Below are 57,078 nucleotides of genomic sequence, written 5' to 3'. Positions count from 1 at the left end.
ACAGGGCCTCGTTGGTCGCGCCGAACCGCCGTGACTCGCGACGCTCGCGGACGAAGGCACGCACCACGCGCAGGCCGGTGATCTGCTCGCGCAGCACCCCGTTGATCGCGTCGATGCGCTTCTGCATCGCCTTGAAGTACGGCACCATCCGCCACATCAGCAGGCCGACCGCGATGCCGAGCACCGGCACCACCACGAGCAGGAGGGCGGAGAGCTCCACGTCCTCCTGCAGCGCCATGATGACGCCGCCGACCATCATGATCGGCGCCATCACCATGATGGTGAAGGTCATCAGCACCACCATCATCACCTGCTGCACGTCGTTCGTCGTGCGGGTGATGAGGGACGGGGCGCCGAACTGCCCGAGCTCGCGCGCCGAGAAGTCCTGCACGGAGTCGAACAGGTCCCGGCGCACGTCGCGGCCCAGGGCGGTCGCGGTCCTCGCGCCAAGGAGCACCGCACCGACGGCGCAGACGACCTGGACGAGGCTCACGACGAGCATCCAGCCCCCCACGCGCATGATGTACGCGGTGTCACCCTGCGTCACGCCGTCGTCGATGATGTCCGCGTTGAGCGAGGGCAGGTAGAGGGAGGCGAGCGTGGCCAGCAGCTGGAGCACCAGCAGCAGGCCGACGGCGCCGGAGTACGGGCGCAGGTAGGACCGCGCCAGGGAGATGAGCATCAGCTTTCCTCGGTGTGGGGGGTCTGGGGGGTCACCCCGGGGGAATTCTCGGGCACCGCGGTGGCGCGGTCACTGCCTTTTTCGTGCCGTTCGTCGTGCGCGATGCCGTGCACGAGGGCGTCGGCGACGACCTGCGGCGATGGCGCGGGCACGAGGTGGTCGACACGGCCGTGGGTGCCGGCAATGCTCGCCTCCAGCAGCGCGACCGCGACGTCGACGGGCACCCGGAGCCGGTGGGCGTCGGGCGCGAGCACGGCGGTGAGCCCTTCCACCGTGGCGTGCCGCTGCCGTTCGCGCTGCTCGCCGAGCTCGGCGCGAAACTTGAGCACGTGCTCGGGCTGGGCCTCGTCGCGGGTGCCGGTGCGGTGGTGCAGCCCACGCAGCACGCCCATCCAGCGCACGACGTCGGTCATGCGGTTCCGGCCCAGCTCGATGACCTGGGCGAGCCGCTCCTCGAGCGGCAGGTCGAGATCGATCCCGGCGAGCTCCGACCGCGTGGCGTCCGGCCCGGACGCCCGGTGCAGCCCTTCGACCGCCACCGCACCGATCAGGGTGTACTTGTCGCCGAACGCCCGGAAGAGGGTCCCCTCGGCGACGCCCGCGGCCTCGGCGAGCTCCCGCGAGGTGACGTCGACGCCACGCTCGCCGACCAGCGGCGTCACGGCCTCGGCGATCGCGGTACGTCGGTCGTCGGGCGACATCGGTGCGGCGCGACCGGCAGCACCGGGATCCGGAGCAGGCGGAATCGGCATCATGCGGGCCAACATAACTGAGTGAGCGCTCACTCCGCAAAGGATTACTCCGGCCGGCCCACGAACAGGCGCCTGGCCGCGGGAGCGTTCGGACACGCAAGAGGGCCGCCACCCCGGGGGTGACGGCCCTCTCGGCCCGATCGTCGCGCGAGCGACGGGCGAGCTACTCCTGCGGCTCCTCCGGCTCCCCGCCCAGCGTGCGCGGCTGCGCGCCCGGGGTCGGCGGCGTCGGCGGACCGCCGGCGGGGCGCTGGCCACGCTCCGCAGACGGGTCGAACGGCGAACCCGACCGGGTACCCGCGCTCGTCGCGTCGGCCGTGGCGGCCTCGGCCTGGCGCCGCGCCTCAGCGAGCGCCTCGCCCGGGTCGGTGAGCGCGCTCTCCCCGAGCGAGGACGAGCGCGGCCGCTGCGCGCCCGAGGCATCGTCGTCCGCGGGCGGGGCCGGGATCCCCGGCGTGCCGGGCACGCCGCCGAAGCCCTGGGCGATCGACCCGAGGGCCGCCGTGAACTCGGTGGGCACGACCCACAGCTTGGAGGCGGTCCCGTTCGCGATCTGGGGCAGCATCTGCAGGTACTGGTACGCGAGCAGCTTGGGGTCGGCGTCGCCCTGGTGGATGGCGTCGAACACCTGCAGGATCGCGCGCGCCTCGCCCTCGGCCGTGAGGATCGCGGCCTGGGCGTTGCCCTCCGCCCGCAGGATCTGGGACTGCTTCTCGCCCTCCGCCGTGAGGATCTGCGACTGCTTGACGCCCTCCGCCGTGAGGATCGTGGCGCGACGGTCGCGCTCGGCGCGCATCTGCTGCTCCATCGCGCCCTGCACGCTCGCCGGCGGCTCGATGGACTTCAGCTCGACGCGGTTGACGCGCACGCCCCAGCGCCCCGTCGCCTCGTCCAGCACGCCGCGCAGCTGACCGTTGATCTGGTCACGGCTGGTCAGCGTCTGCTCGAGGTCCATCGACCCGACGACGTTTCGCAGCGTGGTGACGGTGAGCTGCTCGATACCGGTGATGTAGTTGGCGATCTCGTAGACGGCCGACTTCGGCTCGGTCACCTGGAAGTAGATGACCGTGTCGATGCTCACCACGAGGTTGTCGCTCGTGATCACGGGCTGGGGCGGGAACGAGACGACCTGCTCGCGCAGGTCGACGCCCGCACGGATCCGGTCCACGAACGGCACCAGCAGGTGCAGCCCCGGTTCGAAGGTCTTGCTGTAGCGGCCCAGGCGCTCGATGATCAGCGCCGTCGCCTGCGGCACGATCCGCACGGCCTTGGCCAGCGCCACGATCAGCACGATCGCGAGGATGATGAGCACCACGTAGAGCACGATGGTGCCGGGTTCTGTATCGGACACGTCGGTCCCTTCCGTCGACATTGTCGACATCGAGCGAGGCCGCCGGTGGTCCGGCGGGTCGTGCACCACAGCGCCCGACCCCGGCGGCGACGAGCGCCGCGGCGTCGGAGCCTCAGGCGGAGTGTTCGGGCTGTTCGTGCGAGGTCGCCACGGGCGCGACCACCGCGGTCGCCCCCTCGATCCGCACGACGCGCACCTCGGCGCCGACGGGGACGCGCCCGGTCGAGTTCGGGATGCCGTCGTCCTCGAGGCGCGCGCTCCAGACCTCGCCGGCGAGCTTGACGCGGCCTCCGGTCTCCGTGACCTCCGCCAGCACCACGGCCGGGCGGCCGACGTGCGCCGCCGCGTTCGTCTCGATCAGCGGCTGGCGCTGCCGCAGGTGGCGCAGCAGCCACGGGCGGAGCGTGAACAGCAGCAGCGCCGAGACGACGCACGCCACCAGGATCTGCAGCCAGAGCTCACCGCCGGCGGCCGCGGTGACCGCGCCACCCAGCGCGCCGCCCGCAAGCATGATCAGCACAAGGCTGAGCGAGAGCATCTCGATCGCCGCGAGCAGCAGCGCGCCTCCGACCCACCACAGCCAGGAGTCCATGGATACCTCCGCCTCGTGGTCCCTCGCGGGACCGTTCGTCGCCGGGACTCCATAGCCCCCGCCACTGCGTTTTGCACAGACTTTACCAAGTCTACGCCGGCGCGGGAAGCCGGTTCAGCGACCGGCGGGGCGCGCCGCACGCGCGAGCCAACGGCCCCCGCCGTGGGCCACCATCAGCGGCATCCCAAAGGCCTGCGAGAGGTTGTCCGCCGTGAGCACCTCGCGGATCGGCCCCGCCGCCTGGATGCCACCGTGCCGCATGAGCAGCAGGTGGGTGAAGCCGGGCGGGATCTCCTCGACGTGGTGCGTCACGAGCACGAGCACGGGCGAGGCCGCGTCGTCCGCGAGCTCGGAGAGCGCGCCGACGAGCTCCTCACGCCCGGCGAGGTCGAGGCCGGCCGCGGGCTCGTCCAGGAGCAGGATCTCGGGGTCCGTCATCAGTGCGCGGGCGATCTGCACCCGCTTGCGCTCGCCCTCGGACAGCGTCCCGTAGTGCCGGTCCACCAGGTCGGCGACGTCGAACGCCGCGAGCAGGTCCTTGGCGCGCTGCTCGTCGAACTCCTCGTACGTCTCCCGCCAGCGACCGGTCACGCCGTAGGCGGCCGTGAGGACGACGTCGCGCACCGTCTCGTGCCCGGGGATGCGGTCCGCGAGGGCGGCCGAGGAGAACCCGATGCGCGGCCGCAGCTCGAAGACGTCCACGTGCCCCAGGCGCTCCCCGAGCAGCTCGGCCGTCCCGGCGGTCGGGTGCGAGCGCGCCGCGAGGATCTGCAGCATCGTCGTCTTGCCCGCCCCGTTGGGGCCGAGGATCACCCAGCGCTCACCCTCGTTCACCTGCCAGTCCACGCCGTCGAGGATGGTGGTGGTGCCACGTCGTACGGTGACGCCCTGCAGGTCGAGAACGGCGCTCATGAGGCCCGACCCTACCCGAGCCGGGCGGGCGTCCCGGACCTCCCGGTCCGCCCTGCAACCCTCCCGCCCGGACGTCTACTGTGAGCCCGTGGAGACCGACCCGAACGTCCTGCCGCGCAGCGTCGTGCTCGCGCTCTGGCTGCAGACGGCGGGCGCGGCGCCAGGGGTCGTGGTGCGCAGCGTCCAGGGCGACGACGAGCCGCACGCCGTGGTCGGGCTGCCCGGGTCGGGCTCGACGGGCGGCGACGGCGGCGACCTGCGCGACCTCGTGACCGCCTGGCTCGAAGGCCCCCGGGAGGTGTGCGCGCTGCTGCCGGCTCCCGGAGACCTCGGCGGCGTCCCCGCCGCGGTGAGCACCGAGGCGACCGACGCCGGTGAATGCGTGATGGTCACCACCCCAGCCGGGTCGTGGGCCGCGGTGCCCGCCGTCACCACGTTCGGCAGCGCGCTCGAGCCCGGGCACCTCGTCGCATGGCAGGTGCGGCCGGTGCCCGCGTGGTCCACGCTCGTGGCGGGCGCCCTCGGCTCCCTCGCCGACGCCGAGCGCGACCTGCGCACGAGCCTCGTCACGGCGACCGACGCCCTCGACGCCCTCGACGTGGCCCGGTGGCGCGACGATGCGGCGGACGCGATCGAGCGGCTCCGCGGCAGCACCACCGAGGGGTGGCCCGTGCCCCGGCTCGACGGGCGCAGGGCGCGCGTCCTGGAACTCGCCACCCGGCTCCTGACGATCGTCGACCTCGCGACCGTCGACGACGGCGGCGCGGTGAACGTGTGGCAGTCCGACCAGCGTCAGACGGCGTTGCGCGAGGTGGAACGCACCGCGCGGCACGCCCTCAGCGCCGCGACGCACGGCGCGACCCCCGCGTGACCCTCAGTCACCCTCAGCCCGTGAGCACGGACCGGTAGACGTCCAGGGTCCGCCGCCCCACGGCGTCCCAGGTGAACCGCGCCTCGGCACGTCGCCGTCCTGCTGCCCCCATCTCGGCGGCCGCCGGGTCCTCGAGCACGCGCAGGAGTGCCGCGCCGAGGTCGGCGACGAACCGGTCCGGGTCGAGCGGCGTGCCCGTGCCGTCGTCCGCCTGCTCGATGGGGACGAGGACGCCGGTCACGCCGTCGTCGACCACCTCCGGGATGCCGCCGGTGGCCGTGCCGACCACGGGCAGCCCCACGGCCATCGCCTCGAGGTTGACGATGCCGAGCGGCTCGTACACGGACGGGCAGACGAAGACCGTGCTCGCCGCGAGCACGGCGACCAGGTCCGGGCGTGGCAGCATCTGCTCGATCCACACGACGCCCGCATCGCCCTCCCCGCCGCGAGCGCGCCGCAGGTCGGCGACGAGACCGCGTACCTCGGCCAGGAGCTCCTCGGTGTCGGGGGCGCCGGCGCACAGCACGAGCTGCACCTCCCGCGGCAGGCGGGCCGCCGCGCGCAGCAGGTAGGGCAGGCCCTTCTGGCGGGTGATCCGCCCGACGAAGACCACGGCGGGGCGCTCGGGGTCGATGCCCAGGTCGCGCACCACCCGCTCGGCCCCCGGGTCGCCGGCGGCGGGCCGCGCCCAGCCGCCGAGGTCGATGCCGTTGTGCACCACGTGCACCCGCGCCGGGTCCAGCTCGGGGTAGACCCGCAGGATGTCGGCGCGCATGCCCGCGGACACGGCGATCACGCCCGCGGCGCCGAGGTACGCCGTCCGCTCCGCCCACGACGAGAGGGCGTACCCGCCGCCGAGCTGCTCGGCCTTCCAGGGCCGCAACGGCTCCAGCGAGTGCGCGGTCACGACGTGCGGCACGCCGTGCAGCAGCCCGCCCAGGTGCCCGGCCAGGTTGGCGTACCAGGTGTGCGAGTGCAGCAGGTCCGCGCCCGCGACGTCGCGGGCCATCGTCAGGTCCACCCCCAGCGTGGCGAGCGCCGGGTTGGCGCCCGCGAGCTCCGCGGGGACGTCGTAACCCGTGACGTCGGCCTCGCCGGCGTCGCCCGTGCGTGGCCCGCCGAAGCAGCGGACCCGGACGTCGGCGTGCCGGCGCAGCACGGCGGACAGCTCCGCGACGTGCACCCCGGCGCCGCCGTAGACGTGCGGTGGGTACTCGCGGGTCAGCAGGTCGACCGTCAGGGGCGCCCCCTGCGGGGGGCTCTGCGGGGTGCTCACGCGGCCGACCCTAGCGGGGTGCCCGACCGGGGGCGAGGATCGGGCGGGTCGCGGGGCACGCCCGGCACGGACGCCCTAGGGTCGAGGCATGGCGTCGACCCAGCCCCGCGTGCTCGCGATCGTCCTCGCCGGCGGCGAGGGGAAGCGCCTCATGCCGCTCACCGCGCACCGGGCCAAACCGGCCGTCCCGTTCGGCGGCATCTACCGGCTCGTCGACTTCGCGCTGTCGAACATCATCAACTCGCACTACCTGCACGTCGTCGTTCTGACGCAGTACAAGTCACACTCCCTGGACCGCCACATCTCCAAGACGTGGCGCATGTCCGCGCTGCTGGGCAACTACGTGTCGTCGGTGCCGGCGCAGCAGCGGGTGGGGAAGCACTGGTACCTCGGCTCGGCCGACGCGATCTATCAGTGCCTCAACATCATCGACGACGAGCGTCCCGACATCGTCGTCGTCGTCGGGGCCGACCACGTGTACCGGATGGACTTCTCCCAGATGGTCGAGTCGCACGTGGACTCGGGGGCACGCGCCACGGTGGCCGCGATCCGGCAGCCGATCGCCATGGCGGACCAGTTCGGCGTCCTCGAGGTCGACCGCGACGACCCGAGGCGGATCACCGAGTTCCTCGAGAAGCCCGAGAGCCCGGTCGGCCTGCCCGACTCCCCCACCGAGGTGCTCGCGTCCATGGGCAACTACGTGTTCGACGCGGACGCGCTCGTCGAGGCCGTCACGAAGGACTCCTCCGACCCGGACTCCCGGCACGACATGGGCGGCGACATCATCCCGGCGTTCGTCGCCGAGGGCACGGCAGGCGTGTACGACTTCATCCGCAACGAGATCCCCGGCTCCACGGACCGCGACCGGGACTACTGGCGCGACGTCGGGACGATCGACGCCTTCTTCGAGGCCAACACCGACCTCATCGCGGTGCAGCCCGTGTTCAACCTCTACAACCAGGACTGGCCGCTGCACACCGGGTACACCGGGCTGCCGCCCGCCAAGTTCGTGCACGCCGGGGCGGGCCGGCTCGGCCACGCCGCCGACTCGATCGTCTCGCCTGGTGTCCTCATCTCCGGCGCCACCGTCGCGGGGTCCATCCTGTCCCCGGGCACGCACCTGCACTCCTGGGCCACCGTCACCGACGCCGTCGTGATGGACGACGTCCAGGTGGAGCGCCACGCCCAGGTCCACCGCGCCATCCTCGACAAGAACGTGGTGGTGAGCGCGCGTGCCCGCGTCGGCGTCGACCACGAGGAGGACCGGGCCCGCGGGTTCACCGTCTCCGCGTCGGGGATCACCGTCGTCCCGAAGGGCACAGTCGTTGCTTGATCCCGCTCCCTCCCCCGCCGGCTCCCCTGACGCCCCGTCCGACGCCGCCGCGCGCGGCACCCGGCCCCGACGCCTCGTCGTGACCGACGTCGACTCGACGTTCATCACCGCCGAGGTGATCGAGCTGCTCGCCGACCACGCCGGCACCCGCGCGCAGGTCGCCGCCGTCACCGAGCGCGCCATGCGTGGCGAGCTCGACTTCGCCGGCTCGCTGCGCGAGCGCGTCGCCACGCTCGCGGGCGTGCCCGTCGAGGCGCTCGCCGCCGTGCGGGACGCCGTCGTGCTCATGCCTGGGGCCGCGGACCTCGTGTCCGAGGTCTCCCGCCGCGGCTGGGAGTTCGGCCTCGTGTCCGGAGGCTTCGCGGAGATCCTGGAGCCGATCGCCACGTCGCTCGGCATCCCTCGCTGGCGCGCCAACCGGCTCGAGATCGCCGACGGCGTCCTCACCGGCCGCACGGTCGGCCCCGTCGTGGACCGCGCCGACAAGGCCGCGACCCTGCGCCGGTGGGCGCACGAGTGCGGTCTCGAGATGGTCGACACCGTCGCGGTCGGCGACGGCGCGAACGACCTCGACATGATCGACGTCGCCGGCATCGGCATCGCCTTCGCCGCCAAGCCGGTCGTCCGGGCCCAGGCGCCCTTCAGCGTCGACGGCCCGCGCCTCGACGCCGTGCTCCAGGTGATCGACGAGGTGGACGCCGCCGGGCGCGCCGCGGACGGCTGACCCCGCCCGGGCGGATCCGGAGAAACCCCTGGCGGGAGGCGCCCTCCCGGGGCGAGGATCGGGCCATGGCGACCACGGTCGAGACCAACGCGCTCAACACGATCGACGAGTCCGAACGGCACGGGCGCCCGCGCGACCTGTTCTGGCCCTGGTTCGCGGCGAACGTCTCCGTGCTCGGCCTCGGCTACGGCTCCTACCTGCTCGCGTTCGACGTGTCGTTCTGGCAGGCCGTCGTGGTGGGCGTCGTCGGGATCGTCCTGTCGTTCCTGTGCTGCGGGTTCATCTCGCTGGCCGGGCGGCGGGGGTCGGCGCCCACGATGGTGCTGAGCCGCGCGGCGTTCGGCGTCGACGGCAACCGGCTGCCGTCGCTGCTCTCGTGGATCCTCACCGTCGGGTGGGAGACGGTGCTGGTGTCGCTCGCGACGCTCGCGACCGCCACCGTGCTCGGCGAGCTCGGATGGGGCGGCGGCACCGTGACGCAGGTCGTGACGCTGGCGGTCGTGTCCCTCGTCGTGGTCGCCGCCGGGATCTTCGGCTTCCAGCTCGTGATGCGGCTGCAGCAGGTCATCACGGTGCTGACGGCCGTGCTGACCGTGGTGTACGTGGTGCTCGTCGCCGGCCACGTCGACTGGGCGACCGTCGCCGCGATCCCGCCAGGGCAGGCGCCGCAGGTGATCGGCGGCCTGGTCTTCATGATGACCGGGTTCGGGCTGGGCTGGGTGAACATGGCCGCGGACTACTCGCGCTACCTGCCCCGCTCGGCGTCCGGGCCCGGCGTCGTCGGCTGGACGGCGTTCGGCGCGTCGCTGCCCCCGGTCCTGCTGCTGGTCGCCGGGCTGCTGCTCGCCGGCTCCGACCCCGCCCTCGCCGACGCGATCGGCGCCGACCCGATCGGCGCGCTCGCCACCCTGCTGCCCTCGTGGTTCCTGATCCCGTTCATGATCGTCGCCCTGGCCGGGCTGATCGGCGGCGCCGCCCTCGACATCTACTCGTCCGGGCTGGCGCTGCTCTCCCTCGGCCTGCCGGCCCCGCGCTGGGTCGCCGCCGCGATCGACGGTGTCCTCATGGTGCTCGGCGCCGCCTACGTGGTCTTCGTCGCCGACGAGTTCTTCGGCCCCTTCCAGGGCTTCCTCATCACCCTCGGCGTGCCGATCGCCGCCTGGTGCGGGGTGCTGCTCGCGGACATCGCCCTCCGACGTCGCGACTACGCGGACGCCGAGCTGGCCGACCGGCGCGGGCGGTACGGGAGCGTGCGCTGGTCCGCGGTGCTGCTCGTCGTGGCCGCCACCGGCATCGGGTGGGGCCTCGTCACCAACACCTACGCCGGATGGCTCGGTTGGCAGGGCTACCTGCTGGGGCCGCTCGGGCTGGGCGGCCGGGACGGGCAGTGGGCGGGGGCCAATCTCGGCGTGCTCGTCGCCCTTGCCCTCGGCCTGCTCGTCACGTTCGCGCTCTCGGCGCGCGCCGTCCGGCGGCAGGAGGCGACGGCGTGACCGCCGGGGAGGGCGGGGCCGCGCTCGTCGTGGTGGACATGCAGGTGATCTTCGCCCGGCCCGGCAGCCCGTGGGCGGCACCCGGCTTCGCCGCCGCCGCCGCCGGGCTGCGGCGCCTGCTGCCCGCGTTCGCCGGACGCGCCGTCTGGACGCGGTACGTGGCACCCGCCGACCCGGAGGGCGCGTGGCGGGAGTACTTCGACCTGTGGCCGTTCGCGCTGGTGCCCCCGGACGACCCGCTGTACGGGTTCGCCGACGGGCTCGACCGCGCGGGGGCGCCCGTCGTCACCGCCACGACGTTCGGCAAGTGGGGGCCCGGCCTCTCCGCGGCCACGCGTGGCGCCGCGGAGCTCGTGGTGGCGGGCGTCTCGACCGACTGCTGCGTGCTGTCCACCGTGCTCGCCGCCGCGGACGCGGGACGGCGGGTGCGGGTGGTGGCCGACGCGTGCGCCGGGGCCAGCGACCGGGACCACGACCGCGCGCTGGACGCGATGCGCCTCTATGCGCCGCTCGTGGAGGTCACGACGGTGGACGACGTGCTCGCGAGCCTCGAGGGCCGCGGCGCGGTATGACCGATCAGGACGGCCGGCCGACGTGCACCAGGCGGGCGGTGCCGTGGCCCCACTCCGACCACGGGTGCACGGCGGACTCCAGCACGGAGTAGGTGGCCGTCGGGACCCCGACGCGGACCTGCGCGAGCGCCGCGGGCTCGGAGTCGTCGGCGGCGAGGTAGGCCGCCGTCGCCGCCATGGTCGGCTCGTGCCCGATGACGAGCACCGTGCGCGCGGACTCTTCGACCTCGCGCAGGAGGCCGAGGACGTCGCGCACGGTGGCCTCGTAGAGCTCGTCGCGCACCTCGACCTTGGTCGCGGCGGAGCCGTCGAGGTGGACGGACGCCAGCTCCCACGTCTGGCGCGTGCGGAGCGCGGAGGACACGAGCGCGACCCGGGGCACGAGCCCGGCCGCGGTGAGCGCCGTGCCGACGCGGCTCGCCTGCTTACGCCCGTTCAGCGCCAGGGGCCGACGGTCGTCGGTCAGGACGGTCTTGGCCGACTCCGCCTTGGCGTGCCGCAGCAGCACCAGCCGCCACGTCGGCGTGTCGCCGTCGGCCTGCGATACCGCTCTCATGCGCTCCGTCCCACAGGTCTGTCCGTGGCCGTGGCCGGCGTCGCCCGGTCACTGACCCATCGCGTGCACACCACCGTCGACGTGGACGATCTCACCGGTCGTGGCGGGGAACCAGTCCGAGAGGAGTGCCACGACGGCGCGCGCAGCCGGCTCCGCGGTGGTCTGGTCCCAGCCGAGCGGGGCCCGCTGCGGCCAGGCGTCCTCCATGGTCGCGAACCCCGGGATGGACTTCGCGGCCGTGGTGCGGATGGGCCCGGCCGAGACGAGGTTACACCGGATGCCGTGGGGCCCGAGATCGCGGGCCAGGTACCGGTTGGCGGACTCCAGCCCGGCCTTCGCCACGCCCATCCAGTCGTATACGGGCCAGGCGAACGTCGCGTCGAAGGTGAGCCCCACGTAGGCCCCGCCGGACATGAGCGGACGGGCCGCCTCGATGAGCGACTTGTAGGAGTAGGTGGAGACCTGCAGCGCCGTGGCGACATCGCCCCACTCGGCCGACAGGAAGTTGCCGCCCATGACGGACTGCGGGGCGAACCCGATGGAGTGCACGACACCGTCCAGCCCGTCGGTGTGCTCCTTGACGCGCTCGGGAAGGGCGGCGAGGTCCTCCTCGCTGGTCACGTCGAGCTCGACCACGGGGGCCGTCGTGGGCAGCCGCTTGGCGAACGCCTGGGTGAGCTTCATCTGGCGGCCGAAGGACGTGAGGACGACCTCGGCCCCCTGCTCCTGGGCGAGGCGGGCGGCGTGGAACGCGATCGAGCTGTCCGTCAGGACGCCGGTGATGAGGAGCTTCTTGCCGTCGAGCAGAGCCATGATGACCTTCCGGTTGTGCTGGTGAACGAGCGTAACGAGTGGCGGCGTGCCGGTGTCGGTGCTTGCTAGTGACCTGTGCTTGTCAGTGACCCATGCCGAGGCCGCCGTCGACCGGGATGACGGCGCCCGAGACGTAGGCCGCCGCGTCGGACGCCAGGAACTCGACGACGCCCGCGACCTCCTCGGTCGCGGCAAAGCGCCCGGCGGGGATCGACGCCTTGTACTGCTTCTGGGTGGCCTCGGGCAGCGCCGCGGTCATGTCCGTCTCGACGAAGCCCGGCGCGACGACGTTCGCCGTGATGCCCCGGCCGCCGAGCTCACGGGTGATCGACCGGGCCATGCCGACGAGGGCCGCCTTGGACGACGAGTAGTTGACCTGCCCCGGCCCGCCGTAGAGGCCGATGACCGAGCCGACGAGCACGATGCGGCCCTTGCGCGCCCGGATCATGCCCTTGGACGCGCGCCGCACGCAGCGGAACGTGCCGGTGAGGTTGACGTCCACGACGGTCTCGAACTCCTCGTCGCTCATGCGCATGAGGAGCTGGTCGCGGGTGACGCCCGCGTTGGCCACGAGCACCTCGACCGGGCCGAGGGTCTTCTCGATCTCGGCGAACGCCGCGTCGACGGCCGCCGTGTCGGTGATGTCGGCGACGACGCCGTGCACGCCGGCGGGCAGGTCGCCGCTCCGATACAGGGTGGCGACCGTGTCCCCGGCCGCCACGAAGCGCTCGGCGATGGTGCGGCCGATACCCCGGGCCGCACCGGTGACGACGACGACCCTGCCGCTCCGGTCGGGACCGGCGGTGGTCCCGGCGGTGGGCTCCGCGGTGGGCTCGGTGGCGGGTGCGGCGGTCAAGGGATCTCCTCGGCGGTGGCGGTCGATGGCTGACGTGACGCTACCCCGCCGGGGGCCGCGCACGGGGTCGCGGTGCGTCACACGTCGTCACGGCGGTTTGTCGGATCCCTACAACGCGGGGCCGCGCCCAGGGATCTGGCGGGTTCACCGCCGCCGTAGACTGGCCGGGTGAGCGACACCCGCGCGACCCCTCCCGGTCCGCGCCCGTCCGGGGACCGGCACCGCCCGGCGGACCACCCCGCTGTGGTCCCCTCGATCACCAGCGCGCCGGAGTCGCTGGCCGAGGACCAGGCGCGCCGCACCCGGCGCTACCTCGTGCAGATGGGGATCCGAATCCTCTGCTTCATCGGCGCGGTCCTCGTGGAAGAGACCTGGATCCGCCTGGTGCTCGTGGCCGCGGCCGTCGTCCTGCCCTACTCGGCGGTGCTCTTCGCCAACGCCGGGCGCGACCGCGTCTCCTACGACACCTCGCCCGTCACCGGCGTCGCGCCGGACGCCCTCGCCGCCGCCCCGACCGTCTCCGCGGGCGAGGACGGCGACGGCGTCGTGCACCGCATCGTCGACAACGAGGCCGACGACAAGCCCGACGACAGGCCCGACGACAGGCCCGACGACAAGCCCGACGACAAGCCCGACGACAACGCCGACGACGAAGCCGACGACCACCCCGACGACAAGGAAGAGAACCGCTGATGGACGTGCTCGGGATCGGCGCCGACCCGGTCGCCGGCGAGCTGATCTGCTCCGCCAAGGGCTGCCGCGAGGAGGCGAGCTGGGGGCTGCTCTGGAACAACCCCAAGCTGCACACCCCCGAGCGGCGCAAGGTGTGGCTCGCGTGCGACGCCCACCGCGAGCACCTCGAGCAGTTCCTCGGGTCGCGCTCGTTCTGGAAGCAGACCGTCCCGGTCGCCGCACTCGACCACGGGCCCGACCGCGCGTGACCACGTCGCCCTCCCCCGCGCCCCCGCAGGACACAGAGCCTGCCGGGCCCGCCGCGCCCCGCACGCGCCGCCAGTGGATCACCCTCGGACTCGGCGTCGTGCTGCTCGCCGCGCTGTGCATCCTCGCCGCCGTCTGGCAGTGGCATCGCTACACCGACCGTGAGGCGCAGATCGACCTGGTCAAGGCGAACTATTCCGGCGAGGCGGTCGCCCTCGACGAGCTCCTGCCAGCCCCTGGTGCGACGCTCGCGGACGACGACGTCTGGCAGCCCGCCGTGGTCACCGGCACCTACCGCCCCGAGGACACGGTGCTGCTGCGCAACCGCCCCGTCGGCGGGCAGCCCGGCTTCCACGTGCTCGTCCCGCTCGAGACGACCGCCGACGACGGGACGCCGCTGGTGCTCGTCGTCGACCGCGGGTTCGTGCTGCTCGACGAGGACGCGAGCAGCCCGTCGTCGGTCCCCGACCCCCCGAGCGGTCCGGTCGAGGTCACCCTCACGATGCGGGCCGACGAGCCGGTGTCGGACCGGGGCACTCCGGCCGGCCAGGTGCAGGCCATCAACACCGGCCAGGTGCTCGCCGCCGGAGACCAGGGCGCCGGCTGGGCGCAGGGCGCCACCGTCGGCGCGTACGGGCAGCTACGCAGCGAGGACCCGGCCGCCGCGACGACCCCCGGCGCGCTGCCCGAGCCGGACACGGACCCCGGCTCGCACCTGAGCTACACCGTGCAGTGGTGCATCTTCGCGCTCGGCGCGCTGGGCGGCTACCTGCTGCTGTGGCGCCGCGAGAGCCAGCCGGTGCGCGTCACCGCGGGCGACCTGCTCGCCGCGCAGGGTGGGGACCCCGACCGTCCGGACGGCGAGGAGGGTACGGGGAGCACGAGCGGTTCAGCCGTGCGCCCCCACCGCCCGCGGCGCCGACGGGTCGACGAGGAGTACGAGGATGCCCTCCTGGACGCCGCCGCCGATCAGGCCGATCGGGCCGATCAGGCCAGGGACACGAGCTCCGCGTAGTCGGCCGACCACAGGTCCTCGTCGCCGTCCGGCAGGAGCAGCACGCGGTCGGGCTCGAGCGCCTCGACCGCACCGTCGTCGTGCGTGACCATGACCACGGCGCCCTCGTAGGTGTTCAGCGCGCCGAGGATCTCCGCGCGCGACGCGGGGTCCAGGTTGTTGGTCGGCTCGTCGAGCAGCAGCACGTTGGCGCTGGAGACCACGAGGGTGGCGAGCGCCAGGCGGGTCTTCTCCCCGCCGGAGAGCACGTGGGTCGGCTTGTAGGCGTCGTCCCCGCTGAACAGGAACGACCCGAGCACGGAGCGCACCTGCGTGTCCGTGAGGTCCGGGGCGGCGTGGCGCAGGTTCTCGACCACGGTGACGTCCATGTCGAGGGTGTCGTGCTCCTGGGCGTAGTAGCCGACCTTGAGCCCGTGCCCCGGCACCACCCGCCCCGTGTCGGAGCTCTCCACCCCGGCGAGGATGCGCAGCAGCGTCGTCTTGCCTGCGCCGTTGAACCCGAGGATGACGACCCGCGACCCGCGGTCGATCGCCAGGTCCACGCCGGCGAAGACCTCCTGCGAGCCGTAGCTCTTGGACAGCTCCTCCGCGGTGAGTGGGGTGCGGCCGCAGGGGGCCGGCTTCGGGAACCGCAGGTGCGCGATCTTGTCGGCGCGCCGCTCCCCCTCGAGGCCCGACATCATCCGCTCGGCCCGCTTCATCATGTTCTGCGCGGCGGTGGCCTTGGTCGCCTTGGCGCGCATCTTGTCGGCCTGCGCGAAGAGGGCACCGGCCTTCTTCTCGGCGTTGGCGCGCTCGCGGCGCCGGCGCCGCTCGTCCTGCTCGCGCTGGTTCAGGTACGCGTCCCACCCCAGGTTGTACTGGTCGAGCTCGCCGCGGTTCGCGTCCAGGTGGAAGACCTTGTTCACCGTGGCCCGCAGCAGGTCCACGTCGTGGCTGATCACGACGAACCCGCCGCTGTACGACTTGAGGTAGTCGCGCAGCCACAGGATCGAGTCGGCGTCGAGGTGGTTGGTGGGCTCGTCGAGGAGCAGCGTGTCCACGCCGGAGAAGAGGATCCGGGCGAGCTCGATGCGGCGGCGCTGGCCGCCGGAGAGCGTGTGCAGCGGCTGGGCCAGGATGTGGTCGTCGAGGCCCAGGTTGCTGGTGATGCGGTGCGCCTCGGACTCTGCGGAGTACCCGCCGGCGGCGACGAAGCGAGCCTCGAGCTTCGGGTAGCGCTCCAGCGCCGCCTCCTGCGTCCCGGCGTCGGCCGACGCCATGAGGCCCTCGGTCTCGCGCATCTGCGCGACGATGCGGTCCAGCCCGCGCGCGCTGAGCACGCGGTCCATCGCGACGACGTCGAGGTCGCCCGTGCGCGGGTCCTGTGGCAGGTAGCCGATGTCCGTGCCCCGGGTGATCTGCCCGCTCGTGGGCTGGGACTCGCCCGCCAGCGTCTTGGTGAGCGTCGTCTTGCCCGCTCCGTTACGGCCGATCAGGCCGATGCGGTCGCCCGGGGCGATGCGGAACGTGGCGTCGTGCAGCAGGGTGCGGGCGCCGAAGCGCAGCTCGACGCCGTGGGCGGTGATCAAGGCAGGGGTGTCCTTCAAAAGAGGGTGGGAGGCACAGGCAAGTCTAGTCCGCCCCGGGTGATCCGACGACGACATAGGTCACACCCCCAGGATCCACACACCCTCGGTCGATAAGATCCGCCCCGTGACCACCCCGGCGCCCCGCGTCCCCCGCACGACGGCGGCGATCCTCGCCGTCGTCGTGGTCCTCGTCGGCCTCGGCGGCCGGGAAGTGCTGCCCGAGACCGTCGGGGGCCCGCTCGGGGACTCCCTCTACGCCACGCTCCTCGTCCTCCTCGTGGCGCTGGTGCGCCCGCGCACGAGGCCGGTGGTGGCCGCCGGCCTCGCCCTCGTTGTGTGCGCGGCCATCGAGCTGTCGCACCTCAGCGACGTCCCGACGATGGTGCTGGACCGCTTTCCCCTCGCGCGGTTCGTGCTCGGCACGACGTTCGGCGCGCAGGACCTGGCGTGGTACGCGCTCGGCGCAGCCGCGGGTGGGTTGCTGCTCGCCCTCGCCGCTCCGGGAGCGCGCACGGTCGACCGGTCGCTGCGCCACGTGCGCGTGCGGGGCCGCCGGCGGGGCGTGCTGATCGCGGTGCCGTTCGTGCTGGTCGCCGCGCTGGTCGTGGCGGGCGGCGGCGTCGCCTGGTCCGTGCGGGCCGAGTCGAACGACCTGACCGCGCAGGTCACCGTCGCGCAGGCCGCGCTCGACGACTCCGCCGACCGGGTCGCCGACGAGGCCGTCCGGACCGAGCTCGCCGCCGCGATCGACCGCGCCGGGGCCGTGCTGGACTCCAGGCCGCTCCTGGACCGGCTGCCGGGGGACGCCACGGCGGCGCGCGAGCGGCTCGAGCGGGACGTCGCGGGCGTGGACGAGTCGCGCCTGACGTTCGCGCGCGCCCAGGCGGTCGAGTCGCGCGACGCCCTCACACCGACGACCGGCCGCGCCGAGCAGGTGCTGACCGCGGCCGACAAGCTCGACGACGACGGCCGCGGCGCGGACGAGGCCGTCAGGTCCGCGCTGCGCACGGCCCTCGAGGCGGCCGACGACGTGGTCGCCGTGGCCGGGGACGACCGGCTCGACGCGGCGGGCCTCGCGGAGGTGGAGGCGACCGCCGCGAGCCTGGCGGCGCAGGCCGGCGAGGTCGAGAGCGCCACCACGAAACTGATGACCGCCCAGGACGCCGTCGTCTGCCCCGAACCCGACCAGGTCTGGTTCCCGGAGGCCGGGAATCTCGCCCAGAAGAAGCTCGCGCCGATCCCGTGGGCGCCGCAGTACTCGGTGCGTGCCGACGTGCTGGACGGGCTCGTCGCGCTCGACGACGCCTATCGCGCCGAGTTCGGCCGGCACCTCACCGTCAACTCCGCGTACCGCAGCTACGACCAGCAGGTCGACGTGTACGACCCGGACGACCCCAACCCGCTGGCCGCGCCGCCCGGCTGCTCGAACCACGGCCTGGGCACCGCCGTCGACATCAGCGTCGGCCCGGAGGGTTTCGACGGCGCGCGGTACGCCTGGCTGAAGAAGCACGCCGAGCCGTTCGGCTGGGCGCACCCCGACTGGGCCGAGCCGGACGGCCGCCTCCCGGAGCCGTGGCACTGGCAGTCGGTGGAGACCCCGACCGAGTACTGACGAGGACCGACGAGGACCGACGAGGACCGACGGCTGCGGACCTCACCCCGCGCCGAGGTACCGCACCGGGATCGCGGTCTCCGTCGCGCGGTCACCGTCCCGCTCCACCCGGTAGGCCGGGCGTCCCGGCCGTTCGCACACCGCCTCGACGAGCTGGCCGTCCTGGAACCGCACGGCCGCGTACTCGTCGACCGCGTACCCGCCGTCGAGCACCCCGGCGCCGACCCAGCCGAGATACGCGTCCCGGCGCTCGGGCTCGCCCAGGTAGTGCGGGCACGCGCTCCCCGCGACGAACCCGAGCCCGTCGTCCAGCGGGGCGAGCGGGCCGAAGGAGTCGGTCGACGAGCCGGCGAACCAGCAGTTCATCCCGGCGCTGATCCCGGCGAGGATCGTGCCGTTCACCGCGGCCTTCGCCAGCAGGTCCGGCAGGCCGTGCAGCCGCCACACTGCGAGCAGGTTCGCCGTCGACCCGCCGCCGACGTACACGACGTCCTGCTCGAGCAGCATCTCCGGACTCACGTAGCCCCAGGGCTCGTGGCAGAACAGCGACAGCACCGAGGTCCGGGCGCGGCCGGCGAAGGCGTCCTCGAAGCGCCGGGAGTAGACGTCGGCGTCGCCGCTCGCCGTCGGCACGAAGCACACCCTGGGGTTGGACCTGCCGGTGAGGTCGAGGAGATGGTCGTCGAGGGCGGACGTGCCGTCGTCGGACATCGAGAAGCCGCCGCCACCGAGGGCGAGCACCGTACCGATCATGACCGGGACCCTAGCGGCCGCCGCCGTCGGCGACCACCACATTGGGCAGCAGGCGACCGAGTAGATCAGCCCTGAGCGGCATCCCCCCGGGCCGACGCGGCGGCCGCGAGAGGCACGTGCCCCTCCCGCCGAGCGGAGGCCGCCGCCGCCCGGCGCGCCAGCTCCGCCACCGGCAGGGTCGCACGTGCCCCGGTCGCCGGGTCCTGCACGGCGACGTCGCCCGCCGCCGCCTCGCGCGGGCCCAGGACGGCGAGCAGCGCATCGCGCCGGTCGCGGGAGAGCCGGATCCGGTTTCCCAGCGATCCCTCGGCCTCCAGCCGCACCCGCACCCCCGCCCGGCGGAGCTCGTCCACGACGCCGCCGGCGTCGGCGCCGCCCACCGGGAGCACGCACACCTGGACCGGCGCCAGCCAGTGCGGCAGGCGTCCGCCGTGCTGCTCGAGCAGGAACGCGACCATCCGCTCCATCGAGCCGACGGTGCCGCGATGGATCATCACGACCCGCTGCCGCGACCCGTCCGCCGCGGTGTAGCCCAGGTCGAAGCGCTCCGGCTGGTTGAAGTCGACCTGCACGGTGGCGACGGTCTCCTCGTGCCCGCGGGCGTCGCGGACCTGCACGTCGAGCTTCGGCCCGTAGAAGGCCGCCTCGCCGGGCCCGTCCGCCCAGGGCAGCCCCGCGGACCCGAGGACCGCCCTCAGCCGCTCCTCCGCGTCCGCCCAGCGGTCCGGGCTGCCGAGCCATCGCCCGGAGCCGTCGCGCCGCGAGAGGCGGACGTGGTCGATCTCGACGCCGAGGATGCCGAACACGCGCACGGCCGCGTCGAGCGCGGCGCCGACCTCGTCGTCCACCTGGTCCGGGCGGCAGAACACGTGGGTGTCGTCGAGGTTGATCTGCCGCACCCGCGACAGCCCGCTGAGCACGCCCGAGCGCTCGGCGCGGAACATCGCCCCGACCTCGTGGTACCGCACCGGCAGGTCCCGGTGGCTGCGCGGCTCGGACGCGTAGAGCTGCGCGTGGTGCGGGCAGTTGGCCGGCCGCAGGACGAGCGGGTCGTCGCTGCCGTCGTCGAGCGCGGGGAACATGTCGTCGGCGAACTTGGCCCAGTGCCCCGAGCGTTCGAAGAGGGATCGCTTGCCCAGCACGGGGGTGTAGACCGGCTCGCAGCCGCCCGCCAGCGCGACGTCCTCGCCGAGCTGCTCGAGCTCCCGGCGGACGACGGCGCCGGCCGGCTGCCACAGCGGCAGGCCGGGCCCGACGAGCGGGCTGGTGGTGAAGATCCCCATGGCGCGGGCGAGATCCCGATGATCGGGCCCCGCGGGCCCCGCGGGCCCCGCGGGTCCAGCGGACTCCGGGGCGGAGGGGGTGCTCATGACGGGGCTCATGACAGTGCTCCTTCGAGAGGGGAGCCGCACCGGGCACGACGAAGGCCCCGGAGCGAGCTCCGGGGCCTGGGTGCTGGTGCGTGCAGCGGTCAGCGGGCGCCGGAGGTGTCCGGCGTCGTCGTGACCTGGTTGCCGCGCATGCGGCGAGCCTACGCCCCGGGTCCGCCGCCCGTGCAGCCGGTGCGTCGTCAGCCACCCGCCAGCAGCCGCGCGGTGACACCGTCCGTGACGTCCGGGCCGAGGTCCTCGAGATCCCAGCCCCCGTCGTCGCTGCGGGCCTGGTTGGTGATCCAGAAGACCAGGGTGCCCTGCTCGGGCACGCGCTCGATCTCGCCGTACGACCAGTCGTTGGCGCCGTTGTGCCAGGTCACCAGGCCGTCGCCGGACTTGCGCACCACCCAGCCGTAGCCGGAGAACGTGTCACCGCCGGGCTCCTCGAGGACCCGGGGCTCGAACAGCTGCGCCTTCGCGGCGTCGTCGAGGACCCGCTCGCCCTCGAGCGCCAGGTGCCACCGGCTCATAGCTCGTCCAGTACCCCGCGGTACCACCCACCACCGACGACGACGGCGACGCCGCACACGACCCGCTCGCCTGCGTCCACGCCTCGGTCATGTGACTTGGCAGACACTTCTGCGGTGCGATGGCTGCCAGGTCCGGTCGCTACCCAAGGACGATATATCCGGACCAGACTGCCAGTGGCAGGATCACGAAGACCTGCAGGTATTCGTGCCATGCAAACCGAACCCTCTGACTCCACCTACTATCCGCAAAGCGGTTATCGACCTGCATCTCCTCCATGACGGTTCGGATTTCTCTCACAACGTGGTCGACCCGCGAATTCTTCCCGGATATGGCGGCAATATTGGAGCGCTGGACCGCCCAGCAACGAAATGCGACGTCCTGTTGGTCGACGAGCTCGACTCTCATGCTGGCCTCCACCCTACTGATGGCCGCCCACGGATAGAATCGCTCGCGGACAACATTCGTCGCCAAGATTCCGCCAGAGTATACGCGGATTTCGCCCCGCGAAAGGAGCATTGCTGCGACAAATCCGAGCACAAGGATTAGTACGAAATCCGGGTAGTCCGCAAGTTTTCCACCGCCAACTATCAAGAGAACGAGGAGCACGCTTCGACTCAACATTCCCAGCACTTTCGTGCCGCCCATGTCGTATCTCTTAAGACACTTCGACCGCGATATCGATTTCATCTCGACCCTTAGCATTTTGTTGCACCGTTTCCCGCTACCGTGGTCATGCACACAACTCCCGGCAACCCGGTGACCGCGCCGCCTAGGCGTTGAATTCCCGTGCTCGCACCTCGCAGGCCGAGACCTACGCCGCCGCCCCATCCTAGGAAGATTGCTTGAACTGCTGCGGTCCTCGTCGCCTCTCCCGGCGTTGCACCTTGCCACCTGTTATTTGCATAGCCTGCCACAATGAGAAGCACACCAACGCCGACACAAGCACCGAGCGTTGCCAGAACCCACACGGCCGCTCCCCCAACACTGCCGGCAAAGATTGCCCAGTTTGCAATATCCTTCTTGTGGTCAGACAACCAGCGATCGGCACGTTTGCCCCAACTGTTCGGGTCGCGTTCCGCGGCTTCCATCGGAGCCACAACCTTCTCGTGGAAATAGTCGCGATACTAAGTAGTGACATCCCGTTCTTTGCGATTCTTTTCGTGACGCACCCTTGTACGGGCGCGCTCGATCGGGCCTGTGCGGTCCACGGTCACGTCCGCGCACGCCCTTTCGTGGACTCTTTGCAAAGTATTTGTTCGCATAGGACGTATAGTTCGAGCGCACCCGCACCGGTGCATACGTGCGCTCGTCGCGCACTGTACGCACGCACGAGATCGCCTTCGTACACGTGTCGTATTTGCGCTTGTCGTTCTCCTGCTTCGGGTTGTACCCCACATGCCCCGCACCGATCGGGATCATCCCCGACGGGTCCGACCACGTCAACGGGTTGTTGTTGGAGTACGAGTACGCGTTCCACTGCTGCGGATCCGCCAGGTCCATCACCGGATCCACACTGATAAACCTGCCGATGCCCCGGTCGTAGTACCGCGCGCCCACCGCCACCAGCCCGGTCGCATCGCTGGGCTTGTCCAGGAACCCACGATCCCCCGTCCAGGTCGCCTCCTGCCCGCGCGCCTGCCCGTACGGATCCGTATACCTGCGCGACATCGTGTTCGACGCCTGCGCGACCTGCACCACCCCGGTGCCGTGATGATCCGCCACGACCGTCGTCGTCCCCGACGCACCTGCACCCGTGCGCACCGCAACCGTCTGCCCGTTGAACTGGTAGAACCGCTGCGCCGACAACACCGACCCGGACGCGCTCACCTCCGTCCCACCCGGCAGATACAACGTCGCCTTGCCACCCTCGGTCCGCAGCAAACGCTCACCATCCGCCGTATACACGTACTCGCCCGTGACCGTCGAACCCTCGGCGACCTTCGCCAGCTCACCCTCCGCATCCCACGACAACGCCTGCGCCGTCTTACCCGCCACCCCGCGCGACGTCATGTTCCCCGATGCGTCATACCCATACGACGACGTCCCCGACGACCCACCCGACGCCGTCACCGACGACACCGCATGAGCCCCCGCCGAACCCGCCGCCGGATACGCATACGCCAACGTGGTGTCAGCGGCGCCGGTGGTCGTCGCGTGCGAGACGACCTGCGTCCGGTTACCGACCTTGTCGAACTCGTAGCTCGTCCAGTACTTCGCCGCACCACCCACGACCGACGTCGACGGCGACGCCGCACACGACCCGCTGGCCTGCGTCCACGCCTGCGTCATGCGGCGCAGGCCGTCGTAGTCGAAGCACTGCACGTCCGCAGCCTTGCCCCCGCCCGGAGTGTCCGCGACCCGCAGCACGTTCCCCGCATCGTCGTAGGAGTACTTCGAGTCGTACTCGAACACCGACGCACCCTCACGCTGAATCCGCGACAGCGTCAGCCGGCGCGAACCCTGCTCATACGCCCAGTTCGCCTGGACCACGAAGTTGCCGCCCATGTCGGCCTTGAGCAGCTCCCCGTACGGGGAGTACGCGGTACCGGCCACGTAGGTGCCGTTCGGGAGCGAGCCCCCCATCCACTCGGCCTGGTTCGCCGCGTCGAAGTACGTGGTGACCGTCTCCGCCGACAGCCCACCCACCGCGGGCTGCTGCAGCGTCTTGAGGCGGCCGTCCTGGGTGTAGGTGTACTTCGTGGTGTACGAGCCGGCAAGCTCCCCCTGCGACGACGGCACCGTGACCGTCTGCCCAAGGGGACGGTAGTGGTCGTCGTACCCCGTGACCGCGAGACTGTAGGCCACGCCGGCGTCGTTGCGCACCGATTCCGTCAACTGGTGGCCACGAGGGAGGTGTCGATCGGCTCCCATGCGCCGTTCACATCGGTCCGAATGGCGACGGCGGAGATCTCCACCCGGCTACCACCTTCGGGCGTCGCGAAGAGCGTCTCCCAAGGGCTACGTGCCTCACGGATCTCCACCTCGGCGCCGCAGGCCGTCGCGACATCGCCGGCGGTCGCCGCATCGTCCACCACGGGGACACAGTCCAGTGGGACCTCATCGGCCCCAGCCGTGACCGGGACGATCCCTCCCACGACCAACGCAAGAAGGCCGCTTGAAGCGACAAACCGTCCCGAACTCACCTGAAGGCACCATCCCCTGGTTCCACTGTGAACTGGCGAAAACCTAGCGGAGAGAGTTGCCCCTGGAACCTGGCAGAGCGGGTGAAATTTGGTCATAACCCGGCAACGGCCGCCTGCAAACGAGGTGCATGGCCAGTACGCGACGCCTGTGCGCGTCAGCGGGTGACTTCGACAGAGCTAGACGGCACGCCTGGCATCGAGGCCTGCCGGCAACAGCGAGCGTGGCGCCGAGGTCATGGCGGGAGCGCGCCACGCAGCCCCGAGGACATCCGCGCGCAGCCGCGAGAAACCATCCTTGAGAAGCAAGAGGTCCCGCCCCCTCAAGGGGACGGGACCTAACACGTATCCGACATACCGGACTTTTCGGTCAGACGTTGAAGCCGAGCATCCGCAGCTGCTCGCGGCCCTCGTCGGTGATCTTCTCCGGGCCCCACGGCGGCATCCAGACCCAGTTGACGCGGAAGCCGTCGACGAGCCCTTCGAGCGCTTGCGAGGTCTGGTCCTCGATGACGTCCGTCAGCGGGCACGCGGCCGACGTCAAGGTCATGTCGATCGTCACGTGGTTGTTCTGGTCCACCTGGACGCCGTACACCAGGCCGAGGTCGACGACGTTGATCCCCAGCTCGGGGTCGATGACGTCGCGCATCGCCTCCTCGACGTCGGCGGCCGTGGTCGGTGTGGGCGCCGCGACGGGTGCGTCGACGGGTACGTCGACGGGGCGGGCGCCCGCGTCGGTCGTGTTCTCGGTCATGGTCTCCTCCGATGTCCGGGCCGACGTGCGGCCCCGGGTGTCAGTCTGCCAGCGCGCCGCTGCGGGCGAGCGAGTCCTTGAGCGCCGCCCAGCCGAGCAGCGCGCACTTGATGCGGGCGGGGTACTGCGAGACGCCGGTGAACGCGCTCGCGTCGCCGAGCGCGTCGAGCGCGTCCTCGTCGTCGAGCCCCTTGCCCCGCGAGCCCATCAGCGCGTGGAAGACGGCGTCCAGCCGCGCGACGTCCGCCAGGTCGTGGCCCGTGACGAGCTCGGTCATCACGGACGCCGAGGCCTGCGAGATCGAGCAGCCCTGGCCCTCCCAGGAGACGCCGGCCACGGTGGAGCCGGACTCGTCGTCCCGGACGTCCACGCGCAGCGTGATCTCGTCGCCGCAGGTCGGGTTGACCTGGTGCGACTCTCCCGACCGGTGGTCGCCGGGCGCCTCCACGAGGCCCCGGCCGTGCGGGCGCTTCGCGTGGTCCAGGATCACCTGCTGGTACATCTGCTCCAGAGAGCTCACTGCCGTCCTTCCCGCCTGTCGTCAGTCCACACCGAAGAACGCACGCACGCCCCCCAATGCTTCCCGGAACGCCGCGATCTCTTCGGTGGTGGTGTACACCGAGGCGGAGGCCCGCGCGGTAGCTGCTACGCCGAACCGCCGGTGCAGCGGCTGCGCGCAGTGGTGACCCACCCGGACGGCGATCCCCCGGTCGTCGAGCACCTGCCCGACGTCATGCGCGTGCACGCCCTCGACGACGAAGGACACGACCGCAAGACGGTCCCGGGTGTCCGTGGGGCCGACGATCCGCACGCCCGGGATCTCCCCGATCCGCACCAGCTCGGCCGTGAGCTCGCGCTCGTGCCGGGCCACCCGGTCCATCCCCAGCTCGCCGAGCCACCGGGCCGCGACCCCCATGCCCACGGCCTGGGCGACCATCTGCGTGCCGGCCTCGAAGCGCTGCGGCGGCGGGGCGTACGTGGTCTCGGTCATCGTGACGACCTCGACCATGGACCCTCCCGTGGTGACGGGCGGCATGGCCTCGAGCAGCTCGCGCCGCCCGTACAGCACGCCCACGCCGGTGGGGCCGAGCATCTTGTGCGCGCTGAACGCCGCGAAGTCCACGCCCAGGGCGTGCACGTCCACGGGCAGGTGGGGCACCGACTGGCAGGCGTCGAGCACGGTGAGGGCGCCGACGCGGCGTGCGGCCGCCACCAGCTCGGCGACGGGCGCGATCGCACCGGTCACGTTCGACACGTGCCCGAACGCCACCACGCGGGTGCGGTCGGTGATCACGCGGCCGATGTCGGACAGGTCGAGCCGGCCCGCCTGCCCTGAGCCCGTCGAAGGGTCCACCCCGAACCAGCGCAGGACGGCGCCGGTGCGGGCGCACAGCTCCTGCCACGGCACGAGGTTCGAGTGGTGCTCCGCCTCCGTGACGACGATCTCGTCGCCCGGCGCGAGGCGGAACCGCTCCGCGGCCGCTCCCCCGCGCCCGGCGGTCGCGTTCGCCAGCGCGTAGGCCACGAGGTTGAGCGCCGCCGTCGCGCCGGGGGTCCAGACGATCTCGCCCTCGTCCGCGCCGACGAACCCGGCCACGGCGGCCCGGGCATCCTCGAACGCCTCCGTCGCCTCCTCGGCGAGCTGGTGCGCGCCGCGGTGAACGGCCGCGTTGCGCTGCTCGTAGAAGTCGACCTCGGCCTCGAGCACCACGTTCGGCTTCTGCGACGTCGCGGCCGAGTCCAGGTAGACGAGCGGCCGACCGCGCACCGTGCGCTCGAGCAGCGGGAAGTCCGCCCGCACGGCGGCGAGCTCCGCCGCGCCGAGGACGCCGGGCTCGAGGGCTCCGGCGGCCCCGGACGGGCGCACGGTGTCGGTGGTCATCTCGTCCTCCTGGGTGACGGCCTGGGGTGGTGGCCTGGTGACGGTGACTCAGGCCATCGTCGCGCCGGTGCCGACGTACTTGTCGTACCCGTTCTCCTCGAGCTGCTCCGCGAGCTCGGGGCCGCCCTCCTCGGCGATGTTGCCGTCGACGAAGACGTGCACGAAGTCGGGCTTGATGTAGCGCAGGATGCGCGTGTAGTGCGTGATGAGCAGCACGCCGACGTCGGTGTCCGCCTTGGCGCGGTTCACGCCCTCGGACACGACGCGCAGGGCGTCGACGTCCAGGCCGGAATCGGTCTCGTCGAGGACGGCGAAGCGCGGCTTGAAGAGCTCCATCTGCAGGATCTCGTGGCGCTTCTTCTCGCCGCCGGAGAAGCCCTCGTTGAGGGAGCGCTCGGCGAAGGTCGAGTCGATGCGGAGGTTCTCCATCGCACCCTTGACCTCCTTGCCCCACGTACGCAGGGCGGGCGCCTCGCCGTCGATGGCGGTCTTGGCGGTGCGCAGGAAGTTCGCCACGGACACGCCCGGCACCTCGACCGGATACTGCATCGCGAGGAACAGGCCGGCGCGGGCGCGGGCGTCGACGGTCATCGCGAGGAGGTCCTCGCCGTCGAGCGTCACGGTGCCCGAGGTCACCTGGTACTTCGGGTGGCCCGCGAGGGCGGAGGCGAGCGTGGACTTGCCGGAGCCGTTGGGCCCCATGATGGCGTGCGTCTCGCCGCTCTTGATGGTGAGGTCGACGCCGCGCAGGATCGGCTTGGCGCCTTCCTTGGTCTCGACGCTGACGTGCAGGTCGCGGATCTCCAGGGTGGACATGTTGAGTGTCTCCAGGTCTGTGTTGCGAAGAATGGGGGTTGCCGAGGTGGTCACGACGCGACGGCGAGCGGCTCGTCGACGTCGACCAGGATGCGGTCGCCGTCCACGGTCACCGGGTAGACCGGCACGGGCTGCGTCGCGGGGAGCTGCACCGGCTTGCCGGAGCGCAGGTCGAACTGCGAGCCGTGCAGCCAGCACTCGACGAGGCAGCCCTCGACCTCCCCGTCGGACAGGGAGACCTGTCCGTGCGAGCAGATGTCGGAGATGGCGTGCCAGCCGCCGTCGGCGTCGCGGACGACGGCGACCGGGACCGGCCCCCCGTCCGCGCCGTCGAGCTCCACGAGCATGGCCTCCTCGGGGGCGAGGTCGTCGGCCATGCAGGCAAGCTGGGAGGTCATCGCAGGGTCACACCGCCTCTGCCGGCACCGCCGGCGCTGTCGGCTCAGTCGGCTCAGTCGGCGCGACGCCGGTGATGGCGCTCATCGACTTCTCCAGCTCGGCCTCGATCGAGGCGAGCAGCCGCTCCTCGACCGACGCGACACCGATCTGCTCGATCAGCTCTGCGAAGAAGCCGCGCACCACGAGCCGACGGGCGTCGACCTCCGGGATGCCACGCGCCATGAGGTAGAAGAGCTGCTCGTCGTCGAACCGGCCGGTGGCGGACGCGTGGCCCGCGCCGGCGATCTCGCCGGTCTCGATCTCCAGGTTCGGCACCGAGTCGGCGCGGGCGCCGTCCGTGAGCACGAGGTTGCGGTTCAGCTCGTAGGTGTCGGTGCCGGCCGCCTCGGCCTGGATCAGCACGTCCCCGACCCACACCACGTGGGCTCCGGCACCCTGCAGGGCGCCCTTGTAGGCGACGCGCGACTTGCAGTTCGGCACGGCGTGGTCGACGAAGAGCCGGTGCTCCTGGTGCTGGTCGGCGTCGGCGAAGTACAGCCCGACCATCTCGACCTCGCCACCCTCGCCGGTGAACGTCGCGTCCGGCGTGAGTCGCACGACGTCGCCGCCGAACGTCACGACGACGTGCTTGAGCTTTGCGTCGCGGCCGATGCGGGCCCGGTGGCTGGAGGCGTGCACCGCCCCGTCGGCCCAGTCCTGCACGGTGACGAGCGTGAGGTGCGCGCCGTCGTCGACGACGACCTCGACGGTCTGGGTGAGCGTCGCGTCGCCGCGGTGGTCGATGACGACGACGCCTTCGGCGTGGTGCTCCGCGTGGACCAGGAGGTGCTGCGCGGTGGCGTCCTTGGTGACGCCCTCGATGCGCACGGACGTCACGTCGGTCGCGACGGCCTCCGCCGGGATGGTGATGACGGTCGCCTCTGCGGCCGAGTTCCACGCCGTGACCGCGGTGCGGTCCCCCGGCTTCCCGGCGGTGCCCAGGCGGGCGTCGTCGTGCGCGACGATCTCGACCTTGACCTCGGGCGCCTCGACGACCGTGGTCAGGACGCCGCCGGCGCCCAGGTCCTCGGCGAACAGCGGCCGCAACCGCGCGACGGGCGAGAAGCGCCATTCCTCCTCGCGCCCTGAGGGCACGGGGATGTCGGCGAGGTCGAACGAGGTCACGCGCTCGGCGCGCGAGCCCTGCGGCACGACACCCTGCCCGAAGGCGTGGGAGTGGGCGCCGTCGGCAACGGCACGCGAGTGGTCAGTAGTGATGGGCTGTGCAGTCATTTAGCCGACGGACCCTTCCATCTGCAGCTCGATGAGGCGGTTGAGCTCGAGGGCGTACTCCATGGGCAGCTCGCGCGCGATGGGCTCGACGAACCCGCGCACGATCATGGCCATCGCCTCGGTCTCCTCCATGCCTCGGGACATGAGGTAGAACAGCTGGTCCTCGCTCACCCGCGAGACCGTCGCCTCGTGCCCCATGGACACGTCGTCCTCGCGGACGTCGACGTACGGGTAGGTGTCGGACCGGGAGATCTGGTCGACCAGCAGCGCGTCGCACAGCACCGTCGACGCCGAGTGCTCGGCGCCCTCGAGCACCTGCACCAGGCCGCGGTACGACGTACGGCCGCCGGCGCGGGCCACCGACTTGCTCACGATGGAGCTCGACGTGCGGGGCGCGGCGTGCACCATCTTGGCGCCCGCGTCCTGGTGCTGGCCCTCGCCCGCGAAGGCGATGGACAGCGTCTCGCCCTTGGCGTGCTCGCCCAGCAGGTAGATCGCCGGGTACTTCATCGTGACCTTGGAGCCGATGTTGCCGTCGACCCACTCCATGGTGGCGCCCTCGGCGGCCGTGGCGCGCTTGGTCACCAGGTTGTACACGTTGTTCGACCAGTTCTGGATGGTCGTGTAGCGCACGCGGGCGTTCTTCTTCACGATGATCTCGACGACGGCCGAGTGCAACGAGTCGGAGGAGTAGATCGGGGCGGTGCAGCCCTCCACGTAGTGCACGTAGGAGCCCTCGTCCGCGATGATCAGCGTCCGCTCGAACTGGCCCATGTTCTCGGTGTTGATCCGGAAGTAGGCCTGCAGCGGGATCTCCACGTGCACGCCCGGCGGCACGTAGACGAACGACCCGCCGGACCAGACGGCCGAGTTCAGCGCGGCGAACTTGTTGTCACCGGCCGGGATCACCGTGCCGAAGTACTCCTGGAACAGCTCAGGGTGCTCGCGCAGCGCGGTGTCGGTGTCGAGGAAGATGACGCCCTGCTTCTCGAGCTCCTCGTTGATCTGGTGGTAGACGACCTCGGACTCGTACTGCGCGGCGACACCGGCGACGAGGCGCTGCTTCTCCGCCTCGGGGATGCCGAGCCTGTCGTACGTCTCCTTGATGTCCTCGGGCAGGTCCTCCCAGGACGTGGCCTGCTTCTCCGTGGAGCGCACGAAGTACTTGATCCGGTCGAAGTCGATCCCGGTGAGGTCCGCGCCCCAGTTCGGCATCGGCTTCTTGCCGAACAGGCGCAGCGCCTTGAGGCGCAGCTTCCGCATCCACTCGGGCTCGTCCTTCAGCTCCGAGATGTTCTTGACGACGTCCTCGTTCAGGCCGCGCTGCGCGGCCTCGCCGGCGGCGTCGTCGTCGTGCCAGCCGAACTGGTACGCACCGATCGAGTCGATGATCTCTTCATCGGACCGCTTGTCGGTGCTCTGATCCGGTGCCGTCTGGGCGGCGTCCTGGGTGGGAGCGCTCATCGTGTTCCTTCCTGCGGGCCGCCGCGGCGGACCGCGGGGGTGGGGAGTCCGTGGATGGTCGAGGGAATGATCGACGGGATGGTCGGGGTGCCCGGGCCGGGCGTGGCCGGCTGTCCCACGGGCACGTTGGTCACGCACGCGTGGGCTCCGCCGGCGATCGTCGCGAGGCGCTGGACATGGGTGCCGAGAAGCTCGGAGAACGCCTTGGCCTCGGCCTCGCAGAGCTCGGAGAACTCCTCGGCGACGTGCTGCACCGGGCAGTGGCCCTGGCACAGCTGGACGGTCGGGAGCAGCGGCCCGGCGACCGGTCGCACCGAGGCCGCGTAGCCGTCAGCGGACAGCAGGCCGGCAAGCTGGCCGGCACGCTCCTGCGGGTCGGTGGCGGTGAGGCGCGGGGCGTACCGCCGCACGACCGCGTCGTACCGGTCGGACGCGAACCGCGCCACCGCGTCCGGGCCGCCGGCGTCGCGGAGGTAGCGCATGACCTGCGCCGCCAGCTCGGAGTAGCCGCCCGACAGGTCCGACTGGCCGCGAGCGCTGACGACGTACCGCCGGGCCGGGCGGCCGCGGCGGCCCGACGCCGGTCCGCCGTCGTGTACCGCGATGGTGTCGTCGTCCTCGAGGCAGGCCAGGTGGCGGCGCACCGCGGCGGAGGTGAGGCCGAGACGGTCGGCGAGCTCGCCCGCGGTCACAGGGCCCTGGCCGGCGACGAGCTCCAGCACGCGGCGGCGCGTGGTGCCGTCGTGGTCGGAGGTCCCGTCGAGCGTGCGCGCGTCAGGACGCCCGGGCACTCGACGCTCCGTGCCGTGCTCCGTGCTGGATACGGTGCTGGTCGACATGCGCTCACCCCCGTCCGGCTCCTGGATCAACCGGGGGCACAACTCTCCCCGGCGACGTCGTCGATATAGGTAACATCCTTGTTGCGTAATCCAGGATGTCAAGCAAGGCATGCCTCACCCGGCTCGCTTGACGGGCCTCTCGCGGGCCGGCTGTCGCCAACGTCACGTCGGAGACGTCGGTCATTCGGTGTCGTCGACGACCCGCCCCTCGATCACCTCGCCCGGGCGGGGCCCGCGAGCGCCCGACCCGAACTTCCGCATCCGCAGCCCGAGCACGATCAGCGCGATGCCGATGGCCACCGCGAAGGCGCCGATGATCACCGACATCGCGGCGATGGTGCCGCCCGGGTTGGTGAAGCAGACGACCGCCAGCGCCACCAGGAGCAGCCCCGTGATCAGGCTCCACACCCACGTCGCTCCCCCGCGCCGGCGCAGCGCGGGCACCACGAACAGCTGCAGCAGGCCGAAGGCGAGCGCCCACACGGCCACCAGCACCAGCACCACGCCCAGCGCGAGCTGCGGCAGGAAGAGCAGGACGGCGCCGAAGACGAGCGCCACGATGCCGATGCCCAGGTTCGCCGACCCCGCCTGGCTGCCCCGGCGGCGCAGCCCGTCGACGATGCTGACCAGCCCGTCCACGACGACGAAGATGCCGAACACCTGCACCAGCAGGCCCGGGGTCTTGTCGGGCAGGAGGATCGCGAGCAGGCCGAAGAGCAGAGTCAGCACGCCACGCACGAACGGCCAGTACCAGAGCCGGCGCGCGAGGGCGGCGGCGTCGGGCGTGGCGAACACGTTGTACGTCATGGCTGCTCCTGATCTTCGTGCCGGTGCTTCCTGCCGGCCGGCGGGTCCGTAGAATCTTCCGGTGCCCACCTCGATCGCGCCATCCGGTGCGGACGGCGCCGCGTCGTCCGCCCGCCCTGCCGAGGACCTGCGCGCCGGCGGCGCCGACGCGGCCGTCCACGTGCACGGTCTCGTCAAACGGTACGGCGGGCGCGACGTCGTCGCAGGTCTGGACCTCGCCGCGGACGCCGGCGCCGTGACGGCCGTGCTCGGGCCGAACGGCGCGGGCAAGACCACCGCCGTGGAGTGCTGCGAGGGGCTGCGGGTGCCGGACGGCGGCACCGTGCGGGTCCTCGGACTCGACCCGGTCGCGGACGCCCGCGCGCTGCGCCCGCGGGTGGGCGTCATGCTGCAGGACGGCGGCCTGCCCACGGGCGCCCGCGCGGGCGAGGTGCTGCGGCACGTCGCCGCGATGTACGCCGCCCCCCGCGACGTCGACGAGCTGGGCGAGCGGCTCGGCATCGGCTCCTTCACGCGCACGACCGTGCGCCGCCTGTCCGGCGGCCAGCGCCAGCGCCTCGCCCTCGCGGCCGCGGTGGTCGGGCGCCCGAAGGTCGTGTTCCTCGACGAGCCCACCGCCGGGATGGACCCGCAGAGCCGCCACGCCGTCTGGGAGCTGGTGCGGGAGCTCCGCGACGAGGGCGCGGCCGTGGTCCTGACCACGCACCTCATGGACGAGGCGGAGGACCTGGCCGACCGCGTCCACGTGGTCGACAAGGGGCACGTCATCGCGTCGGGCAGCGTCCCCGAGCTGCTCGCGACCGACGCGCAGGGCGACCGCACCCTGCGGTTCGACGCCGTCGCGGACCTGGACCGGGCCGCGATCGCGGCCGCGCTGGCCGGGGCCGGCGGGCCGAGCGGGCCGAGCGGGCCGAGCGGGCCGAGCGGGCCGAGCGGGCCGAGCGGGCCGAGTGACGCATGGGTCGTGACGGAGCCGCAGCCCGGCTCCTACGTCGCCACGGGCCCTGCCGGGCCGCGGGCGGTCGCGGCGCTCGCGGCCTGGCTCGCCGACCACGACGTCCTCGCGAGCCGCCTCACCGTGGGGCGCCGCACGCTGGAGGACGTCTTCCTCGACCTGACGGGACGCCACCTGCGATGACCACCTCCCCCGCCGCTGACCCCGCGGCGTCCGCCCGCCCGCCCGGCACGCCCTTGGCCGCCCCCGCCCGGAGCCGCGTGCTCGCGCAGGCCGGCTTCGAGACCCGCGCGATCCTGCGCAACGGCGAGCAGCTTCTGGTGACGATCGTGCTGCCGGTACTGGTCCTGCTCGGGCTGACCCGCACGAGCGTCATCGGGATCGACACCGGCGGCCTGGACCGGATCGACTTCGTGACGCCCGGGGTCCTCGCGCTCGCGTGCGTGTCCACGGCCTTCACCTCGCAGGCGATCGCGACCGCGTTCGACCGCCGCAACGGCGTGCTGCGCCTCCTCGCAACCACCCCGCTGGGCCGCGGCGGCCTGCTCGCCGGCAAGCTCCTGGGCGTGCTGGCCGTCGAGTTCGTGCAGGTCGTGGTGGTCGGCGCGGTCGCCCTGTCGCTCGGCTGGCAGCCCGCGGCGGCGGGGATCCTTCCCGCGATCGGCGTCGGGCTCCTCGGGACGGCGGCCTTCACCGCGCTCGCGCTGCTGCTGGCCGGCACGCTCCGCGCCGAGGGCGTGCTCGCCGTCGCGAACCTCGTGCTCGTGCTCCTCGTGGTCGGCGGCGGCCTGCTCGTGCCGCCCGACCAGCTGCCCGGTGCGCTCGCGCACCTCGCGACGTTCCTACCGTCGGGCGCGCTGGGCGAGGCGATGCGCGGCGCGCTGCTCGGCACGGGCGTGCCCGTGCTCGCCGTCGTGGTGCTCGCCGCCTGGACGGCGCTGCTGGCATGGGCCGCAGCCCGGTTCTTCCGCTGGCAGTGACGACGGCTCGGCCCGGCCGCGGACCCGGGCCAAGGTCACACTCCAGGGTGCCCGGGAGCGGCAGGGGGGCCTGGAACGGGGCGATAACGTAGAGCCCGTGACCTCGCCGAGTCCTGCCGTGCGCCCCGCCAACGACGCCGCCCCGGGCGCCACGACCGATCGCCTCGCCCGGTTCCGTCCCTGGACCCGCGGCGCGTTGCTGGCGAACGTCATCGGCCAGATCCTCATCATCGGCACCGGCGGCGCCGTGCGCCTCACCGACTCCGGCCTCGGCTGCTCGACCTGGCCGAACTGCGAGCCCGGACAGTTCACCCCCGCGTTCCACCAGGCGTCGACCATCCACCCGTACATCGAGTTCGGGAACCGCACCCTGGCGTTCGTGCTCGGCATCATCGGCCTCCTGGTCCTCCTGCTCGTGTGCACCGACCGGAGCCGGACCCGGTCGTACCGTGCGCTCGGGGTCGTACCGCTGGTCGGCGTCGTGGCCCAGGCGGTGATCGGCGGCGTCGTCGTCCTGCTCGACCTGCACCCCGGCTGGGTCTCGCTGCACTTCGGCGTCTCCGCCGCGCTCGTGTGGTTCAGCGCCTACCTGCTGAACCGGCACGGCGAGGGGGACGCACCGCCCGCGCCGGTCGGCCCCCGTTCGGTGAGCACCGTGGGAGCCCTGCTCGGCCTGCTGCTGATCCCCGTCGTCACGCTGGGGGTGCTCGTCACGGGTGCCGGGCCGCACTCGGGTGACACCGAGGTCGGCTATCGGCTGGCGCTCGACCCGCTGACCGTCACCCGCGCGCACTCGGCGACGGTCTGGCTGTTCCTGATCACGCTCCTGGTGCTCCTGGTGCTCCTGTATCGCGCCCGGGGCGACGACCGGATCCTGCGCGCCCGGCGCGGCGCCTGGCTGCTGCTCGGGGTCGCCCTCGCGCAGGGGCTCATCGGCTACGTGCAGTACTTCACCGGCCTGCCCGAGATCCTCGTGGGGGCCCACCTGGTCGGCGCGGGATGCCTCACCTGGGCCACCGCGAACGCCGTGCTGCGCCTGCGCACCCGCTGAGCGGCGCCGCCGCCACGCAGCGCCGCGCTAGCGTGCTGGCATGCGTATCGAGGTCGACGGCCGCCCCGCGACGGCCCAGCAGGTCGCGACCACCTACGGGCACTTCACCGCCATGCAGGTCCGCGGCGGCGGCGTGCAGGGCCTGGAGCACCACCTGCGGAGGCTCGACGCCGCGCACCGCGAGATCTTCGACGCCACGCTCGACGACGACCGCGTGCGCCGGCTCGTGCGGCACGCGCTCGCCGGGCAGGCCGACGCATCCGTGCGGGTCGTGCTGCGGGACCCGGTCCGCGTCGCCGTCCAGGTCGACGACCTGCACCGCCCGCCCGCCGCGGCGCAGCGCCTACGCTCCGTGCCGTACCTGCGACCGTTCGCACACCTCAAGCACCTGGGCGGCTTCGCCCAGGTCCAGTGGGCGCGGTGCGTGGAGCGCGAGGGGTACGACGACGCCCTCCTCACCGGCCACGACGGCGCCGTGGCCGAGTCGTCGATCGCGAACATCGGGTTCGTCGACCCGGACGGCGGCGTCGTGTGGCCCGCCGCCCCGCACCTGCGCGGCACCGGCCTGGCGCTGGTCGAGGAGACGACGACGAGCCGGACACGGCCGGTCCACCTCCGCGACGTGACCGGGTTCGCCGGCGCCTTCCTCGTGAACTCGATCGGGATCGTGGCGGTCGCGTCGGTCGACGGAGCGGCCCTGCCCGACGCCGCCGCCCACGTCGACGCGATCCGCCGCCGGGTGGCTGCCCTGCCCTGGGACCCGGTCTAGGCCCGGCTCCCCTTCGGACCCGCGGTCGGCACGATCGTCAGAACCCGGCGATCCCCGGAGCGAGCTCGGCGAGGAGGCGGGGGTCGCGCAGGCGCCGCTCGACGTCGGCGCGGCGGCGGGTGACCTCGGGCCCAGGGGCCAACAGGTTCTCCTGAGCGGAGCTGAACGACACGGTGCGTCGCGCCGCACCTGCACGGCTCGTGGCCCAGTCGTCGAGCACGCTCTCGTGCGCCGGCTCGCCGACGACGTCGGCGAGCAGGGGACCGAGCTCGCCGACGTCGAGGAGCCCGGCGTTCAGCGCCAGGGCGCCGTACCCGGTGAAGACGTGCGCGGCATCTCCGGCGAGCACGACGCGGCCGCGACGGAAGGTATCGGCCACCCGTGCGTTGCGGCTCAGCGTGCGGCGCAGCTGGTATGGACCGGGGCCGGCCGGCGCCGTGAGGCCCACCTCGAAGCCCAGGACGCGGGCCACGCTCTCCCGCAGCTCGGCGATCGTCATCGGGGCGTCGCCGTCGACCTCCGGCGGATCCCACTCCTGGGTGCTGACGACGTGCGGCCCCCGGCCGAAGGCGCCGAAGGTGACGACGCCGCCCGGGGTGCGATGGGTCAGGAACGGACGCAGGGAACGGCTCCCGTCGACGTGGTGCCCCGAGCCGGCGGGGACGCGCAGGCGACCCGTCGACGTGAGGGTCTCGCGCGGGACGACCACGTGCCCGTGCCGGGTGACGACGTCGCCCCGTGTGGCGCCGGAGAACCCGATGCCGGCGGCCTTGCGGACCGTGCTGTGCGCGCCGTCGCACCCCACCACGTAGGCAGCGCGGAGCGCGGAAGACGCACCGCCCTCCTGCAGGTGCACCGTCACCCCGTCCGCGCCCTCGTCCAGGTGCGTGACGGTGACTCCTCGCCGGACCTCGGCACCGTGACGCGTCGCGCTGGCCCCGAGCACGATCTCGAGGCGCCGCTGCGGGACGGGCAGCACGTAGACGGGGTTGTCGGCGAGCCTGCGCAGCGGGAGCCGGAAGCCGGCGTAGCCGAAGGACGGTGCGGGCCGGGGCCTGTGGCCCAGGTTCCCCGTGCCCGCTCGACGCCACCAACCTCCCCATGTGCCGTCTCCGCGGGCGAGGTCGCGGTACAGGCCGCGGTCCGCCAGCAACCGGACCGACCGCCCCACGATCCCGTTGGCGCGCGGCAGGTCGTCGGGCTCGTCGCGCGACTCGAGCACGACGACGCCCACGCCGCGCTCGGCAAGGTCGGCGGCAAGGAAGAGGCCGGTCGGCCCAGCACCCACGACGACGACATCGGTCTCATCGGGTCGAGCAGGAGAAGTCATGCAGTCAACTTAGGTTGACGTCGCTGCCGCGTCAACCCCGGTTGACGGATGATGCCGGAATCGGACCCGGGGGGGTCCTCTCCGTGAGGCGCACCGGGCGGTCCCGGCACCGTGACGGTGGCGGGCGAGCGTGTGACAGCGCCGTGACAGCCGGCTGGGAGCGGCGACGCGCACGGTGAGGTCATGACCACCACCGCGATCGAGGCCCACGGCCTCGTCAAGACCTTCGGCGACAACCGCGCCGTGGACGGTGTCGACCTCTCCGTCGCCACCGGCACCGTCTACGGCGTCCTCGGCCCCAACGGCGCCGGGAAGACCACCACGATCAGCATGCTTGCGACGCTGCTGCGCCCCGACGCCGGCACGGCCACGATCTTCGGCCACGACGTCTCGCGCGAGCCGTTCGTCGTGCGCCAGCTCATCGGCGTGACCGGCCAGTACGCCTCCGTGGACGAGACGCTCAGCGCGACCGAGAACCTCATGCTGTTCTGCCGCCTCAACGGGGTGCGCGGTGCGGCCGCCACACGCCGCACCCGCGACCTGCTCGAGGAGTTCCACCTCACCGACGCCGCGTCGCGGCCGCTGAAGAACTTCTCCGGGGGCATGCGCCGCCGGCTCGACCTGGCGGCAAGCCTCATCGCCCAGCCGCCCCTGCTGTTCCTGGACGAGCCCACCACGGGCCTCGACCCGCGCACCCGCGCGCAGATGTGGGAGACCATCCGCCGCCTGGTCGCGACGGGCTCCACCGTCCTGCTCACCACGCAGTACCTCGACGAGGCCGACCAGCTCGCCGACCGCATCGCCGTGATCGACCGCGGACGGGTGGTCGCCGAGGGCACGGGCGACGAACTCAAGTCGTCCGTGGGCCAGCAGTCCCTGCAGCTCACCCTCGTACGCCCCGAGGACTCCCCCACCGCCCTCGAGGCCGTCCGGGACGTCCTCGGTGTCCCCGCCACCCCGTCCTCGGAGGCGCGCCGGCTCACCGTGCCCGTCGCCGACCCGGCCCGCGTCACGGACCTGTTGGTCCACCTGCGCACCGCCGGCGTCGACCTCGACGGACTGTCGATGGACAAGCCGACCCTCGACGAGGTGTTCCTGACCCTGACCGGCCACGACGCGACCGACCAGTCCACGACCGACCGGGCCGCCGCCGGCTCCCCCGAGCTCGAGGAGATCTCCGCATGACCACGCTCACCTCCGTCCCCACGGCGCCCACCGCGCCCGGCGGGCGCATCGTCCCCGGTGCCGAACGCACGCTCCGCAACCGCGTCGGCCTCGGGCAGGCCGTCTCCGACTCGCTGGCCATGGCACGGCGCGGGCTCATCAAGATCCGGCGCACCCCCGAGCAGCTCATCGACGTCACGATCCAGCCGATCATCTTCACGCTGATGTTCACGTACATCTTCGGCGGCGCCATCTCCGGCAGCATCGCGGCCTACCTGCCGGTCATCATCCCCGGCATCCTCGTGCAGACCGTCATCACGGCGTCGGCCGTCACCGGCACCCAGCTGCGCGAGGACATGGACAAGGGCGTGTTCGACCGGTTCCGGTCCCTGCCCATCGCCCGCATCGCCCCGCTCGCCGGCGCCCTCGTCGCCGACCTGATCCGCTACCTCATCGCCACGACCCTGACGATCGTCATGGGCCTGGTCATGGGCTGGCGCCCGGGCGGCGGGGTGGGCGGCGTGCTGCTCGCCGGCCTGCTCGTCATCGTCTGCGCCTGGTCGCTGAGCTGGATCTTCGCGTTCTTCGGCGTCATCGGGCGGTCCGCGTCGTCGGTGCAGGGCATCTCGTTCCTGATCCTCTTTCCGCTGACCTTCCTGTCCAACGCCTTCGTGCCCGTCGACACGATGCCCGGCTGGCTGCAGGGCTTCGTCAACGTCAACCCGGTGTCGCACCTGGTGACCGCCGTGCGAGACCTGGCCGGCACCGGCTCCGTGACCGGCCAGGTCGGGATCGCGCTGCTCAGCTGCGCCGCGGTGGTGGCGATCTTCGCCCCGCTGGCCGTGCGCAGCTACATGAAGAAGGCCTGAACCGGCCCGTCCGTCCCGCCGTGCTCCTGGTCGGCCTCCTGCGCGAGGCGGGCCAGGAGCACGTCCGCGCGCCCGACCAGCTCGTCGGGTGCCAGGGCCGCGACCCGGCGGTCCGCGTCCGCCAGGGCGTCGGCAGCGTCGGCGCCCGACGCCGTCACGGCGTCCCGCAGTGGTCCCCGCCGCAGGGACGGCAGGTCCTGACGCGCGCCGAGCCGGTCCGCGAGTGCCAGGAGCTCCGCCCCGGCCGCGACGCGCCCGGCCGCGACGATGCCCGCCGGCCCGACGGCCATGCACGCCCAGAACGCGACGCCGACCGACGAGGTCGCCATCACCGGGCGGTCGACGTATCCGCGCCCCGCGCCCCGCACGCCGCGGCCCACGTCGACGATGCGGCGCACGAGTCCGCCGTCGCCGTCGACGCCGGCCAGCACCCGTCGCACGAGCGTGGACGACGCCAGCATCAGGAACCACGGCGCGGCGTCTCCTCGCGGCTGGCCGGGGCCGAACGACTCGACCGCCTGCGTCAGGTGTGCGAGCGCCACGTCGCGGTCCCCCCGCGACCACGCCAGCTCGCCCCGCCCGAGCTCGACCACCGCGGCCGTCTCGGACGGCCTCGACCCCTGCCGCCCGCCGAGCGAGGCGGCCATGGACGCCAGGACGCCCTCGGCGGTCCGGGCATCCCCGAGCGTCAGCGACGCGCTCAGCTCGATCCACTCGACCTGCCGCAGTATCTCCTCGGCGCCGATCGCGCCCACCCTGTCCCTCGCCGCCGCCACCCAGCGCAACGCGTCCGCAGCATCCCCGCACTCGGCGACGAACGACGCGACCACCATCGCGGTCATCGCGGTGGCCGCGACGTCGTCGAGACGCAGCGCGACCTCGTGCGCCGCGACGGCGAGCTCGACGCCCCGGGCGAGCTCGCCGTCGTTCTCCCGCTGCTGAGCCTCGAACATGTACCCGATCAGAGCGGTGTACCCGTCGTCGGACCCCTGCAGCCGCGTGAGGACGCCGGCGGCCTCCTCTGGTGACCGTGCGAGGACGAGGCCGGAGAGCGCACGGGTGCGCGACCCGACGGCGCGGCTCGTCCGCAGGAGCCGGCGCAGGCGCCCCAGCGGCCGGGCCGCCGCGCCGGGGAGCCCGAAGATCGACGACGCGGCGATCACCTCGAGCGCGATCGCCGTGGCGTCCGCGTCCTGGTCCTGGACCTCCCAGCCGACGAGCGAGTCCAGCACCACGGGGACCAGGCCCAGCACTCGATCCTCGGCCCCGCGGACCGCCCAGCTGCCGAGGAGCGCGACGAAGCCGTGCACGACGACGTCCCGCCGTCGCAGGTCGATGGCGCGACGCACGGCGAACAGGAGGTTCTCCTGCTCGCGGCCGAGCTCGGCCACGGCCTCGCGCTGCTCGGGTGACAACATGCGCGAGGCGCACCGTCGCGCGACGGTCGACGACCACCCGAGCACCGCGTCGTCCGCGACCGTCTCCTCACGGGCGGCCGCGAGGCGCAGCAGCCCGAACTCACGCACGGTCTCGACCATGCGATAGCGCGCGGCGCCGTCGGCTTCCTCGACCCGCACGAGGGACTGCAGCACGAGCGCGGCGACGTCGTCGTCCACCTGCCACCCGGGCACGTCCGGTAGCAGGGCCCGCGCTGCGTCCGCCGAGAAGCCGTCCGGGAGCACCGCGGCCCGGCGCCACAGGGTCTGCTGATCCGTGGTGAGCAGGTTCCAGCTCCAGTCGAGCACCGCCTCGAGCGTGCGATGCCGATCCGGCACAGAGCGGTCGTGCACCCTCAGGAGGGCGAAGCGCTCGACGAGCCTGGCCTCGACCTCCGCGACGCTCAGGGTGCGCACGCGCGCCGCCGCGAGCTCGATCGCCAGCGGCAGGCCGTCGAGCCGCTCGCAGAGCCTGGCCACCGCCTCGCGCTCGAGCAGGGCGTCGGGGCGCACGGCACGGGCCCGCTCGACGAACAGGCGCACGGCTGGCCCGCCGTCCTCGTCGCCGGGGTCGGAGCCCAGCGGGGCCGGCACGTACGTGGCCTCCTCGTCGAGCAGCAGCGGGGTCCGGCTGGTGGCGACCACCCGCAGCCGCGGCGACACGCCCAGCAGCGTCCCTGCCCACCGGGCGGCGCCCTCCACGACGTGCTCGCAGTTGTCCAGGACCACCAGCGCGTCCGCGTCCCGCAGCCTGGCGGCCACCTGGCTCGCCAGGTCTCCGGCCTGGAGCCGGTCGGCAAGCCGCAGGGTGCCAGCGCCCGGGGCGACTCCCAGGGCGTCCGCGAGCGCCAGGACGACGTCCTCGTCGGAGCGCACCCCGACCAGCTCCACCACGGTCACGAGCCCGGTGTCGTCCACGGCCCGTCGGGCGACCTCCTGCGCGAGCCGCGTCTTGCCCAGGCCACCCGGGCCCAGGATCGTCACCAGGCGGGCCGCGCCCAGCGCGTCCCGCACGGCGCGGACGTCGGCCTCCCGGCCGAGCAGAGCCGTGGTGTAGCTCCGCAGGCCGCGGGCGAGACCGCCGGGCGTCGACGGCCGACCTCGGCCGGCATCGGGTCCCGGGCGCGACGGGTTCGACGCGGAGGGAGCCACGTCGTCGGGGCCCGGGTGCTCGCCGGCGGCGGCGAGGCGCTCGTAGAGTGCCGCCGTCGCCGGGCCGGGCTCGCTGCCGAGCTCGCGCACGAGCACCGACCGGAGCCGGGTGTAGACGCGCAGCGCCTCCGCGCGGCGCCCCAGACCGTCGAGCGCGCCCATGAGCGCGCGGGCCGCGTCCTCGTCCACGGGATCGGCGGCGAGGTCCGCGCCGGCCAGCTCCGCGACGACGGCGTGCTCGCCGGCCGCCTCGGCGGCGTCCCGGCGCACCACCCGCAGCTCGGCGTGCCAGCGCTCCGCCGCCGCCCGGAGCTCCCGGGCCACGCCCTCGAGGTCGCCGCCCTCGAGGTCTCCCCCGGGCGCCCCCGACCATTGCGCCAGGGCCTCGTCGGCCGCGGCCGACGCCGCGGGAGCGTCCCCCGCGACGAGCGCCCGGCGCGCGACGGCCAATCGGTCGCGCACGAGGTCCAGGTCGGAGGTGACCCCCAACGCATACCCGGCCTCGGTCGCGCGCACGGCGTCGCGACCCGCCACCGAGCGCAGCCGCGAGACGAGGTTCTGCAGCGCTGCCCGGGGGTCGGCGGGCAGCGTACCCTGCCAGAGCCGTTCGACCAGCGCGGTCGTCGGGACCCCGGAGTGCCCGGCCAGCGCGAGCAGCACCACCAACGCGGCCGACCGCGCGCCCCGGGGCGCGCGCACCGCACGGTCCGACCCCGCATTGGCCGGCCCAGCGCCGTCAGACCCAGCGCCGTCCGGCCCCGCGACACGCACCGGGCCGAGCACCCGCACCGCCGGCACCCGCACCGCGGCCACGGCCGACGTCGACGCGGCGTCGCTCACGGCGCTGTCGTCAGGACCGGGAGACCGGCGGGCGTCACGCACGTCTGTGGAGCCTACCCGCAGGTCACCCGCCGTGCCGCGAGGGCCACGGGGCGGCGGCCGGGCGCAGCGACTCCCAGCCGCCGGCGCGGCTCGCGGCCGCCGCAAGGATCCCCACGACCGCCGACGGGTTGTGCAGGCTGCCGTCCAGGACCAGCGCCACGGCCTCGTCCAGCGGGACGCGCCGCAGCTCGATCCCGGCCTCCTCACCGGTGCGGGTGTGGCGGGCCTCCGCCGACACCTCGCCCAGGCCGCGGGCCAGGAAGATGCGGACCGCCTCGTCGCTGCTGCCGGGGGACGTCGTGTAGTCCGCGAGGACGGCCCACCGCGAGGCGGTCGCGTCTGCCTCCTCGGCGAGCTCGCGCGCCGCGGCGTCGACGGCGGGCTCGCCGTCGATGTCGAGCAGCCCGGCCGGAACCTCCCACATCTGCGACCGCACGGGGTGGCGGTACTGGCGCAGCAGGAGCACGCGGTCGTCGTCGTCGAGCGCGACGATCGCCACGGCGCCCGGGTGCACGAGGTAGTCGCGCGTCACCGTGCCCGCGTCCCCGAGGTCGACGTCGTCGCGCACCAGGTCGAAGATCCGGCCGTGGTGCAGCAGCTCGTGCCCCAGCACGGGACGCGGTGCGACCTCGTCGGCGACGTGGTCGTCGAGCTGGTCGGCGGGCTCGGGGACCGGCCCCGTCACGCCTGCGCGCCCTGGCGGACGAGCGCCGCCGCGACCAGGCCCGAGAACAGCGGGTGCGAGCGGGTCGGGCGCGACTTGAACTCCGGGTGTGCCTGCGTGCTCACGTAGTACGGGTGCACGTCGGCCGGCAGCTCGACGAACTCGACCAGCTTCGCGTCGGGCGAGGTGCCCGAGATGACCAGCCCCGCCTCCTCGAGCTGCGCACGGTAGGAGTTGTTGACCTCGTACCGGTGCCGGTGGCGCTCCGAGGCGTGCTCGCTCCCGTACGTCTTCGCGACGACCGAGCCGGCGCCCAGGAGCGCGTCGTAGGCGCCGAGCCGCATGGTGCCGCCCAGATCTCCCTGGCCGCCCACGATGGCGAGCTGCTCCGCCATGGTCGCGATGACCGGGTGGGCGCTGTCCGGGTCGAACTCGGTCGACGACGCGTCGGCCAGGCCGAGCACGTTGCGGGCGTATTCGATGACCATCGACTGCAGGCCGAGGCAGATGCCGAGCGTCGGGACGAGGTTCTCCCTCGCCCACCGCAGCGCGCCGACCTTGCCGTCGATGCCCCGCACGCCGAAGCCGCCCGGGACGAGCACCGCGTCGACGCCCTCGAGCGCCTCCTGCGCGCCCTCCGGCGTCCGGCAGTCGTCAGCCGCGACCCAGCGGATCCCGACCTTGGCGTCGTTGTCGAACCCGCCGGCCCGCAGGGCCTCGGTCACGGAGAGGTAGGCGTCCGGCAGGTCGATGTACTTTCCCACGAGCGCGATCTCGATGTGGTGCTCCGGCTCGTGCACGCGCTCGAGCAGCAGGTTCCAGCCGTCCCAGTCGACGTCGTGGAACGGCAGGTCGAGGCGGCGCACCACGTAGGCGTCGAGGCCCTCGGTGTGGATGACTCGCGGGATGTCGTAGATCGACGGCGCGTCGGCGCAGTTGATCACGGCCTCGTTGTCGACGTCGCACATGAGGGCGATCTTGCGCTTGATGCTCTCGGGCACCTCGCGGTCGGAACGCAGCACGATCGCGTCGGGCTGGATGCCGATGGAGCGCAGCGCGGCGACGGAGTGCTGGGTGGGCTTGGTCTTCAGCTCGCCCGACGGGCCGATGTACGGCACGAGCGAGACGTGCAGGAAGAAGCAGTCGTCACGCCCCAGCTCGTGGCGCACCTGGCGTGCCGCCTCGAGGAACGGCTGCGACTCGATGTCGCCGACGGTGCCGCCGATCTCGGTGATGATCACGTCGACGTCGGGGCCCGCCTGGTCGCGCATCCGCGACTTGATCTCGTCGGTGATGTGCGGGATCACCTGCACCGTGTCGCCCAGGTACTCGCCGCGGCGCTCCCTGGCGATGACGCGGGAGTACACCTGGCCGGTGGTGACGTTCGAGGAGGCCGGGAGCTCGACGTCGAGGAAGCGCTCGTAGTGGCCGATGTCGAGGTCGGTCTCGGCACCGTCCTCGGTGACGAACACCTCGCCGTGCTGGAACGGGTTCATGGTGCCCGGGTCCACGTTGAGGTACGGGTCGAGCTTCTGCATGGTGACGCGCAGGCCTCGGGAGCGCAGCAGGCGCCCCAACGAGGAGGCGGTGAGTCCCTTGCCGAGCGACGAGGCCACACCACCCGTCACGAAAATGTGCCTGGTCTGGTGCGTCGCACCAGAGCGGCTGGAGGAACGGGGCTGGGGTCTGTTCGCGGTGTCGGCCACGGAACTCCATGCTATCAGCGGCACCGACGACGGCACGCGAACCGCACGGTGCGCCTTCTCACGTCTCGCATGCGAACGGTCCCGTGCGGCGGACGTCGCCGCACGCTCCGTCTACTTCCCCCGTCGCACGATCCCCAGCACGGCGGAGCGATCGGCGAGCAGGGATCCTCCGACCACGACGACGCCGGCGACGAGCGCGGCGAGGGCCCCGACGCCGAGCGCCGCGGGGATCCCCGCGTCCGGGGGCAGCAGCGCCCCCGAGACCAGGGATCCCACCCAGGCGCCGAGCGCGGTCGCCGCGACGATCACCGCCAGCGTGCGCGGCACGCCCCGCACCGCCTCCCGGCCGGCGAGCCTCCCGACCGCCAGGAGCAGGCCCGCCCCCGCCACCGTCATGCCCAGCGAGGTGGCCAGGCCCAGCAGCATGAGCACGCCCGGCTGGTCGCGGGCGCCGGTCAGGGCGGGCAGGGCGAACGCCGCCACCGCCACGACGGCCCAGCCCGCCACCGTCACGGCCACCGCGGCGCGCTGCCGATCGATCGTGTAGAGCGCACGCGACAGGTGCAGGATCAACGAGAAGCCGACGATCCCCGGAGCCATCCAGGCGACCGCGACGCCCAGCCCGGCGACGGATCCAGTCGCGATCCCGGTGAACACCACCTCGACCGCCCCGGACGCCGCCACCAGGGCGGCGACCCCCACGCCGGCGACGACGAGGAGCGTCCGCGTCGTGGTGGCGAGGAGGCGCCGGAAGGCGTCGTGACGATCGTGCGCCACGTGCTCCGCGAGCCGGGGGAACGTGCTGGTCGCGAGCGGGAACGCGAGCACCGCGTAGGGCAGGAGGTACACCTGCTGCGCGAACCAGTAGGTCGCGAAGGTCGACTCCGGGCCGAACCGCGACGACGCCCCGAGCATGGCGAGCACCGACAGCTGCTGGGCGACGAGCGCACCGACGCCGGCGAACGCGAGCTTCCGGGCGCGCGTGCCCTCCCCGCCGGGGAAGCGCAACGTCGGGCGGAGCCGCACGCCGGCGCGCAGCACCGGGGAGACGAGCGGCAGCGCGAGGACCGCGACGCCCGCGGTGGTCCCCCAGCCCAGCCACGCGATCGCCTCGCCGGACAGCGCGGCCACGTCCGCCTGGTCGCCGTCGGCGAATCTTGCGAACACGAGGAACACGGCGATGACCGCGAGGCTGGACAGCAGCGGCGAGAACGCCTGCCAGAAGAAGCGCTTGTGCGCCTGGAGCACGCCGCCCAGCACCACCGCGACCCCGTACAGCGGCACCTGGAGCGCGAACACGCGCACGAACGTGGCCGTGACGTCGACGAGCTCGGGGTTCTCGGGCCACAGGACGAGCGCGATCGGGTACGCGAGGAGCGCGAGCAGGCCGCCGAGGGGAACGAGGACGGCGAGCGTCCAGCCGAGCATGGCCGACGCGATCCGTGAGACCTCCGTCCCCGCGCGCCGCACGATCGGACCGGCGAGCAAAGGCACCACGGAACCTGCGAGAGCCCCGCCGGCGGCCACCTCGAAGAGCACGTTGGGCAGGAGGTTGGCCGCCTGGTAGGCCGCGCCGATGCCTTCGGTGCCCACCGCGCCCGATTGCACCAGGGACCGCGCGAACCCGACCAGCCGGCTCGCCACCGTGACGACGGTGATCATCACGGCGGCGCCCGCGAGCGTCTGGGTCGCGGCCCGCAGCCCGCCCGAGCGCGACGTCATGCCCGTCACGACTCCGTCGGTGCGTCCTGGCGTCGCCCCCACGAGTCCGCGCGGCGCAGCCACGGCGTGCGGTCGATGACGGCCGAGAAGCTCACCCGCTCGGACGCCAGCGTGAGCCCGACGACCGACGCCAGGGCGGCGACCCGGACAGCGCGCGGGGCCCCGAAGGCCCACTGCGCGCCGACGAGCGCGCCCAACGCGTTCGCCCCGCCGTCGCCCAGCATGTCGCGCTCGTCGAGGTCCCCGGCGGCGGCGCCGGCCGCGGCCCCCGCGATCGCCCCGCTCGCCGCGCCCGCAGACCCGCACGAGACGGGCAGGCTGAGCGCCGCGGAGGCCTTGAGGGCGCGACCCGGCCTCAGGTCGAGCAGGTTGAGCAGGTTGGCCGTGCCGGCCATCAGCGCGCCGTTCACGGCGACGTCCAGCAGGTGCCCCGCGGCGCCGCCGGGCCCGGCGGAACGGCGCCGCGTGCCGATCGCCGCGCCGACCAGCGCGGTGGCGCCGATGCCCAGCACCTTGAGCCCGCCGGTCGTGAGCCGCCCCTCGGCGAGGGCGCCGAGGTGGCCGCGCAGCCCCTTGACCCGAGTGCTCGTGTCTTCCGCGAGATCGTCCACGAGCCCGAAGGCCGCCGCACCCGCCGTGGCGACGACGGCGCCGGCACGCTCGCGCCCGCCCCCCGCCGCGAGGGTGCCCGCGACCAGCCCGGCGGCGACCGCAGGGCCCTCGAGCATGCTGACCGGTTCGCCGCGGTGGTTCGTGCGCGTCCAGCGGGCGGCGCCGCCGGGCGGGTCGGTCTCGAGGGCGCGGCGGGCCAGCGTGGTCCCGGCCGCCCCGACGACGGCGGCGCGCAGCAGCGCGCCGAGGCCCGCGCCCATCAGCCGTCCCCCTGCGTCTCGCCCTGCTCGACCACGGGCGGGAGCACCGAGGCCCCGTCCTCGAAGCCGTACTGGTCCACGGTGCCGGCCTCCTGCGCCGCGATCGCGAGCGGCACCACGATCTGGCCGGTCGTCTGCTCCACCCCGCTGACGGTGCTCACCAGGTCGGCCAGCCGGTCGTCGGACCGGATCGCCGACACCAGGTCGCCGTCCTGCGTCGTCGGGCCGGCCAGCACGGCGGTCCCGACGATCTCGGCGGACGTACCCGCGAGCGTCGTGAGGGCGCCCACCCCTGTCTCGGCCGGATCGGCGTCGCCGGTCTCCTCCTCGTCGCCGGTGCCGCCGCCCGAGAGCAGCAGGATCGCGTCGGCCGGGGCTGAGGGCTCCGCGATGGCCTCCACGAGCCCGACCTGCTCCAGCAGGTGCTGTTGCTCGGTCGCCGCCTCGCTGAACGCGTCGGGCTGCGTGGGGTCGGCGTCGGTGAGCGCGACCGAGAGCGATGCCGCGAGCAGCTCGGCGGTCCCGGACTCGTCGTCGATCACCCCGTCGACGAGGTCGGCCGGCAGCTGGTCGCGCAGCCCGCCCGCGACGGTCTCGCGCAGCGACAGCTCCTCCGCCGACGTCCAGGACCCGGTGAGCCGCTCCTGCGCGACGACCGTCCCGTCGGCGCCCTCGATCTGGTCGAGCACGGCCTGCTCGGCGCCGTCGCTCACCTCGTCGACCTCGACGACGGCGACGCGCTTGCCGGTCAGCGAGCCGGCGACGAGCTGGTCGCCGGCGCTGTCGACGAAGCGGCGCTGCTCCTGGGCGATGATCTGTGCCTCCCCGAGCTCCTCGCGCAGCGTGTTGCGCTCCGTGCGCAGCGCGTCGACCTGGTCGGTGAGCTGGTCGCCGATGGCGCCCTGCAGCGGGCCTGCACCGAGGATGATGCCCACCGCGAGGGCGAGGAACACGGAGATCAGCGAGACGAGGTGGTACCTGAAGTCGATCACGGTCGGCGGAGGTTCCTTCGGGTCGGGACGGGACGGGCGGGCGGCGTGCCGAGGGGTCGGGAACGGCGTCAGCCGCCGAAGAGGCTACCCACCCACGAGACGAGGTCGTCGATCCGCGCACCGACGAGCCCGAAGAACGTCTGCCCGGCGGAGGTGGACAACAGCGCGGCGACGACGGCAGCGACGCCCGCCAGGGACAGCAGCGTGAGCTGCAGGTTGGAGATGCGGGTGCGGTACAGCCGGGACACGCCCTTGGCGTCCACGAGCTTGCCGCCCACCCGCAGCCGGGTGAGGAAGGTGCTGGCCATCCCCGCGCGCCCCTTGTCGAGGAACTCCACGAGGGTGGCGTGGGTGCCGACGGCGACGATCAGCTCGGCGCCCTTGTCGTCGGCCAGCAGCATGGCGATGTCCTCGCTGGTGCCCGTCGCCGGGAAGACGACCGGCTCGACGCCGAGCGCCTCCACGCGCTCGAGGCCCGGTGCCGACCCGTCGCGGTAGGCGTGCACCACGATCTCCGCGCCGGAGGACAGCGCGCGGTCCGAGACGGAGTCCATGTCACCCACGATCATGTCGGGCTTCCAGCCCGCGTCGATGATCGCGTCGGCGCCGCCGTCGACGCCCACGAGGACGGGGCGGTTCTCCGCGATGTACGACCGCAGCATCGCCAGGTCCTCGCGGTAGTGGTACCCGCGCACGACGATCAGGACGTGCCGGCCGTCGAACTGCGTCCGCACGTCCGGCACCCCCACGCCGTCGAGCAGGAGGTCCCGCTCGCGGCGCAGGTACGTCATGGTGTTCTCGGCGAAGTTCTCGATCTCCGCGGACAGGCCCTCGCGCGCCTCGGCCGTGTCGGCCGCGACGGTGGCCTGGGTCTGGCGAACGCCCTCGGCGACGGTCGTGCCGTCGACGCGGACCGCGCCGCCGTCGATCGTGACGGACGCGCCGTCGGGCAGCGACATCACCGCCGGTCCCAGGTCGTCCACCAGGGTGATCCCCGCGTCGACCAGGATGCCCGGCCCGGCGTTGGGGTACCGGCCCGACGTCGAGCGGGACGCGTTCAGCACCGCCGCGGGGTTGACCCTCACCAGGGCGTCGGCCGCGACCCGGTCGATGTCCACGTGATCGATGACGGCCACGTCGCCGGGCCGCAGCTTCTTGGTCAGGTCCTTGGTCCGCGTACTCACACGGGCAAGCCCGGACACCTCGGGTCCGTCGTCACCGGCGTCGGGCGCACGCACGGACTTGCGCAGGATCATTCTCATCGCCCCTATCGTCCCACGGTGGAGGACTCCAGGAGCTCGACCGCGTGCTGGCGAGCGGTCGCGGACTCCTCCTGCCCCGAGAGCATCCGCGCGAGCTCGCGCACGCGGCCCTCGTTCGTGACCTCCTGCACACCGGTCACGGTCACCCCGTCGCCTCCGTCCGGACCGTCTCCGGCTACGCCGGTGCCGGTGCCGGTGGACGACTTCGTGACCACCAGGTGCGTGTCCGCGAAGGCCGCCACCTGCGCGAGGTGGGTCACGACGACGACCTGGGTGCTGCGGGCGAGCGTCGCCAGCCGCCGGCCGACCTCGACCGCGGCACGTCCACCCACGCCGGCGTCGACCTCGTCGAAGACGAACGTGGGCAGCGGGGCGCCCGGCCGACCGTTGGTGCCGGCGTCCAGCCGCGCCGTCGCGAGCGCCACCTCGACGGCCAGCATCACGCGGGATAGCTCGCCGCCGGATGCGCCCTTGCCCAGCGGGCGGGCCGGGGCGCCGGGGTGCGGTTCGAGCTGGAACGACACCTGGTCGGCGCCCCACGGGCCGGGCTCCTCGGCGGGCGCGACCTCCACGACGAGCCGCGAGCCACGCATCGCGAGGCCGGCCAGCTCCTGCGTCACCGCCTCCGCGAGCGCCTCGGCCGCGGACCGTCGCCCGGCCGAGAGGGTCTCCCCCGCCGCGCCGAGCTCGGCGTCGAGCTCGGCGGTGCGCTCGCGCATGGACGCCAGCCGCTCGCCGCCGTCGTCGAGGTCGAGGAGACGCAGGCCCGCGTCGCTCGCCCACTGGAGCACGTCGTCGATGGTCTCCCCGTAACTGCGGGTGAGGGTGTTGAGCTCGGCCAGCCGCGCGTGCGTGGTCTCGAGACCGGCCGGGTCGGCCTGCAGGTCGTCGACGTAGGCGGACAGGTCGGTCGCGACGTCGGCGAGGAGGTAGCCCGCCTCCGCCAGACGCGTCGCGTGCCCCCCGAGCGCCGGGTCGTCGTGCGCGGCCGCCTCGAGCGCACGGCGCGCCCGCTCCACCGCCTCGACCGCGCTGCCCTCCGACTCCACGTCGTCGCCCGCAACCGCGTCGTGCGCCTGCTGCGCGGCGACGCGCAGTCCCTCCGCGTTGCCCAGCCTCCCGACGAGCGCGGTGAGCTCCGCGTCCTCCCCGGGCCGGGGATCGACCCGCTCCACCTCGGCGAGGCCGAGGCGCAGCAGCTCCCCCTCGCGGGCCCGCTCGGCGCCGCGCGCCGTGAGGTCGGCGATCTCCGACAGCAGGCCCGCCCGCTCCGTCCACGCGGCGCGGTACGCGTCGAGCCGGTCCTGGTGCTCCGGTCCCGCGAAGGTGTCCAACGCCTCGCGCTGCTTCGCCGCCGTGCGCAGGCGCAGCTGGTCGGCCTGGCCGTGCACGGTCACGAGGTCGTCCGCGATCTCGGCCAGGACGCCCTGCGGGACGCCGCGGCCACCGAGGTGCGCCCGCGAGCGGCCGACGGCCGCGACGGTGCGCAGCACCACCACGGTGCCGTCGTCGTCGACCTCGCCGCCCGCCTCGTCGACCCGCCGCACCACCGCGGGGTGGGCGGCGACGCGCAGCCGCCCCTCGACGACGGCGCCGTCGGCACCGGGCCGCACGACTGCGGCGTCCGCCTTGCCACCCATGAGCAGGCCCAGCCCGGTGAGGACCATCGTCTTGCCGGCGCCGGTCTCGCCGGTGATCACCGTCAGGCCGTCGGACAGCGGCACCCGGGCGGCGCGGATCACGCCCAGGTTCTCGATCGCGATCTCCTCGAGCACCTATGCCTCCTTCTCGTGCTCGGGCGCACCCGTCGGCCCGGGCACGTCCGGGCCAGTCTCGTCCGGGCCGGTCTCGTCCGGGCCGGTCTTGTCCGGGCCGGTCTCGTCCGGGCCACGGTGATCCGGCCGCTTGGCGGCCAGCTCCCGCCAGCCCACCACGGGCAGCGAGAACTTGGACACCAGCCGTTCGGTGAACGGCGCCGGCGAGAGCCGCGCGAAGCGCAGCGGCAGCGCGCCCCGCCGCACCTCGACCCTGGACCCGACCGGCAGGTCGATCCGTCGTCGCCCGTCGCACGTCAGGACGCCCGCGACCGGGCTGCGCTCCAGCACCTTCACCGTGTACGTGGAGCGCGGCCCGATGACCAGCGGCCGCGCGAACAGCGCGTGGGCGGAGAGCGGCACCAGGAGCACCCCGTCCACCTCCGGCCACATCACCGGCCCGCCCGCCGAGAAGGCGTGCGCCGTCGACCCGGTGGCCGTGGACATCACCACTCCGTCGCACCCGAACGAGGAGAGCGGGCGGCCGTCGACGGCGATGCCCACCTCGATCATGCGCTCGCGCCGCGCCTTCTCGACCGTGGCCTCGTTCAGCGCCCACCCGGTACGGGGCGCGTCCTCGCCCGGCAGGTGGACCGCGACGTCGACGACCGCGCGCTCCTCGACCTCGTAGTCGCGCGCGGCGAGCCGACGCACCGCGTGCCGCAGGTCGTCGCGCTCGCTCTCCGCGAGAAAACCCACGTGACCGAGGTTGACGCCCAGCAGTGGCACCCCGGTGCCGTGCGTGAGCTCGGCGGCGCGCAGGATGGTGCCGTCGCCCCCGAGCACCATGACGGCCTCGGACTCGGTGACGCCTTCTCGTGCCCGGGCCGCGGCCATGTGGTCCCCGAAGGACTCGGCCAGGTCGTCGTCGTGCAGCGCCACCTCGAAGCCCGCGGCCGTGAGCTCGCGCACGGCCTCGGACAGCGCCGCCACGGCCTCCGGTCGGCCGCCGTGGGTGACGATGAGGACTCGGCGGCTCACGATGTTCCTCCGATCGGCAGGACGGGTGGGGTCGACGGCGGCGCGTCCGGTCCGGCGGGTTGCCAGGCCACCGCCTCGGCCGCGGCGGGGGCGGCGGCGTCGCCCGGGGCGAGCCGGTCCCGGTCGGCACCCGCCGGGCGGAACCAGCAGAAGTACTCCCGGTTGCCGCTGGGACCGGGCAGCGGGCTCGGCACCACCGCGCGTGCCACGAGGCCGCGCCCCGCCGCCGCCTGCACCACCGTGCGCACGGCGTCGACGTGCAGGCCCGGGTCGCGCACGACGCCGCCGGTGCCCAGCCGCTCGCGCCCCACCTCGAACTGGGGCTTGACCAGCAGCAGCGCATGCCCCTCGGGTGCGAGGACCGCCGCGAGCGGCCCGAGCACCAGCGCCAGCGAGATGAACGACAGGTCGCCCACGACGACGTCCGGGGCGTGCTCGAGGTCCGCAGGTGTCAGGTCGCGCAGGTTGAAGCCCTCCACCACGGTGACCCGCGGGTCCTCCCGCAGCGACGGGACCAGCTGCCCGTGCCCGACGTCGAGCGCGACCACGCGGCGCGCGCCGCGCCGCAGGAGGACGTCGGTGAAGCCGCCGGTGGACGCGCCGACGTCGAGGCACCACCCGCCGTCGATCGCACGCACCAGCGCACGGCCCTCCGGGTCGGCATCGAGTGCGTCGAGGGCGCCGGCCAGCTTCCCTCCCGCGCGCGAGGCGTACCCCGCGTCGTTCGGGTCGTCGAGCACTGTCACGAGCGTCCCGGCAGGAACCGGCACGGATGCCTTGGTGACGGCCCGGTCGCCGAGGCGCACCCGGCCCGAGCCGATCAGCTCCGCGGCCTGCCGTCGCGACCGGGCCAGGCCACGGCGGACGAGCTCCGTGTCCACGCGCACAGCCGGCATCAACGCGCCGATCCCGCGTGCGGCCCGGCGCCGCTCCCCGGCTCCTGGTCCGGCTCCTGGTCCGGCTGCCCGTCGAGGCGGGCGCGCAGGGCGTCGTGGACCTGCGTGAACCGGGCCACGTGCTCGCTCACGGGGACCTCGTCGAGCCCCTCGAGGCCCGCGACGCCCTCAAGACCTTCGTCGTGGGCCGGGCCATCGGGACCCTCGGGGTGGTCGGACGTCGCGTCGGGCAGCGCCGAGTCCTGCGTCATCGTCCCTCCCTGTCGCTCGCGGGTCGCGGGTTCGCACGGTGCGAAATGCACGGGGACCGCCGGTCCAGGCGACGCGGACGCCGCCGGCCGAGGTCCGGGTCCACGCTACCTGCTGCCGGCGACGTCACCGCGCACGACCCACAGCCGACCCGCAGGCCGCGGGGCCGGTGTCAGGCCCGCAGCTCCGGGACGGAGTCAGGATCCACGGAGGCACCGGTGTCGGCGGCGGCCCACGCGGCCGCGCACGCGGACCGGACGACGTCGATCCCGGCCGGTCCCTGTCGGTCCAGCTCCAGGCGCCCGTCGGTGACCCGCGCCGCGCGGTCCGTGCAGGTCCACCAGCCCTCCCCGTCACGGACGGGCAGGGGGTGCGGCTCGAGCAGCGCACGCAGGTCGCCGCCCAGGAAGTCCGGGCGCAGCGCGGGCTCCGCCAGCACGGCGTCGCGGGCCGATGAGACGCCCGTGAGCACGTGCAGCCCCGGGTACCCGCCCGAGCGCGCGCCCGCCAGGTCGGTGTCGAGGCGGTCGCCGATCACCAGCGGGTGCTCGGCGCCCGCCCGGTCCACCGCCAGCCGGTACATGGTCGGCGACGGCTTGCCCGCGCTGTCGGGCTGCACGCCCGTCGCGGCCACGACGGCTCCCACCAGGGCACCGTTCCCGGGCGCGAACCCGCGCGCCGTCGGGAGCGAGAGGTCCAGGTTGCTCGCCACGTGCCAGGCGCCGCCCGCGACCGCGTATGCGGCCTCGGCCAGGTCGCTCCACGCGAGGCCCGTGGCGTAGCCCTGGGCTACCGCCGCCGGGTCGTCGTCTGCGGAGTCCACGACGGTCAGGCCGGCCCTGGCGACCGCCGTCCGCAGGCCCGCGCCGCCCACCACGAGGACACGCGCCCCGGGTGCGAGGCGGGTCCGCAGCAACGCCGCGCAGGCCTGTGCAGCCGTCATGACCTCGTCCGCAGCCGTGGGGATGGCCAGACCCGTGAGCTGGTCGGCCACCTCCTCGGGCTCGCGGGAGGCGTTGTTCGTGACGAAGACGAGGCGCATCCCTGTCTCCCGCGCCGCGGCCAGGCTCTCCGACGCGTGCGGGATCGGCAGATGGCCGCGGTACGCGACCCCGTCCAGGTCCACCAGCGCGAGGTCGTGTGCCGCCGCGAGCGGGCCGGAGCAGCCCTGGAGCGTCGCCGTCATACCGCGTCTCGATCGTCGGAGACGCTCGCCCCCTCGTCGGCCGGCTCCCCCTCGGGCTCGACCGCGTCCGTGGCCTCGTCGGTGCTCGATGCCTCCTCGGTGTCCGCGTCCTCCGGAACCTCACCGGCCGTGGGCTCGGCCCCGGCACCCGTCCCTGGCGCGGCGTCGTCCATGCTGCCGGCGTCGTCCATGCTGCCGGCGTCGTCCCCCGCCTCGGGAGTCTCGGCCTCCGCGAGCTCGTCGTCGTACGTGTCGTAGACCACGACCTCGTCGTCGTCCTCGGGGACGCCGGACGCGCGCTCGAGCGCCGCAGGGTCCACCCCGGCCAGGATCTCGGTCGCCTCGGCGGTGCGCCCTGCGGCCTCCAACGCGAAGGCGCGCGCCTGGAGCACGCGCAGCCCCAGGTCCCCGCGGCGCTCCGCCGCGGGGATGCGGTCGAGGACCGCCAGTGCCGCGGCGTACTCGCCGAGGTCAGCCCGTGCGCCGCTCGCCACGATCGCGAGCTCCGTGCGCCCGTCTGCGTCGAGGGTCCTCGCCTCCTCGCTCGCTGCCAGGGCAAGGGCACGCTCCGGGCGGCCCAGCCCGCGCTCGGCGTCGGCCATGAGCGGCAGGTGCTCCGACGACCCGTTCAGCCGGCGTACGGTGCGCAGCTCGCGCAGCGCCTCCGCGAACCGCGCCGTGCGGTACGCCGCGATACCGGCAGCCTCGCGCACCACGTCCACGCGCCCGCCTCGCCGCACCGCAGCCTGCGCGTGCTCGTAGGCCTTCTCCGGGTCGGTGTCGAGGAGCCGCCCGGCCATCACCAGGTGCAGCCCGATCCGCTCGGCGTTCTCCTTGGTCAGCCCGCGCAGACGGCCGCGGACGTCGCGCCCGAGCTGTCCCATCGTCACGTCCTCGTCGATCTCCGGCTCCGCGACCCGCGGCCGACGGTCGGACGTCGGCGCGGACTGCGTCCCGCGCGCTGCGGCTCCACCGCGGGCCGCGCCGCCCGCGGGCCGGCGTACCGTCGTGCTCTCCGCCCCGCGCGGCCCACGAGGTGCAGAACCCCGGACACCGTCGCTGCGGCCGTCGGGCCGCTCCCGCGAGTCACGACGGTCGTCGCGCGGGGCGCTCGTCCGCTCCCGGCTGTCGCGCCGGTCCCGCTGCCCCTCGAACCGGTCGCGGCCGTCCCCCGCGTCGCGTCGACCGTCCGGCGAATCGCGGCGGTCCCGGCGGTCGTTCCCCACGCGCCCTTCGCTGGGCCGGCGCTCACCGGAACGACCGCCCTCGGGCCCGCCGCGGTACTTCGCTTCACGGCCCTCCGGACGTCCGGACGCCGAGCCGGATCCGCGCGACGAGTCCTGCCGCCGGCCACCGTCCCGGTACCCGCCAGACGTCGACGGTCCCCCGCCTGCACGTCCACGGTCGTCCCGCCGCCGGTCGTCAGGTCGACCCTGGTCGTCCCGCCGCCGGTCGTCAGGTCGACCCTGGTCGTCCCGCCGGCGGTCGTCAGGTCGACCCTGGTCGTCCCGCCGGCGATAGTCGGAGCGACCATGGTCGTCGCGCTGCCGCTCATCAGGCCTGCGGTACTCCCGCGCCCGGTCGTCCGATCCGCGACCCCGGTCGCTGCGAGCAGCACCCTGGTCAGACCGAGCAGGACCCCGGTCAGGCCGAGCAAGACCCCGGTCAGACCGAGCGGGACCCCGCTCCGCGGACCGCCCGCCCCGGGGCGACTGAGGTCGGTCGTCCTGATCCCGTCGGCCGGCAACCCCGCTGCCCCGCCCCTTCGGAGCCTCTCCGCTCCTGGGGCGGGCCCCCGCTGCAGACCCCGACGCACCGCGGCTCCCGTCGCGCGCTCCCGAACGGGGATTCCCGCCACGGGACGACGACGAGCGATCGCCGGTACCGCCCTTGCTCTTGTCCCGTGGTGAATCGTTCACGGTGTTCCTTCCGACGCCGACACAAGCCGTATTCTCCCACGCCACCGTCCTCCAGGACGGCGTCGTGCTCGGTCACCGGTGTGAGAGGACGCACTACCGGACGCGAGCCAGCCCGCGCCTCGGCCGGTCCCTCCGCACACGGACCGCGCGTAGCTCATCTCCTCCAACGCATCCACCGCAGTACCGAACTCCAGACATGCGAAAGGCCCACCCCGGGTCAGGGGTGGGCCTCTCGTGAATAGATGTCCGGCGGCGTCCTACTCTCCCACCCCCTCTC

The 57,078-nt window shown here is 73.4% G+C and carries 54 protein-coding genes (1 of these 54 only partly in view); 15 read left to right on the top strand and 39 right to left on the bottom strand.

Annotation, left to right across the window (positions count from 1 at the left end; genetic code table 11):
* The 5 genes from AC1C2V_RS19140 to AC1C2V_RS19120 form a co-directional block, all read right to left on the bottom strand.
* Window positions 1-682: the beginning of an ABC transporter ATP-binding protein gene (locus AC1C2V_RS19140; RefSeq protein ID WP_495391242.1), read on the bottom strand. 1,070 nt of this gene lie to the left of the window's left edge; 682 of the gene's 1,752 nt are visible here — the first part of the coding sequence; the start codon lies at window positions 680-682; its stop codon lies beyond the left edge, outside the window.
* Window positions 682-1,437, bottom strand: a complete 756-nt coding sequence (locus tag AC1C2V_RS19135) for a TetR/AcrR family transcriptional regulator (protein WP_495391241.1) — start codon at window positions 1,435-1,437, stop codon at window positions 682-684. Before AC1C2V_RS19135 ends, AC1C2V_RS19140 begins: the two co-directional genes overlap by 1 nt.
* 160 nt (window positions 1,438-1,597) lie before the next feature.
* On the bottom strand, window positions 1,598-2,785 hold the full coding sequence (locus tag AC1C2V_RS19130) for an SPFH domain-containing protein (RefSeq protein ID WP_495391240.1): 1,188 nt from the start codon (window positions 2,783-2,785) through the stop codon (window positions 1,598-1,600).
* Window positions 2,786-2,897: 112 nt separating this feature from the next.
* Entirely contained in the window at window positions 2,898-3,377 is a 480-nt protein-coding gene (locus AC1C2V_RS19125) for an NfeD family protein (protein WP_495391239.1), read from the bottom strand.
* 114 nt (window positions 3,378-3,491) lie between these two features.
* The gene (locus AC1C2V_RS19120; protein WP_495391238.1) at window positions 3,492-4,289 is read right to left on the bottom strand and encodes an ABC transporter ATP-binding protein; all 798 of its coding nucleotides are present in this window, start codon (window positions 4,287-4,289) and stop codon (window positions 3,492-3,494) included.
* A gap of 88 nt (window positions 4,290-4,377) precedes the next feature.
* Between AC1C2V_RS19120 and AC1C2V_RS19115 the strand changes: the two genes are divergently transcribed.
* A complete protein-coding gene (locus AC1C2V_RS19115; RefSeq protein ID WP_495391237.1) occupies window positions 4,378-5,160 on the top strand; it encodes an Rv1486c family protein in 783 nt (260 codons plus the stop codon).
* Between the two features lie 13 nt (window positions 5,161-5,173).
* Here AC1C2V_RS19115 and glgA read toward each other — a convergent pair whose 3' ends face one another.
* Complete coding sequence (gene glgA, locus AC1C2V_RS19110; protein ID WP_495391263.1) at window positions 5,174-6,400, bottom strand: glycogen synthase; 1,227 nt, start codon at window positions 6,398-6,400, stop codon at window positions 5,174-5,176.
* A 124-nt stretch (window positions 6,401-6,524) separates the two neighbouring features.
* Between glgA and glgC the strand changes: the two genes are divergently transcribed.
* From glgC to AC1C2V_RS19090, 4 genes are all read left to right on the top strand, one after another.
* Window positions 6,525-7,769: a glucose-1-phosphate adenylyltransferase gene (gene glgC / locus AC1C2V_RS19105; RefSeq protein ID WP_495391236.1), complete on the top strand. Its 1,245-nt coding sequence runs from the start codon at window positions 6,525-6,527 to the stop codon at window positions 7,767-7,769.
* A complete protein-coding gene (gene serB / locus AC1C2V_RS19100; RefSeq protein WP_495391235.1) occupies window positions 7,762-8,493 on the top strand; it encodes a phosphoserine phosphatase SerB in 732 nt (243 codons plus the stop codon). The genes glgC and serB overlap by 8 nt, the downstream gene beginning before the upstream one ends.
* Window positions 8,494-8,558: 65 nt before the next feature.
* Entirely contained in the window at window positions 8,559-9,986 is a 1,428-nt protein-coding gene (locus tag AC1C2V_RS19095; RefSeq protein ID WP_495391234.1) for a purine-cytosine permease family protein, read from the top strand.
* Window positions 9,983-10,558: a cysteine hydrolase family protein gene (locus tag AC1C2V_RS19090; protein WP_495391233.1), complete on the top strand. Its 576-nt coding sequence runs from the start codon at window positions 9,983-9,985 to the stop codon at window positions 10,556-10,558. The genes AC1C2V_RS19095 and AC1C2V_RS19090 overlap by 4 nt, the downstream gene beginning before the upstream one ends.
* Before the next feature lie 4 nt (window positions 10,559-10,562).
* Here AC1C2V_RS19090 and AC1C2V_RS19085 read toward each other — a convergent pair whose 3' ends face one another.
* The 3 genes from AC1C2V_RS19085 to fabG all read right to left on the bottom strand — a co-directional run bounded on the left by AC1C2V_RS19085 (window position 10,563) and on the right by fabG (window position 12,783).
* The gene (locus AC1C2V_RS19085; protein WP_495391232.1) at window positions 10,563-11,114 is read right to left on the bottom strand and encodes a SixA phosphatase family protein; all 552 of its coding nucleotides are present in this window, start codon (window positions 11,112-11,114) and stop codon (window positions 10,563-10,565) included.
* 48 nt (window positions 11,115-11,162) lie between these two features.
* The gene (gene fabI, locus AC1C2V_RS19080; protein WP_495391231.1) at window positions 11,163-11,927 is read right to left on the bottom strand and encodes an enoyl-ACP reductase FabI; all 765 of its coding nucleotides are present in this window, start codon (window positions 11,925-11,927) and stop codon (window positions 11,163-11,165) included.
* Window positions 11,928-12,009: 82 nt separating this feature from the next.
* Window positions 12,010-12,783, bottom strand: coding sequence for a 3-oxoacyl-ACP reductase FabG (gene fabG / locus AC1C2V_RS19075; protein ID WP_495391230.1), 774 nt, complete (start codon window positions 12,781-12,783; stop codon window positions 12,010-12,012).
* 168 nt (window positions 12,784-12,951) lie between these two features.
* Between fabG and AC1C2V_RS19070 the strand changes: the two genes are divergently transcribed.
* From AC1C2V_RS19070 to AC1C2V_RS19060, 3 genes are read left to right on the top strand one after another with little or no spacing between them, the layout of a single operon-like run.
* Window positions 12,952-13,476: a DUF3099 domain-containing protein gene (locus AC1C2V_RS19070; RefSeq protein ID WP_495391229.1), complete on the top strand. Its 525-nt coding sequence runs from the start codon at window positions 12,952-12,954 to the stop codon at window positions 13,474-13,476.
* Window positions 13,476-13,724, top strand: coding sequence for a hypothetical protein (locus tag AC1C2V_RS19065; RefSeq protein WP_495391228.1), 249 nt, complete (start codon window positions 13,476-13,478; stop codon window positions 13,722-13,724). The genes AC1C2V_RS19070 and AC1C2V_RS19065 overlap by 1 nt, the downstream gene beginning before the upstream one ends.
* On the top strand, window positions 13,721-14,737 hold the full coding sequence (locus AC1C2V_RS19060; RefSeq protein WP_495391227.1) for an SURF1 family cytochrome oxidase biogenesis protein: 1,017 nt from the start codon (window positions 13,721-13,723) through the stop codon (window positions 14,735-14,737). Before AC1C2V_RS19065 ends, AC1C2V_RS19060 begins: the two co-directional genes overlap by 4 nt.
* On the opposite strand, the gene AC1C2V_RS19055 is transcribed toward AC1C2V_RS19060, so the two are convergent.
* Entirely contained in the window at window positions 14,710-16,308 is a 1,599-nt protein-coding gene (locus AC1C2V_RS19055) for an ABC-F family ATP-binding cassette domain-containing protein (protein WP_495391226.1), read from the bottom strand. The genes AC1C2V_RS19060 and AC1C2V_RS19055 overlap by 28 nt on opposite strands.
* Window positions 16,309-16,432: 124 nt before the next feature.
* On the opposite strand from AC1C2V_RS19055, the gene AC1C2V_RS19050 reads away from it, so the two are divergent.
* Window positions 16,433-17,920, top strand: a complete 1,488-nt coding sequence (locus AC1C2V_RS19050; protein WP_495391225.1) for a DUF2809 domain-containing protein — start codon at window positions 16,433-16,435, stop codon at window positions 17,918-17,920.
* Between the two features lie 42 nt (window positions 17,921-17,962).
* Here the strand turns inward: AC1C2V_RS19050 and AC1C2V_RS19045 are convergent, their stop codons facing one another.
* From AC1C2V_RS19045 to AC1C2V_RS18975, 15 genes are all read right to left on the bottom strand, one after another.
* Window positions 17,963-18,673 carry a Type 1 glutamine amidotransferase-like domain-containing protein gene (locus tag AC1C2V_RS19045; protein ID WP_495391224.1) on the bottom strand — a complete coding sequence of 237 codons (711 nt, stop codon included), beginning with the start codon at window positions 18,671-18,673 and terminating at the stop codon, window positions 17,963-17,965.
* A gap of 65 nt (window positions 18,674-18,738) precedes the next feature.
* Complete coding sequence (locus AC1C2V_RS19040; protein WP_495391223.1) at window positions 18,739-20,043, bottom strand: aminoacyl--tRNA ligase-related protein; 1,305 nt, start codon at window positions 20,041-20,043, stop codon at window positions 18,739-18,741.
* A gap of 200 nt (window positions 20,044-20,243) precedes the next feature.
* Window positions 20,244-20,576, bottom strand: coding sequence for a hypothetical protein (locus AC1C2V_RS19035; protein ID WP_495391222.1), 333 nt, complete (start codon window positions 20,574-20,576; stop codon window positions 20,244-20,246).
* Window positions 20,577-20,715: 139 nt separating this feature from the next.
* Window positions 20,716-21,222: a hypothetical protein gene (locus tag AC1C2V_RS19030; RefSeq protein ID WP_495391221.1), complete on the bottom strand. Its 507-nt coding sequence runs from the start codon at window positions 21,220-21,222 to the stop codon at window positions 20,716-20,718.
* 381 nt (window positions 21,223-21,603) lie between these two features.
* Window positions 21,604-23,400, bottom strand: coding sequence for an RHS repeat-associated core domain-containing protein (locus AC1C2V_RS19025; protein WP_495391220.1), 1,797 nt, complete (start codon window positions 23,398-23,400; stop codon window positions 21,604-21,606).
* A gap of 8 nt (window positions 23,401-23,408) precedes the next feature.
* Window positions 23,409-23,612, bottom strand: a complete 204-nt coding sequence (locus tag AC1C2V_RS19020; protein WP_495391219.1) for a hypothetical protein — start codon at window positions 23,610-23,612, stop codon at window positions 23,409-23,411.
* 475 nt (window positions 23,613-24,087) lie between these two features.
* Window positions 24,088-24,471 carry a metal-sulfur cluster assembly factor gene (locus tag AC1C2V_RS19015; RefSeq protein ID WP_495391218.1) on the bottom strand — a complete coding sequence of 128 codons (384 nt, stop codon included), beginning with the start codon at window positions 24,469-24,471 and terminating at the stop codon, window positions 24,088-24,090.
* Between the two features lie 40 nt (window positions 24,472-24,511).
* The gene (sufU, locus tag AC1C2V_RS19010; RefSeq protein ID WP_495391217.1) at window positions 24,512-24,991 is read right to left on the bottom strand and encodes a Fe-S cluster assembly sulfur transfer protein SufU; all 480 of its coding nucleotides are present in this window, start codon (window positions 24,989-24,991) and stop codon (window positions 24,512-24,514) included.
* Between the two features lie 21 nt (window positions 24,992-25,012).
* Window positions 25,013-26,353 (bottom strand): cysteine desulfurase, encoded by a 1,341-nt coding sequence (locus AC1C2V_RS19005; RefSeq protein WP_495391216.1) that lies wholly within the window; start codon window positions 26,351-26,353, stop codon window positions 25,013-25,015.
* A gap of 48 nt (window positions 26,354-26,401) precedes the next feature.
* On the bottom strand, window positions 26,402-27,169 hold the full coding sequence (sufC, locus tag AC1C2V_RS19000; RefSeq protein ID WP_495391215.1) for a Fe-S cluster assembly ATPase SufC: 768 nt from the start codon (window positions 27,167-27,169) through the stop codon (window positions 26,402-26,404).
* Between the two features lie 50 nt (window positions 27,170-27,219).
* A complete protein-coding gene (locus AC1C2V_RS18995; protein ID WP_495391214.1) occupies window positions 27,220-27,567 on the bottom strand; it encodes a non-heme iron oxygenase ferredoxin subunit in 348 nt (115 codons plus the stop codon).
* A gap of 7 nt (window positions 27,568-27,574) precedes the next feature.
* A complete protein-coding gene (gene sufD, locus AC1C2V_RS18990; protein ID WP_495391213.1) occupies window positions 27,575-28,840 on the bottom strand; it encodes a Fe-S cluster assembly protein SufD in 1,266 nt (421 codons plus the stop codon).
* On the bottom strand, window positions 28,841-30,304 hold the full coding sequence (gene sufB, locus AC1C2V_RS18985) for a Fe-S cluster assembly protein SufB (protein ID WP_495391212.1): 1,464 nt from the start codon (window positions 30,302-30,304) through the stop codon (window positions 28,841-28,843).
* The gene (locus tag AC1C2V_RS18980) at window positions 30,301-31,143 is read right to left on the bottom strand and encodes a helix-turn-helix transcriptional regulator (RefSeq protein WP_495391211.1); all 843 of its coding nucleotides are present in this window, start codon (window positions 31,141-31,143) and stop codon (window positions 30,301-30,303) included. The genes sufB and AC1C2V_RS18980 overlap by 4 nt, the downstream gene beginning before the upstream one ends.
* A gap of 180 nt (window positions 31,144-31,323) precedes the next feature.
* Window positions 31,324-31,950 (bottom strand): HdeD family acid-resistance protein, encoded by a 627-nt coding sequence (locus AC1C2V_RS18975; protein WP_495391210.1) that lies wholly within the window; start codon window positions 31,948-31,950, stop codon window positions 31,324-31,326.
* A 61-nt stretch (window positions 31,951-32,011) separates the two neighbouring features.
* On the opposite strand from AC1C2V_RS18975, the gene AC1C2V_RS18970 reads away from it, so the two are divergent.
* The 4 genes from AC1C2V_RS18970 (at window position 32,012) to AC1C2V_RS18955 (ending at window position 35,705) form a co-directional block, all read left to right on the top strand.
* Window positions 32,012-33,088: an ABC transporter ATP-binding protein gene (locus AC1C2V_RS18970; RefSeq protein ID WP_495391209.1), complete on the top strand. Its 1,077-nt coding sequence runs from the start codon at window positions 32,012-32,014 to the stop codon at window positions 33,086-33,088.
* Window positions 33,085-33,885: an ABC transporter permease gene (locus AC1C2V_RS18965; protein WP_495391208.1), complete on the top strand. Its 801-nt coding sequence runs from the start codon at window positions 33,085-33,087 to the stop codon at window positions 33,883-33,885. The genes AC1C2V_RS18970 and AC1C2V_RS18965 overlap by 4 nt, the downstream gene beginning before the upstream one ends.
* Window positions 33,886-33,982: 97 nt before the next feature.
* The gene (locus AC1C2V_RS18960) at window positions 33,983-34,936 is read left to right on the top strand and encodes a COX15/CtaA family protein (protein WP_495391207.1); all 954 of its coding nucleotides are present in this window, start codon (window positions 33,983-33,985) and stop codon (window positions 34,934-34,936) included.
* Window positions 34,937-34,976: 40 nt separating this feature from the next.
* A complete protein-coding gene (locus tag AC1C2V_RS18955; protein WP_495391206.1) occupies window positions 34,977-35,705 on the top strand; it encodes an aminotransferase class IV in 729 nt (242 codons plus the stop codon).
* Window positions 35,706-35,742: 37 nt separating this feature from the next.
* On the opposite strand, the gene AC1C2V_RS18950 is transcribed toward AC1C2V_RS18955, so the two are convergent.
* Window positions 35,743-37,035, bottom strand: coding sequence for an FAD-dependent oxidoreductase (locus AC1C2V_RS18950; protein WP_495391205.1), 1,293 nt, complete (start codon window positions 37,033-37,035; stop codon window positions 35,743-35,745).
* 183 nt (window positions 37,036-37,218) lie between these two features.
* Between AC1C2V_RS18950 and AC1C2V_RS18945 the strand changes: the two genes are divergently transcribed.
* A complete protein-coding gene (locus AC1C2V_RS18945) occupies window positions 37,219-38,220 on the top strand; it encodes an ATP-binding cassette domain-containing protein (RefSeq protein WP_495391204.1) in 1,002 nt (333 codons plus the stop codon).
* Window positions 38,217-39,068 (top strand): ABC transporter permease, encoded by an 852-nt coding sequence (locus AC1C2V_RS18940; RefSeq protein WP_495391203.1) that lies wholly within the window; start codon window positions 38,217-38,219, stop codon window positions 39,066-39,068. Before AC1C2V_RS18945 ends, AC1C2V_RS18940 begins: the two co-directional genes overlap by 4 nt.
* Here the strand turns inward: AC1C2V_RS18940 and AC1C2V_RS18935 are convergent.
* The 13 genes from AC1C2V_RS18935 to AC1C2V_RS18875 form a co-directional block, all read right to left on the bottom strand.
* Entirely contained in the window at window positions 39,050-42,496 is a 3,447-nt protein-coding gene (locus tag AC1C2V_RS18935) for an ATP-binding protein (RefSeq protein ID WP_495391202.1), read from the bottom strand. The two genes, AC1C2V_RS18940 and AC1C2V_RS18935, sit on opposite strands and share 19 nt — an antisense overlap.
* Before the next feature lie 64 nt (window positions 42,497-42,560).
* Window positions 42,561-43,223 carry an NUDIX domain-containing protein gene (locus AC1C2V_RS18930; RefSeq protein WP_495391201.1) on the bottom strand — a complete coding sequence of 221 codons (663 nt, stop codon included), beginning with the start codon at window positions 43,221-43,223 and terminating at the stop codon, window positions 42,561-42,563.
* Window positions 43,220-44,908: a CTP synthase gene (gene pyrG, locus AC1C2V_RS18925; RefSeq protein ID WP_495391200.1), complete on the bottom strand. Its 1,689-nt coding sequence runs from the start codon at window positions 44,906-44,908 to the stop codon at window positions 43,220-43,222. The genes AC1C2V_RS18930 and pyrG overlap by 4 nt, the downstream gene beginning before the upstream one ends.
* 111 nt (window positions 44,909-45,019) lie before the next feature.
* Entirely contained in the window at window positions 45,020-46,630 is a 1,611-nt protein-coding gene (gene murJ, locus AC1C2V_RS18920; protein WP_495391262.1) for a murein biosynthesis integral membrane protein MurJ, read from the bottom strand.
* Between the two features lie 5 nt (window positions 46,631-46,635).
* On the bottom strand, window positions 46,636-47,502 hold the full coding sequence (locus AC1C2V_RS18915; protein WP_495391199.1) for a hypothetical protein: 867 nt from the start codon (window positions 47,500-47,502) through the stop codon (window positions 46,636-46,638).
* Window positions 47,502-48,494, bottom strand: coding sequence for a copper transporter (locus AC1C2V_RS18910; protein ID WP_495391198.1), 993 nt, complete (start codon window positions 48,492-48,494; stop codon window positions 47,502-47,504). The genes AC1C2V_RS18915 and AC1C2V_RS18910 overlap by 1 nt, the downstream gene beginning before the upstream one ends.
* 68 nt (window positions 48,495-48,562) lie before the next feature.
* Window positions 48,563-49,756, bottom strand: a complete 1,194-nt coding sequence (gene steA, locus AC1C2V_RS18905; protein WP_495391197.1) for a putative cytokinetic ring protein SteA — start codon at window positions 49,754-49,756, stop codon at window positions 48,563-48,565.
* A 5-nt stretch (window positions 49,757-49,761) separates the two neighbouring features.
* The gene (gene recN, locus AC1C2V_RS18900) at window positions 49,762-51,531 is read right to left on the bottom strand and encodes a DNA repair protein RecN (protein ID WP_495391196.1); all 1,770 of its coding nucleotides are present in this window, start codon (window positions 51,529-51,531) and stop codon (window positions 49,762-49,764) included.
* Entirely contained in the window at window positions 51,532-52,551 is a 1,020-nt protein-coding gene (locus tag AC1C2V_RS18895) for an NAD kinase (RefSeq protein ID WP_495391195.1), read from the bottom strand.
* Window positions 52,548-53,432: a TlyA family RNA methyltransferase gene (locus tag AC1C2V_RS18890; protein ID WP_495391194.1), complete on the bottom strand. Its 885-nt coding sequence runs from the start codon at window positions 53,430-53,432 to the stop codon at window positions 52,548-52,550. Before AC1C2V_RS18890 ends, AC1C2V_RS18895 begins: the two co-directional genes overlap by 4 nt.
* A gap of 14 nt (window positions 53,433-53,446) precedes the next feature.
* Entirely contained in the window at window positions 53,447-53,698 is a 252-nt protein-coding gene (locus tag AC1C2V_RS18885) for a hypothetical protein (protein ID WP_495391193.1), read from the bottom strand.
* A 170-nt stretch (window positions 53,699-53,868) separates the two neighbouring features.
* Window positions 53,869-54,882 carry an HAD-IIA family hydrolase gene (locus tag AC1C2V_RS18880; RefSeq protein ID WP_495391192.1) on the bottom strand — a complete coding sequence of 338 codons (1,014 nt, stop codon included), beginning with the start codon at window positions 54,880-54,882 and terminating at the stop codon, window positions 53,869-53,871.
* Complete coding sequence (locus AC1C2V_RS18875; protein ID WP_495391191.1) at window positions 54,879-55,766, bottom strand: hypothetical protein; 888 nt, start codon at window positions 55,764-55,766, stop codon at window positions 54,879-54,881. Before AC1C2V_RS18875 ends, AC1C2V_RS18880 begins: the two co-directional genes overlap by 4 nt.
* Between the last annotated feature and the right edge of the window lie 1,312 nt (window positions 55,767-57,078).

This window comes from Isoptericola sp. Y541 (genome assembly GCF_059445465.1).
Note: the sequence above shows the minus strand (reverse complement) of the source record. Positions and strands in the feature narration are given on the sequence as shown.

Coding starts and splice junctions, on each gene's coding strand:
- AC1C2V_RS18980 (WP_495391211.1), bottom strand. CDS start 31,143: ATGTCGACCAGCACCGTATCCAGCACGGAGCACGGCACGGAGCGTCGA.
- AC1C2V_RS19035 (WP_495391222.1), bottom strand. CDS start 20,576: ATGAGCCGGTGGCACCTGGCGCTCGAGGGCGAGCGGGTCCTCGACGAC.
- steA (WP_495391197.1), bottom strand. CDS start 49,756: ATGAGAATGATCCTGCGCAAGTCCGTGCGTGCGCCCGACGCCGGTGAC.
- AC1C2V_RS18875 (WP_495391191.1), bottom strand. CDS start 55,766: ATGGGACAGCTCGGGCGCGACGTCCGCGGCCGTCTGCGCGGGCTGACC.
- AC1C2V_RS18965 (WP_495391208.1), top strand. CDS start 33,085: ATGACCACCTCCCCCGCCGCTGACCCCGCGGCGTCCGCCCGCCCGCCC.
- AC1C2V_RS19120 (WP_495391238.1), bottom strand. CDS start 4,289: ATGAGCGCCGTTCTCGACCTGCAGGGCGTCACCGTACGACGTGGCACC.
- AC1C2V_RS19085 (WP_495391232.1), bottom strand. CDS start 11,114: ATGAGAGCGGTATCGCAGGCCGACGGCGACACGCCGACGTGGCGGCTG.
- AC1C2V_RS19135 (WP_495391241.1), bottom strand. CDS start 1,437: ATGATGCCGATTCCGCCTGCTCCGGATCCCGGTGCTGCCGGTCGCGCC.
- murJ (WP_495391262.1), bottom strand. CDS start 46,630: ATGACGTCGCGCTCGGGCGGGCTGCGGGCCGCGACCCAGACGCTCGCG.
- AC1C2V_RS19125 (WP_495391239.1), bottom strand. CDS start 3,377: ATGGACTCCTGGCTGTGGTGGGTCGGAGGCGCGCTGCTGCTCGCGGCG.
- sufD (WP_495391213.1), bottom strand. CDS start 28,840: ATGACTGCACAGCCCATCACTACTGACCACTCGCGTGCCGTTGCCGAC.
- AC1C2V_RS19045 (WP_495391224.1), bottom strand. CDS start 18,673: ATGATCGGTACGGTGCTCGCCCTCGGTGGCGGCGGCTTCTCGATGTCC.
- AC1C2V_RS19030 (WP_495391221.1), bottom strand. CDS start 21,222: ATGGGCGGCACGAAAGTGCTGGGAATGTTGAGTCGAAGCGTGCTCCTC.
- fabI (WP_495391231.1), bottom strand. CDS start 11,927: ATGGCTCTGCTCGACGGCAAGAAGCTCCTCATCACCGGCGTCCTGACG.
- AC1C2V_RS19005 (WP_495391216.1), bottom strand. CDS start 26,353: ATGACCACCGACACCGTGCGCCCGTCCGGGGCCGCCGGAGCCCTCGAG.
- sufC (WP_495391215.1), bottom strand. CDS start 27,169: ATGTCCACCCTGGAGATCCGCGACCTGCACGTCAGCGTCGAGACCAAG.
- AC1C2V_RS18915 (WP_495391199.1), bottom strand. CDS start 47,502: ATGGGCGCGGGCCTCGGCGCGCTGCTGCGCGCCGCCGTCGTCGGGGCG.
- AC1C2V_RS18945 (WP_495391204.1), top strand. CDS start 37,219: ATGACCACCACCGCGATCGAGGCCCACGGCCTCGTCAAGACCTTCGGC.
- AC1C2V_RS19040 (WP_495391223.1), bottom strand. CDS start 20,043: ATGAGCACCCCCTCCGCCCCGGAGTCCGCTGGACCCGCGGGGCCCGCG.
- AC1C2V_RS19095 (WP_495391234.1), top strand. CDS start 8,559: ATGGCGACCACGGTCGAGACCAACGCGCTCAACACGATCGACGAGTCC.
- AC1C2V_RS18880 (WP_495391192.1), bottom strand. CDS start 54,882: ATGACGGCGACGCTCCAGGGCTGCTCCGGCCCGCTCGCGGCGGCACAC.
- AC1C2V_RS19015 (WP_495391218.1), bottom strand. CDS start 24,471: ATGACCGAGAACACGACCGACGCGGGCGCCCGCCCCGTCGACGTACCC.
- AC1C2V_RS18955 (WP_495391206.1), top strand. CDS start 34,977: ATGCGTATCGAGGTCGACGGCCGCCCCGCGACGGCCCAGCAGGTCGCG.
- sufB (WP_495391212.1), bottom strand. CDS start 30,304: ATGAGCGCTCCCACCCAGGACGCCGCCCAGACGGCACCGGATCAGAGC.
- AC1C2V_RS19065 (WP_495391228.1), top strand. CDS start 13,476: ATGGACGTGCTCGGGATCGGCGCCGACCCGGTCGCCGGCGAGCTGATC.
- AC1C2V_RS18975 (WP_495391210.1), bottom strand. CDS start 31,950: ATGACGTACAACGTGTTCGCCACGCCCGACGCCGCCGCCCTCGCGCGC.
- AC1C2V_RS18940 (WP_495391203.1), top strand. CDS start 38,217: ATGACCACGCTCACCTCCGTCCCCACGGCGCCCACCGCGCCCGGCGGG.
- glgC (WP_495391236.1), top strand. CDS start 6,525: ATGGCGTCGACCCAGCCCCGCGTGCTCGCGATCGTCCTCGCCGGCGGC.
- AC1C2V_RS18885 (WP_495391193.1), bottom strand. CDS start 53,698: ATGACGCAGGACTCGGCGCTGCCCGACGCGACGTCCGACCACCCCGAG.
- AC1C2V_RS18995 (WP_495391214.1), bottom strand. CDS start 27,567: ATGACCTCCCAGCTTGCCTGCATGGCCGACGACCTCGCCCCCGAGGAG.
- AC1C2V_RS18950 (WP_495391205.1), bottom strand. CDS start 37,035: ATGACTTCTCCTGCTCGACCCGATGAGACCGATGTCGTCGTCGTGGGT.